This window comes from Flavobacterium sp. JLP, assembly GCF_015350755.1.
In the GTDB taxonomy this organism is placed as follows: domain Bacteria; phylum Bacteroidota; class Bacteroidia; order Flavobacteriales; family Flavobacteriaceae; genus Flavobacterium.
Genome location: NZ_JADKPS010000006.1, coordinates 230,686 through 288,356, shown reverse-complemented (window position 1 = coordinate 288,356; position 57,671 = coordinate 230,686). Strand labels below are relative to the sequence as shown.

The 57,671-nt window shown below is 33.4% G+C and carries 56 protein-coding genes and 1 tRNA gene (2 of these 57 only partly in view); 25 read left to right on the top strand and 32 right to left on the bottom strand.

The genetic code is table 11. The annotated features are described in order from the left end of the window. Positions 1 to 445: the 3' portion of a GNAT family N-acetyltransferase gene (locus IRZ83_RS15590; RefSeq protein ID WP_194570118.1), read on the top strand. Its footprint begins 41 nt before the window's first position; 445 of the gene's 486 nt are visible here — the last part of the coding sequence; the start codon falls outside the window, past its left edge; it ends in the stop codon at positions 443 to 445. Positions 446 to 525: 80 nt separating this feature from the next. Continuing rightward, positions 526 to 1,389, top strand: coding sequence for a peptide chain release factor N(5)-glutamine methyltransferase (gene prmC, locus IRZ83_RS15585; protein WP_029272661.1), 864 nt, complete (start codon positions 526 to 528; stop codon positions 1,387 to 1,389). A gap of 76 nt (positions 1,390 to 1,465) precedes the next feature. Here prmC and IRZ83_RS15580 read toward each other — a convergent pair whose 3' ends face one another. Continuing rightward, positions 1,466 to 2,710 (bottom strand): ABC transporter permease, encoded by a 1,245-nt coding sequence (locus IRZ83_RS15580; protein ID WP_035667237.1) that lies wholly within the window; start codon positions 2,708 to 2,710, stop codon positions 1,466 to 1,468. Between the two features lie 215 nt (positions 2,711 to 2,925). Between IRZ83_RS15580 and hisS the strand changes: the two genes are divergently transcribed. The 11 genes from hisS (at position 2,926) to IRZ83_RS15525 (ending at position 13,255) form a co-directional block, all read left to right on the top strand. Continuing rightward, positions 2,926 to 4,353, top strand: a complete 1,428-nt coding sequence (hisS, locus tag IRZ83_RS15575; RefSeq protein WP_029272663.1) for a histidine--tRNA ligase — start codon at positions 2,926 to 2,928, stop codon at positions 4,351 to 4,353. 275 nt (positions 4,354 to 4,628) lie between these two features. Continuing rightward, positions 4,629 to 4,699 (top strand) — tRNA-Trp (locus IRZ83_RS15570). 452 nt (positions 4,700 to 5,151) lie between these two features. Continuing rightward, positions 5,152 to 5,730, top strand: coding sequence for a nucleotide exchange factor GrpE (locus IRZ83_RS15565; protein WP_029272664.1), 579 nt, complete (start codon positions 5,152 to 5,154; stop codon positions 5,728 to 5,730). Between the two features lie 91 nt (positions 5,731 to 5,821). Beyond that, positions 5,822 to 6,931 (top strand): molecular chaperone DnaJ, encoded by a 1,110-nt coding sequence (gene dnaJ / locus IRZ83_RS15560; RefSeq protein WP_029272665.1) that lies wholly within the window; start codon positions 5,822 to 5,824, stop codon positions 6,929 to 6,931. A gap of 158 nt (positions 6,932 to 7,089) precedes the next feature. Then, positions 7,090 to 8,010, top strand: coding sequence for an ABC transporter ATP-binding protein (locus IRZ83_RS15555; protein ID WP_029272666.1), 921 nt, complete (start codon positions 7,090 to 7,092; stop codon positions 8,008 to 8,010). Positions 8,011 to 8,108: 98 nt separating this feature from the next. After that, positions 8,109 to 9,425: an ABC transporter permease gene (locus IRZ83_RS15550; RefSeq protein WP_194570116.1), complete on the top strand. Its 1,317-nt coding sequence runs from the start codon at positions 8,109 to 8,111 to the stop codon at positions 9,423 to 9,425. 206 nt (positions 9,426 to 9,631) lie between these two features. Further along, on the top strand, positions 9,632 to 10,795 hold the full coding sequence (locus IRZ83_RS15545; RefSeq protein WP_029272668.1) for a sigma-54-dependent transcriptional regulator: 1,164 nt from the start codon (positions 9,632 to 9,634) through the stop codon (positions 10,793 to 10,795). A 105-nt stretch (positions 10,796 to 10,900) separates the two neighbouring features. Further along, positions 10,901 to 11,566: a DEAD/DEAH box helicase gene (locus IRZ83_RS15540; RefSeq protein ID WP_029272669.1), complete on the top strand. Its 666-nt coding sequence runs from the start codon at positions 10,901 to 10,903 to the stop codon at positions 11,564 to 11,566. Between the two features lie 47 nt (positions 11,567 to 11,613). Then, positions 11,614 to 11,832, top strand: coding sequence for a putative signal transducing protein (locus IRZ83_RS15535; RefSeq protein WP_029272670.1), 219 nt, complete (start codon positions 11,614 to 11,616; stop codon positions 11,830 to 11,832). A gap of 85 nt (positions 11,833 to 11,917) precedes the next feature. Further along, positions 11,918 to 12,721: a Cof-type HAD-IIB family hydrolase gene (locus tag IRZ83_RS15530; protein WP_194570114.1), complete on the top strand. Its 804-nt coding sequence runs from the start codon at positions 11,918 to 11,920 to the stop codon at positions 12,719 to 12,721. 6 nt (positions 12,722 to 12,727) lie between these two features. After that, a complete protein-coding gene (locus tag IRZ83_RS15525) occupies positions 12,728 to 13,255 on the top strand; it encodes a GNAT family N-acetyltransferase (RefSeq protein ID WP_194570112.1) in 528 nt (175 codons plus the stop codon). A gap of 100 nt (positions 13,256 to 13,355) precedes the next feature. Here IRZ83_RS15525 and IRZ83_RS15520 read toward each other — a convergent pair whose 3' ends face one another. Then, on the bottom strand, positions 13,356 to 13,874 hold the full coding sequence (locus tag IRZ83_RS15520; protein ID WP_029272673.1) for a hypothetical protein: 519 nt from the start codon (positions 13,872 to 13,874) through the stop codon (positions 13,356 to 13,358). A gap of 493 nt (positions 13,875 to 14,367) precedes the next feature. Between IRZ83_RS15520 and mtaB the strand changes: the two genes are divergently transcribed. Further along, positions 14,368 to 15,702, top strand: a complete 1,335-nt coding sequence (gene mtaB, locus IRZ83_RS15515; protein WP_194570110.1) for a tRNA (N(6)-L-threonylcarbamoyladenosine(37)-C(2))-methylthiotransferase MtaB — start codon at positions 14,368 to 14,370, stop codon at positions 15,700 to 15,702. Positions 15,703 to 15,823: 121 nt separating this feature from the next. Here the strand turns inward: mtaB and IRZ83_RS15510 are convergent, their stop codons facing one another. The 7 genes from IRZ83_RS15510 to IRZ83_RS15480 form a co-directional block, all read right to left on the bottom strand. Continuing rightward, positions 15,824 to 16,333, bottom strand: a complete 510-nt coding sequence (locus tag IRZ83_RS15510; protein WP_194570108.1) for a hypothetical protein — start codon at positions 16,331 to 16,333, stop codon at positions 15,824 to 15,826. A 168-nt stretch (positions 16,334 to 16,501) separates the two neighbouring features. Beyond that, complete coding sequence (locus tag IRZ83_RS15505; protein ID WP_194570106.1) at positions 16,502 to 17,218, bottom strand: 3-ketoacyl-ACP reductase; 717 nt, start codon at positions 17,216 to 17,218, stop codon at positions 16,502 to 16,504. Positions 17,219 to 17,330: 112 nt separating this feature from the next. Continuing rightward, on the bottom strand, positions 17,331 to 17,918 hold the full coding sequence (locus IRZ83_RS15500; protein WP_194570104.1) for an LURP-one-related/scramblase family protein: 588 nt from the start codon (positions 17,916 to 17,918) through the stop codon (positions 17,331 to 17,333). Positions 17,919 to 18,007: 89 nt separating this feature from the next. Then, positions 18,008 to 20,176 (bottom strand): vWA domain-containing protein, encoded by a 2,169-nt coding sequence (locus tag IRZ83_RS15495; RefSeq protein ID WP_194570102.1) that lies wholly within the window; start codon positions 20,174 to 20,176, stop codon positions 18,008 to 18,010. Between the two features lie 35 nt (positions 20,177 to 20,211). Beyond that, entirely contained in the window at positions 20,212 to 21,183 is a 972-nt protein-coding gene (locus tag IRZ83_RS15490) for a hypothetical protein (protein ID WP_194570100.1), read from the bottom strand. 2 nt (positions 21,184 to 21,185) lie between these two features. Then, positions 21,186 to 21,686, bottom strand: a complete 501-nt coding sequence (locus IRZ83_RS15485; protein WP_029272680.1) for an RNA polymerase sigma factor — start codon at positions 21,684 to 21,686, stop codon at positions 21,186 to 21,188. A gap of 293 nt (positions 21,687 to 21,979) precedes the next feature. Continuing rightward, positions 21,980 to 22,816 (bottom strand): DUF6929 family protein, encoded by an 837-nt coding sequence (locus tag IRZ83_RS15480; RefSeq protein ID WP_194570098.1) that lies wholly within the window; start codon positions 22,814 to 22,816, stop codon positions 21,980 to 21,982. Between the two features lie 223 nt (positions 22,817 to 23,039). Between IRZ83_RS15480 and IRZ83_RS15475 the strand changes: the two genes are divergently transcribed. Further along, on the top strand, positions 23,040 to 23,918 hold the full coding sequence (locus IRZ83_RS15475) for a PPK2 family polyphosphate kinase (protein WP_194570096.1): 879 nt from the start codon (positions 23,040 to 23,042) through the stop codon (positions 23,916 to 23,918). Between the two features lie 204 nt (positions 23,919 to 24,122). Here the strand turns inward: IRZ83_RS15475 and IRZ83_RS15470 are convergent, their stop codons facing one another. Further along, positions 24,123 to 24,659, bottom strand: a complete 537-nt coding sequence (locus IRZ83_RS15470; RefSeq protein ID WP_029272683.1) for an outer membrane beta-barrel protein — start codon at positions 24,657 to 24,659, stop codon at positions 24,123 to 24,125. A 221-nt stretch (positions 24,660 to 24,880) separates the two neighbouring features. On the opposite strand from IRZ83_RS15470, the gene IRZ83_RS15465 reads away from it, so the two are divergent. The 3 genes from IRZ83_RS15465 (at position 24,881) to IRZ83_RS15455 (ending at position 28,606) form a co-directional block, all read left to right on the top strand. Then, positions 24,881 to 26,266, top strand: coding sequence for an MATE family efflux transporter (locus tag IRZ83_RS15465; protein ID WP_194570094.1), 1,386 nt, complete (start codon positions 24,881 to 24,883; stop codon positions 26,264 to 26,266). Between the two features lie 117 nt (positions 26,267 to 26,383). Then, positions 26,384 to 26,611: a hypothetical protein gene (locus IRZ83_RS15460; protein ID WP_017495128.1), complete on the top strand. Its 228-nt coding sequence runs from the start codon at positions 26,384 to 26,386 to the stop codon at positions 26,609 to 26,611. 60 nt (positions 26,612 to 26,671) lie between these two features. Beyond that, positions 26,672 to 28,606, top strand: coding sequence for an LTA synthase family protein (locus IRZ83_RS15455; RefSeq protein WP_194570092.1), 1,935 nt, complete (start codon positions 26,672 to 26,674; stop codon positions 28,604 to 28,606). 52 nt (positions 28,607 to 28,658) lie between these two features. Here the strand turns inward: IRZ83_RS15455 and meaB are convergent, their stop codons facing one another. The 3 genes from meaB to IRZ83_RS15440 all read right to left on the bottom strand — a co-directional run bounded on the left by meaB (position 28,659) and on the right by IRZ83_RS15440 (position 31,018). Then, positions 28,659 to 29,756, bottom strand: a complete 1,098-nt coding sequence (meaB, locus tag IRZ83_RS15450) for a methylmalonyl Co-A mutase-associated GTPase MeaB (RefSeq protein ID WP_194570090.1) — start codon at positions 29,754 to 29,756, stop codon at positions 28,659 to 28,661. A 156-nt stretch (positions 29,757 to 29,912) separates the two neighbouring features. Beyond that, a complete protein-coding gene (locus IRZ83_RS15445) occupies positions 29,913 to 30,554 on the bottom strand; it encodes an NAD(P)-dependent oxidoreductase (RefSeq protein ID WP_029272688.1) in 642 nt (213 codons plus the stop codon). A 56-nt stretch (positions 30,555 to 30,610) separates the two neighbouring features. Next, positions 30,611 to 31,018 (bottom strand): RrF2 family transcriptional regulator, encoded by a 408-nt coding sequence (locus IRZ83_RS15440; protein ID WP_194570088.1) that lies wholly within the window; start codon positions 31,016 to 31,018, stop codon positions 30,611 to 30,613. Between the two features lie 117 nt (positions 31,019 to 31,135). On the opposite strand from IRZ83_RS15440, the gene IRZ83_RS15435 reads away from it, so the two are divergent. The 3 genes from IRZ83_RS15435 (at position 31,136) to IRZ83_RS15425 (ending at position 34,024) form a co-directional block, all read left to right on the top strand. Beyond that, the gene (locus tag IRZ83_RS15435; RefSeq protein WP_194570086.1) at positions 31,136 to 32,047 is read left to right on the top strand and encodes an AEC family transporter; all 912 of its coding nucleotides are present in this window, start codon (positions 31,136 to 31,138) and stop codon (positions 32,045 to 32,047) included. Positions 32,048 to 32,077: 30 nt separating this feature from the next. After that, a complete protein-coding gene (locus IRZ83_RS15430; protein WP_194570084.1) occupies positions 32,078 to 33,295 on the top strand; it encodes an MFS transporter in 1,218 nt (405 codons plus the stop codon). 90 nt (positions 33,296 to 33,385) lie between these two features. Continuing rightward, a complete protein-coding gene (locus IRZ83_RS15425; RefSeq protein WP_029272692.1) occupies positions 33,386 to 34,024 on the top strand; it encodes a peroxiredoxin in 639 nt (212 codons plus the stop codon). A gap of 69 nt (positions 34,025 to 34,093) precedes the next feature. Here IRZ83_RS15425 and IRZ83_RS15420 read toward each other — a convergent pair whose 3' ends face one another. The 4 genes from IRZ83_RS15420 to IRZ83_RS15405 all read right to left on the bottom strand — a co-directional run bounded on the left by IRZ83_RS15420 (position 34,094) and on the right by IRZ83_RS15405 (position 39,411). Beyond that, positions 34,094 to 36,331 (bottom strand): cation:proton antiporter, encoded by a 2,238-nt coding sequence (locus tag IRZ83_RS15420; RefSeq protein WP_194570082.1) that lies wholly within the window; start codon positions 36,329 to 36,331, stop codon positions 34,094 to 34,096. A 317-nt stretch (positions 36,332 to 36,648) separates the two neighbouring features. Next, positions 36,649 to 37,995, bottom strand: a complete 1,347-nt coding sequence (purB, locus tag IRZ83_RS15415; protein ID WP_194570079.1) for an adenylosuccinate lyase — start codon at positions 37,993 to 37,995, stop codon at positions 36,649 to 36,651. Between the two features lie 198 nt (positions 37,996 to 38,193). After that, on the bottom strand, positions 38,194 to 38,889 hold the full coding sequence (locus IRZ83_RS15410; RefSeq protein WP_029272695.1) for an SIR2 family NAD-dependent protein deacylase: 696 nt from the start codon (positions 38,887 to 38,889) through the stop codon (positions 38,194 to 38,196). Next, the gene (locus IRZ83_RS15405) at positions 38,890 to 39,411 is read right to left on the bottom strand and encodes a GNAT family N-acetyltransferase (RefSeq protein ID WP_194570077.1); all 522 of its coding nucleotides are present in this window, start codon (positions 39,409 to 39,411) and stop codon (positions 38,890 to 38,892) included. Positions 39,412 to 39,547: 136 nt separating this feature from the next. On the opposite strand from IRZ83_RS15405, the gene IRZ83_RS15400 reads away from it, so the two are divergent. Together IRZ83_RS15400 and IRZ83_RS15395 are read left to right on the top strand one after the other, a co-directional pair. Continuing rightward, entirely contained in the window at positions 39,548 to 40,183 is a 636-nt protein-coding gene (locus IRZ83_RS15400; RefSeq protein WP_194570075.1) for a hypothetical protein, read from the top strand. Continuing rightward, a complete protein-coding gene (locus IRZ83_RS15395; protein WP_194570073.1) occupies positions 40,176 to 40,838 on the top strand; it encodes a TrmH family RNA methyltransferase in 663 nt (220 codons plus the stop codon). The genes IRZ83_RS15400 and IRZ83_RS15395 overlap by 8 nt, the downstream gene beginning before the upstream one ends. A 61-nt stretch (positions 40,839 to 40,899) precedes the next feature. Here the strand turns inward: IRZ83_RS15395 and IRZ83_RS15390 are convergent, their stop codons facing one another. The 10 genes from IRZ83_RS15390 to IRZ83_RS15345 form a co-directional block, all read right to left on the bottom strand. Then, complete coding sequence (locus IRZ83_RS15390; protein WP_194570071.1) at positions 40,900 to 41,802, bottom strand: YARHG domain-containing protein; 903 nt, start codon at positions 41,800 to 41,802, stop codon at positions 40,900 to 40,902. Continuing rightward, positions 41,799 to 42,365 carry a DUF2306 domain-containing protein gene (locus IRZ83_RS15385; protein WP_194570069.1) on the bottom strand — a complete coding sequence of 189 codons (567 nt, stop codon included), beginning with the start codon at positions 42,363 to 42,365 and terminating at the stop codon, positions 41,799 to 41,801. Before IRZ83_RS15385 ends, IRZ83_RS15390 begins: the two co-directional genes overlap by 4 nt. 158 nt (positions 42,366 to 42,523) lie before the next feature. Beyond that, a complete protein-coding gene (locus tag IRZ83_RS15380; RefSeq protein ID WP_194570067.1) occupies positions 42,524 to 43,483 on the bottom strand; it encodes a transporter in 960 nt (319 codons plus the stop codon). Between the two features lie 284 nt (positions 43,484 to 43,767). Further along, positions 43,768 to 44,808, bottom strand: coding sequence for a cytochrome-c peroxidase (locus IRZ83_RS15375; RefSeq protein WP_194570065.1), 1,041 nt, complete (start codon positions 44,806 to 44,808; stop codon positions 43,768 to 43,770). A 159-nt stretch (positions 44,809 to 44,967) separates the two neighbouring features. Continuing rightward, the gene (locus tag IRZ83_RS15370; protein WP_194570063.1) at positions 44,968 to 45,768 is read right to left on the bottom strand and encodes an MbnP family protein; all 801 of its coding nucleotides are present in this window, start codon (positions 45,766 to 45,768) and stop codon (positions 44,968 to 44,970) included. A 115-nt stretch (positions 45,769 to 45,883) separates the two neighbouring features. After that, on the bottom strand, positions 45,884 to 46,228 hold the full coding sequence (locus tag IRZ83_RS15365; protein WP_194570061.1) for a hypothetical protein: 345 nt from the start codon (positions 46,226 to 46,228) through the stop codon (positions 45,884 to 45,886). Positions 46,229 to 46,443: 215 nt separating this feature from the next. Continuing rightward, the gene (gene secA / locus IRZ83_RS15360) at positions 46,444 to 49,788 is read right to left on the bottom strand and encodes a preprotein translocase subunit SecA (RefSeq protein WP_194570059.1); all 3,345 of its coding nucleotides are present in this window, start codon (positions 49,786 to 49,788) and stop codon (positions 46,444 to 46,446) included. 89 nt (positions 49,789 to 49,877) lie between these two features. Beyond that, complete coding sequence (locus tag IRZ83_RS15355; protein ID WP_007138072.1) at positions 49,878 to 50,099, bottom strand: DUF2795 domain-containing protein; 222 nt, start codon at positions 50,097 to 50,099, stop codon at positions 49,878 to 49,880. Between the two features lie 222 nt (positions 50,100 to 50,321). After that, positions 50,322 to 50,891 (bottom strand): cob(I)yrinic acid a,c-diamide adenosyltransferase, encoded by a 570-nt coding sequence (locus IRZ83_RS15350; RefSeq protein ID WP_012026965.1) that lies wholly within the window; start codon positions 50,889 to 50,891, stop codon positions 50,322 to 50,324. Between the two features lie 101 nt (positions 50,892 to 50,992). Next, the gene (locus IRZ83_RS15345; protein ID WP_029272706.1) at positions 50,993 to 51,679 is read right to left on the bottom strand and encodes an ABC transporter ATP-binding protein; all 687 of its coding nucleotides are present in this window, start codon (positions 51,677 to 51,679) and stop codon (positions 50,993 to 50,995) included. A gap of 306 nt (positions 51,680 to 51,985) precedes the next feature. Between IRZ83_RS15345 and IRZ83_RS15340 the strand changes: the two genes are divergently transcribed. Then, positions 51,986 to 52,645 (top strand): DUF6565 domain-containing protein, encoded by a 660-nt coding sequence (locus tag IRZ83_RS15340; protein WP_029272707.1) that lies wholly within the window; start codon positions 51,986 to 51,988, stop codon positions 52,643 to 52,645. A 50-nt stretch (positions 52,646 to 52,695) separates the two neighbouring features. Here the strand turns inward: IRZ83_RS15340 and IRZ83_RS15335 are convergent, their stop codons facing one another. Then, a complete protein-coding gene (locus IRZ83_RS15335) occupies positions 52,696 to 53,487 on the bottom strand; it encodes an O-methyltransferase (protein ID WP_194570057.1) in 792 nt (263 codons plus the stop codon). A 150-nt stretch (positions 53,488 to 53,637) separates the two neighbouring features. Between IRZ83_RS15335 and IRZ83_RS15330 the strand changes: the two genes are divergently transcribed. Continuing rightward, a complete protein-coding gene (locus tag IRZ83_RS15330) occupies positions 53,638 to 55,188 on the top strand; it encodes an SDR family oxidoreductase (protein ID WP_194570158.1) in 1,551 nt (516 codons plus the stop codon). Positions 55,189 to 55,290: 102 nt separating this feature from the next. Here IRZ83_RS15330 and IRZ83_RS15325 read toward each other — a convergent pair whose 3' ends face one another. From IRZ83_RS15325 to IRZ83_RS15310, 4 genes are all read right to left on the bottom strand, one after another. Beyond that, a complete protein-coding gene (locus IRZ83_RS15325; protein WP_051662775.1) occupies positions 55,291 to 55,833 on the bottom strand; it encodes a hypothetical protein in 543 nt (180 codons plus the stop codon). A gap of 233 nt (positions 55,834 to 56,066) precedes the next feature. Further along, positions 56,067 to 56,540 (bottom strand): FKBP-type peptidyl-prolyl cis-trans isomerase, encoded by a 474-nt coding sequence (locus IRZ83_RS15320; RefSeq protein WP_194570055.1) that lies wholly within the window; start codon positions 56,538 to 56,540, stop codon positions 56,067 to 56,069. Positions 56,541 to 56,665: 125 nt separating this feature from the next. Then, entirely contained in the window at positions 56,666 to 57,034 is a 369-nt protein-coding gene (locus IRZ83_RS15315; RefSeq protein WP_029272712.1) for a four helix bundle protein, read from the bottom strand. Positions 57,035 to 57,150: 116 nt separating this feature from the next. Further along, positions 57,151 to 57,671 carry the end of an ABC-F family ATP-binding cassette domain-containing protein gene (locus IRZ83_RS15310; RefSeq protein WP_029272713.1) on the bottom strand. The gene runs 1,342 nt beyond the window's last position, so only the last 521 of its 1,863 coding nucleotides appear in the window; the start codon falls outside the window, past its right edge; its stop codon occupies positions 57,151 to 57,153.

The window sequence follows — 57,671 nt, the reverse complement described above, 5'->3', positions numbered from 1 at the left end:
TCAGGCAGTTGCACAATTAATAAGATCCGTTTTTGATGAAATGGAAATTCCTAAAGTGGGCACGGCATATGAAGATCCGTATTTAGATTTGATGTTTGAAGAATACAATAAATCTCAATCTGTTTATTTTGTGGTTGAAAATGAAGGAAAAATTGTTGGCTCTGCTGGCATTGCGCCTTTAGAAAATGGGGATCCTAAAATTTGTGAGCTTCAAAAAATGTATTTTTTGCCAGAGACACGCGGTTTAGGAATTGGAAGTAAAATGATGGAAAAATGCTTGGAAGAAGCTAGAAATTTTGGTTTTGAAAAATGTTATATAGAAACGATGCCATTTATGCATGCGGCTCAAAAATTATATAAAAAATCAGGTTTTGAATATTTAGATACGCCATTAGGTTGTACTGGGCACAGTTCTTGCCCTGTTTGGATGTTGAAAGTTTTGTAGACAAATTGTAACAGAATTTGTTTTGCGATACTTATTTGAAATAAATTGGCTTTGCTAAAAATAATACTCAAAAACCCGTAATGAGAATCAAACAATACCGTACTCATTTTATAAAAGAATTATCGCCTTTTTACGATGCGTATGAAGCGGAGAGTTTTTTCTATTTAATTTTAGAAGACAAGCACAAGCTGCGACAAATTGATTTGGCTTTAAATCATGAGCTGAATTTTTCGGAAAGCGATTTTGTGGTTTGGAATTCCTTGTTAAATCAATTAAAAAAGGAAGTGCCGATTCAATATCTATTGGGAAAAACCAATTTTTATGGTTTAGATTTTGAAGTAAATGAGCATGTTTTGATTCCAAGACCAGAAACGGAAGAATTAGTCGAATGGATTATCAATGAAAATAAAAAAATTGATGAATCTAAAAAGATAAAAATTCTTGATATCGGAACCGGAAGTGGCTGTATTGCAATTTCATTGGCTAAAAACTTGCCAAATGCAGAAGTGTATGCTATTGATGTTTCGAAAAAAGCGATAGAAACGGCCAAAAGAAATGCTGTAAATAATAATGTAGAAGTAACTTTTATTTTTCAGGACATTTTAATAACTGACGAACTAAAATGTCAATTTGATGTGATTGTTTCAAATCCGCCATATGTACGCAATTTAGAAAAAGAAGAAATCAAAAAGAATGTGCTGGATTATGAACCCCATTTGGCACTTTTTGTAGAAGATAATGATGCTTTGGTTTTTTATAAAAAGATTGCATCGCTGGCTCAAAATAATCTTTTAGAAAACGGACAATTGTATTTTGAAATCAATCAATATTTAGGAAAAGAAATGATTGATTTATTGGGAAAAATGGATTTTATAAATATTGATCTTCGAAAAGATATTTACGATAACGACCGCATGATTTCCTGCAAGGTTTCCAGAACTTAGTAGTTAGAGTTTACAGTCTCAGTTTACATTCTCAGTAAGAATTGTAAACTGAGGACTGTAAACTAGAAAAAAAAAACTATTCGTAACGCAATGCCTCAATAGGGTCTAATTGCGAAGCTTTTATTGCCGGATATAATCCTGACACAATCGCAACAGCAAAACTGGTAGCGAAAGCAGCAAAAATAGCGGTCCACGGAATGACGAATGCAAAACTCATTGCTGTTGCAATTGCAAAACCAAGAAGTATTCCCAATACAATTCCAACCAAACCTCCAATTTGTCCAATTAATAAAGTTTCGATAAAAAACTGAACTGAAATTGTAATTTTTGTTGCGCCTAATGCTTTTCTAACGCCAATTTCTCGAGTGCGTTCTGTAACCGAAACAATCATAATGTTCATCAAGGCAATCGACGATCCTAAAATTGTAATGATGCTGATAATCCAGGAAGCCCAGCCTAAATATTGCGTGATTCCGAGAATACGATTAATTAAATCATCGCTTCGGCCAATTCCAAAATTATTATCACGAACCGGATTCAATTTACGAACTCTTCTCATTGTGCTGGTCGCGTTATCAATCGCAGGATCTAAAAGTTCTTTTTTAGAAACCATGACACTCATTGTGTAATTGATATTTGGAGCAGTAAATAAAGAACGCGCTACCTGAATCGGAATTAAAACACGTAAATCCTGACTGTGTCCAAAAGTGGAACCTTTTTCTTTTAAAACGCCAATAACCTTAAAACGTGCTCCGCGAATTGAAATGATTTTGTCAATCGGATTCACATCTTTCAATAAACCTTTTTCGAAATCAGAACCTACAATACAAGAATACGTATTATTATCAATATCAAATTGATTGAACGAACGGCCCAAAGTAGTTTCTAAACCTGAGTTCGAGATAAAATGTTCATCGACTCCCACAATCGTAATTTCAGGATCTGTTTTTTTATCTCCATATTTTACTTCTGCTGTTGAAGTTGCTGTAAAAGACAGCGAAGTTTCGGTAAAAGGATATTTGTATTTATTTTTAAAAGCAACAGCTTCTGGGTAAGAAATGATCGGATTTATAATTTCACGCTCATTTCCACCGCGATTTTTAAGATTGTTTTCGTATTGATTTATGTTGAAAGTATTTGCTCCCATAGAAGCAAAATTGGTCGAAACGGTATTTTCGAGCGCAGTTACAACGGTAAGAATACCAACCAAAGCGGTAATTCCGATAGCGATAATTAAAACGGTAAGAATGGTTCGCAATAATTGTGTTTTGATAGAACCAAAAGCAATTCGGATATTTTCTTTAAATAATTTTAGCATCATGACCAATTTGTCACGAAAATACGTTTTTTGTTACAAGTTTGTTTTCGAACTGCCAATATTTATTTTAAAAAATAAGATATTTGCACTCGATTAGAATTTAAGAGAAATCTAAAATTTGAAAAATTCCTATAATCTTAAGATCATTAAATTTAAGATTTCAAGTAAAAAAGCAATCTAAGAATCTAAAGATCCAAAAAACTAATAATCTAAAAAAAATGGCTTCAAAACCAAGCATACCACAAGGAACAAGAGATTTTTCGCCTGCAGAGGTGTCAAAACGTCAATATATTATTCAGACCATAAAAAATAATTTTGAGAAATTTGGTTTTCAGCCGATTGAAACTCCTTCGTTTGAAAATTCAGATACCTTAATGGGGAAATATGGAGAAGAAGGCGATCGTTTGATTTTTAAAATATTGAATTCAGGTAATTTCTTTTTTAATAAAAACAAAATTGAACTGCCGGAGTCTATAGAATCGCTGCAAGTTAATTCTGCTGAAACTATTGATTTGAATCAAAGAATTGAATTGAATAAGTTCACTGGAAAAATTTCAGAAAAAGCATTGCGTTATGATCTAACAGTTCCGTTTGCAAGATACGTGGTACAGCACCAGAATGAAATTGAATTTCCGTTTAAAAGATATCAGATTCAACCGGTTTGGAGAGCAGACAGGCCACAAAGAGGGCGTTACAGAGAATTTTATCAATGTGATGCCGATGTTGTGGGATCAAAATCATTGTGGCAGGAAGTAGAACTGGTACAATTATATGACACTGTTTTTACTTCTTTAGGTTTAGAAGGTGTTACCATCAAAATAAATAATAGAAAAATATTATCTGGAATTGCTGAAGTTATTGGGGCTTCAGATAAATTAATCGATTTTACGGTTGCTTTAGATAAACTAGATAAAATTGGTGAAGACGGAGTTAAAAAAGAAATGATCGAAAAAGGTATTTCAGAAGAAGCTTTGGTAAAAGTTCAGCCACTTTTTAGTTTTAATGGAACTTTTGCAGCTAAAATTAGTCAGCTTTCAAATTTATTGGCTTCATCAGAAGAGGGTATGAAAGGAGTTGAAGAACTTAAATTTATTTGCGACAATGTGGCGGCTTTAGGTTTGTCAACTGCAACTTTAGATCTGGATGTAACTTTAGCGCGTGGCTTAAATTACTACACAGGAGCTATTTTTGAAGTAGCGGCACCAAAAACAGTTTCAATGGGTTCTATTGGAGGCGGTGGAAGATACGACGATTTGACGGGTATTTTTGGTTTGAAAAATATGAGCGGTGTCGGGATTTCTTTTGGTCTAGATCGTATTTATCTGGTTTTAGAAGAATTGCAGTTGTTTCCGGAAACCGTTGCAGCGACTTCAAAAGCTATATTTGTTAATTACGGAGATAAGGAAGCTTTATACGCTTCTCAAGCTATCCAGAAATTGAGAAAAGAAAATATAAAAGTAGAGCTTTATCCAGATAACGTAAAAGTGGGTAAACAATTTCAATATGCAGATAAACGTTTGATTCCGTTTGCCGTAATTGCCGGTGATCAGGAAATTGCTTCAAATTCCTATTCGCTTAAAAATTTAGTTTCAGGCGAACAAGTTTCTGTGGATTTCGAAGGGTTGAAAAATGCTTTGTTGGCATAATTTGTGGTAAATGGTTTTGCCACAGATTAAAAGAATTGTTTAGATTTTTTTTTAAGCGGATTTTGCAGATTCGACCAGATTTAATTTAATTGTTTTATAAAATAAATCTGCGTAAATCTTTTTAAATCTGGATGAAATAAAAAATTATACCTTAACTGTTTGAAGCAAAGGTTTTTCCTTTGTATCGCGCGGATTTAAAGAGTTTTCTTTTTAAATCTCTGCTTGAAATAGTTGCTGGAAAAGAAAAAAAACTTTTAATTTGCCGACCTTAAGTTACGGGCGTAGTTCAAGGGTAGAATAGCGGTCTCCAAAACCGTTGATGGGGGTTCGAATCCCTCCGCCCGTGCAACTTTTTTACCATAAAGAACGCAAAGATTTTATAAGAATTCTTTTAAAAAGCATAAAGTTCGCAAAGCTAAATAAATATAAGCTTTGCGAATTTTTTTCATAAAAGCTTAAGAGTAAAATAACTTAGCGTTCTTTGCGGTAAAATTTTTGAAAAAGCATAAAAAAAAGCTTCGCCTATTTCAGACGAAGCTTTTTTTAATATAAGGTAAACTTGAATTAATAATTATTTATAAAGCCGAGGCTAACCCTTAAATTCAATTTTGATAGGTAATAATATAGTTTCCAATTGGAATCCAAATATACTACAAACTAAAACGTAATAGTCTTAAAATTATACTAAATTTTTTTAGGTAAATTTGGCTTTTTAAAAGGCTCAGTTTTAATAAAGTGACAATTTGACATTTTATAAAATTTGGCAGTACTTTTGCAATCCAACAGAAAGAATAAAAAATGAAGTTTAAGAATATTTTTAAAAATAAAAGTAATATGACTACGGAAAATACAGAGTTCGATCAGGAATTAGATGATGTAACGTTAGAGAACAATGCCAACGGTGAGCAGTTAATTGTTGAAGAATTAAGTGTTGAAGAGCAATTAGCTCAAGACTTGGCAAAAGAAAAAGATAAGTTTTTGAGATTATTTGCCGAATTTGAAAATTACAAAAAAAGAACTTCAAAAGAGCGAATGGATTTATTTAAAACTGCAAATCAAGAAGTTTTGTTAGCAATGCTTCCTGTTTTGGATGATTTTGATAGAGCCGCTGTAGAAATCAACAAATCTGAGGATGAAAATTTGAAAAAAGGAGTTGAGTTGATTCACGAAAAATTGAAAAGCACTTTGGTTTCTAAAGGTTTAGAGCAAGTTGAAGTAAGAGCAGGTGATGCTTTTAATGCTGATTTTGCTGAGGCAATTACCCAAATTCCAGCACCGTCTGATAAATTAAAAGGGAAAATTGTTGATGTTATTGAAAAAGGATACAAATTAGGAGACAAAATTATTCGTTTCCCTAAAGTGGTTATCGGAAACTAAAAACTAAAATTAGATTCTGAATATCAATTTTTTAAGAATTGGATTTTGGAATTTATCCCGTTACTATAGGGATTGGAATTTAACCTAAATTATGAAAAAAGATTTTTACGAAATACTAGGCATTTCAAAAAATGCTGACGCTGCCGAAATTAAAAAAGCTTACAGAAAAAGTGCTTTGAAATATCACCCGGATAAAAATCCAGGCGACAAAGAGGCAGAAGAAAACTTCAAACTTGCTGCTGAGGCTTACGAAGTTTTAAGCGATCCTAACAAAAAAGCAAAATACGATCAATACGGTCATCAAGCATTTGATGGTTCTGGCGGATTTGGCGGAGGTCATGGAGGTATGAATATGGATGACATTTTCAGCCAGTTTGGTGATATTTTTGGTGGAGGATTTGGCGGTTTCGGTGGAGGCGGAGGCGGTCCACGTCGCGCTAAAGGAAGCAATCTTCGAATTAAAGTAAAATTGACTTTAGAAGAAATTGCAAATGGTGTTGAGAAAAAAGTAAAAGTTAAACGTAAAGTTCAGGCTAAAGGTGTTACCTATAAAACTTGTTCGACTTGTAACGGTCAAGGTCAGGTAATGCGTGTAACTAACACGATTTTAGGAAGAATGCAATCTGCATCTACTTGTCCTACTTGTGGTGGTTCTGGTCAGATTTTAGATAAAAGACCTTCTGAAGCAGATGCTCAAGGAATGGTTTTAGAAGACGAAACAGTTTCTATCAAAATTCCAGCGGGTGTTGTTGACGGTATGCAGCTGAAAGTTTCGAACAAAGGAAACGATGCTCCAGGAAACAGCGTTCCAGGTGATTTGATTGTAGCTATTGAAGAATTAGAACACGAATTCTTGAAACGTGAAGGCGAAAATATTCACTTTGATTTATACATCAGTTTCCCAGAAGCAGTTTTAGGAGTTTCTAAAGATATTGAAGCAATCAACGGAAAAGTTCGTATTAAACTTGAAGAAGGAATTCAATCTGGAAAAATCTTAAGATTAAAAGGAAAAGGAATTCCAAGTATTAACGGTTATGGAAGCGGAGATTTGCTAGTTCATGTAAATGTTTGGACACCAAAAACGTTGAATAAAGAGCAAAAACAATTTTTTGAAAATGCTTTAAACGACGAACATTTTATTCCAAACCCTGAAAAATCAGAAAAATCATTTTTTGAGAAAGTAAAAGATATGTTTTCATAAAACTTTTTTTTAAAATGTCAAAATAAATTAAAACCCATTCTAATGCAAATTTAGAATGGGTTTTTTGTGTAATTATACCAAGATTCGCTATGAATTATTTACTTTTACACACGCAAGGCCATTAAGGCAATACTGACGCAGAAAATCTAAAAAATCGCATGAGCAACTTACTCGAAGTACATAAAGTCGTAAAACAATACGGTGATTATGTAGCGCTTAACGAAGTTTCATTGAATGTGCCAAAAGGCAGTATTTATGGACTATTAGGTCCTAATGGAGCTGGAAAAACTTCCCTTATCCGAATTATAAATCAGATTACATTGCCCGATAGCGGTGAAGTAATTTTAGATGGAGAAAGATTACAGCCAAAGCATGTGCAGACCATTGGTTATCTTCCTGAAGAAAGAGGTTTGTATACCTCTATGAAAGTAGGTGAACAATGTCTTTATTTGGCACAAATGAAAGGGCTTTCTAAAGCGGAAGCAAAAGTGCAGTTGGAATACTGGTTTGACCGTTTGGGAATTCAAGGCTGGTGGAACAAGAAAATTCAAGAACTTTCTAAAGGAATGGCGCAAAAAATTCAGTTTGTAGTTTGTGTATTGCATAAACCTAAATTGCTGATTTTTGATGAGCCTTTTTCTGGTTTTGACCCAGTTAATGCAAATGTGATTAAAGATGAAATTTTGGCATTGAAAGAACAAGGCGCAACAATTATTTTTTCGACGCACAGAATGGAAAGTGTTGAAGAACTTTGCGATCATATTGCTTTGATTCATAAATCGAATAAATTAATCGAAGGGAAAGTGAGCGATGTAAAACGTCAATTCAAAACCAATAGTTTTGAAGTTGGAATCTTGACAAGTAATGTTGAAGGCCTGATGTATGACATCACTCAAAAATTCACTGTGTCGCCAGCGAATTTTAAATCCTTAAATGATGATTTGAAATTGGATATTCAGATAGGAAATGCTACGCCAAACGAATTGCTTCATCTTTTAACACAAAGAGGTCAAGTAACACATTTCGTAGAAAAAATCCCGAGTGTAAACGATATTTTTATTCAAACTGTAACGGAATAGATCTTGAGATCGTTAGACTTCTTAGATTTTCAGACTAAGTCTTGGAATCAAAAAAATCTAACAATCTAAGAAATCTAACAATCTAACTAATCTAAAAAATGAGTATAATTTCATTAATTATAAAAAGAGAATTCATAGCAAAAGTTCGCAATAAATCTTTTGTTGTTATGACTTTTTTGAGTCCGCTTTTGTTTGTGGCAATTGCCGGATTTATTGGATATTTGAGTTCGATGAAAGCCGAAACCAAACGAATTGCAATTCACGATGAAACCGGTTTGTTTGCAGATGATTTTGTAAAACAGAATAAAAAAGACGGCGAATTTAAATATTTAAATCTGTCTGAAATTGATATAAAGGCCTTAAAAGACAGCATTGTCAAAGAAGATTTTAATGGCTTGATTGTTATTCCAAAAACAGAAAATTTAAAAGATTTAGAAAATAAAATCGAGTTTGTTTCGAATAATAGTCCAAGTATTTCTTTTGTAGAAAAAACACAGTACGTTATTGCTGAGAAAATCACAAAATTAAATCTTGAACAAGCAAAGCTAGATACGTTGGCGATTCAAAAAGCGCAGGCTAATGTTAATATTCATTTGTCAAAAGCTTCTGGAGAAGAAAGTTTAAAAGGTTTAAATGAAATAAAAATCGGAATTGGCGGCGCGTTTGGTTATCTCATTATGATGTTTATTATCATTTACGGAAATATGGTAATGCGAAGTGTTATCGAAGAAAAGACAAACAGAATTATAGAAATTATTATTTCATCTGTAAAACCATTTCAATTAATGATTGGTAAGATCGTAGGAACTTCACTTGCGGGCTTATTACAATTTATGATCTGGGCGATAATTGGTTTGGGATTAATGTTTGCCGCTTCGGCATTTTTTGGAGTAAATGTAGGGCCGACAGCTAAAATTCCGCCAGAATTAATGCAAACAGCACAACATGAAGTTGCAGGAAAAGCACAAATGTATATCAGTGAATTATGGAATTTGCCAATCGCTAGTATTATAATTGGTTTTGTAGTTTATTTTGTAGGCGGTTACTTTTTGTACAGTTCATTTTATGCTGCAATTGGAGCTGCTGTTGACAACCAGACTGATTCACAGCAATTTCTTTTGCCAATTATTATGCCTTTAATTCTAAGTGTTTATATTGGTTTTTTTACAGTAGTAAATGATCCGCACGGAACTGTTGCTGTTGTATTTTCGATGATTCCGCTCACCTCGCCAATTGTAATGCTAATGCGAATTCCGTTTGGAGTGCCGTGGTGGCAAATTGCGATTTCGGTATCATTATTGTTTTCTACCTTTTTCCTAGTCGTTTGGTTCGCGGCAAAAATTTACCGCGTAGGTATTTTAATGTACGGCAAAAAACCAACATGGAAAGAATTGTATAGATGGCTGAAATATTAACTCTTTAAAGTTGAAGATTCATAGAGGCAAAGGTTCAAAGGTTTTTTTGAATTTGAGTTTTTGTAACTTATAAATAAACAACTTTAAGAATTATACTAGGCTTGAAAAAAAGATATAACTAATAAAAGGTTGAAAGGAATTAATAGCGACAAAGATTAAAATTTTGTACCTCTGAACCTTTGCAACTTTGAACCTTAAAAAAAAGAATGAGTAAAATCCTAATTATAGAAGACGAAGCATCGATCAGAAGAGTTTTGGTAAAGATTTTATCAGAAGAAAATGATGCATATCAGGTTGATGAAGCGGAAGATGGTGTTGCGGGACTTGAGAAGATAAAAAACAACGATTACGATTTGGTTTTGTGCGATATCAAAATGCCAAAAATGGACGGTGTTGAGGTTTTAGAAGAAGTAAAAAAAATAAAACCTGAAATTCCGATGGTTATGATTTCAGGTCATGGCGATATGGAAACGGCGATTCATACGATGCGATTAGGTGCTTTTGATTACATTTCGAAACCGCCAGATTTAAATCGTTTATTGAATACAGTTCGTAATGCTTTAGATAAAAAACAACTTGTAGTTGAAAATAAAATTCTGAAGAAAAAAGTCAGTAAAAATTACGAAATGGTAGGCGATAGCGACGCAATTAATCATATTAAAGTGATGATTGATAAGGTTGCTCAAACAGAAGCAAGAGTTTTAATTACTGGTCCAAACGGAACCGGAAAAGAATTAGTTGCGCATCAATTGCATGAAAAAAGCGAGCGTGCTAATTTTCCTTTAATTGAAGTAAACTGTGCGGCGATTCCGAGTGAATTGATCGAAAGTGAATTGTTTGGTCATGTAAAGGGCGCTTTTACATCGGCGGTTAAAGATCGTGCCGGAAAGTTTGAAGCGGCTGACAAAGGAACTATTTTCTTAGATGAAATTGGAGATATGAGTCTTTCGGCCCAAGCTAAAGTTCTGCGTGCATTGCAAGAAAGCATGATTACCAGAGTTGGAGCAGAAAAAGATATTAAAGTTGATGTTCGTGTTGTCGCTGCAACCAACAAAGATTTAAAAACAGAAATTGCCGAAGGTCGTTTCCGTGAAGATTTATACCATCGTTTGGCTGTAATTTTAATCAAAGTACCGCCATTGAATGAAAGACGAGATGATATTCCAGCTTTGATAAGGCACTTTGCAGAAAAAATTGCTTCTGAACAAGGAAATGTTGTCAAAGTATTTTCACAGCCAGCCATAAAATTATTGCAGGAATACGATTGGACAGGAAATATTCGTGAACTTAGAAATGTAGTCGAAAGATTAATTATTTTGGGAGGAACAGAGATTTCTGAAACCGATGTTAAAATGTTCGCAAGCAAGTAGACAATGCTTCACGAAATAGGCTTTAAGCTTTTAGGCTTTAGGCTAATAAAATTAAAAATAATTTTTGCTTACGGCTTACGGCCTACAGCATAAAGCATTAAAAAAATGAAATTAAAAAAAATAAACGAAAAATTACAAGATGCATTAATTGAAAACGGTTTGACGGAAGCAAATGTATTGCAGATGGAAACTTTTTCGACAATTAAAAGTGGTGCAGATTGTATTATTCTTTCTCCAGCAGGAAGCGGAAAATCGACAACGATCGTAGTAAATGTGATTCAGCAATTGTCTGGACATACAGAAGAGTCGCCTCGCGCATTGATTTTTGTTGAAGACAAAGCTAAAGTTTTAGAAATGGTCGAACTTTTTGAGAAGTACGGCAAATTTTCTAATCTAGAAGTTTATGGCGTTCATGACAAAGGCGATATGGATTATGATAAAAACTACATTTCAACCGGAGTTGATGTTTTAATCGGAACGCCAAATAAATTGAGTGATATGTTTACAACAGCCGGTTACAATGTAAACCGTTTAAAAATGTTCATTTTAGACGATGCAGATCCGATCTTAAAATTGCGCCATGAAACTAAAATCATGCGTATTTCAAACAGTATTACAAAAACACAGCGTATTATTTTTGCTGAAACATTGACAGAACGTATCGAAATTTTGGCAGATAAAATGTTATTAGAGCCTTATATATTTGATATGGATGAAGAAGGAGAAGAGGAATTGGATGAAGAAGAAGACGGAATTGAAGAGGAAGAATAATAAATTGAAGGGGAAGAATAATAATAAGTATATATAAATATAATGTCATGGGATTAATGAAGGTATTTTCAGGAAGTGAAGTTTTAGCAATTGCTTTGAAACAAAGATTGGAAGAAGCAGGAGTTGAAACTACTAAAAAAGATAATATTCAATCGGCTCGTTTGGGTGGTTTTGGACAAACAGATTTAGCTGTAGAAGTATTCATTCAAGAAACAGATTTTGCAAAAGCAAATCCCGTTATTGAAGAGTTTAGAATGAGTATTTAATGATAGTAAAATAGTCGCAGTTATCAGTCACAGTTTTTAGTAATGGACTGAAAACTATGACTGAGACTGAAAATTATAAAAGAGAATGCAATATAAAATGTTAGTGCTCGACATGGATGATACCTTGTTGACAGACGATCATAAAATTTCAGATTTAAATAAAAAAGTACTTCTTGAAGCTCAGGCTAAAGGTGTTTATGTAGTTTTGGCTTCTGGCCGGCCAACATCTGCAATGACAGCCTTTGCTAAAGAATTAGAATTAGACTTAAACGATTCGTATATCATTTCGTTTAACGGTGCTGTGATCAGTACTGTCAAAGATGATTTAATTTTATTTGAGCAATGCTTAACTACAGAACAAATTCATGAATTATATGATTATAGCGTAAAAATGAATACGCATATTATCACTTATATTGATGGAGAAATTGTAAGCGAAACTGATTCTGAATATATTGAAATCGAAAAAGAAATTACAGGATTACCGCATAATAAAGTTTCCGATTTTAAGGCAGCAGTTACGAAACCAGCTATAAAATGTATTTTATTGGCTGAGCCTTCTTATTTAAAAGAAGTCGAAAAAGATTTAAAATTGGCAATGCCCCACTTGAGTATTGCAATGTCTAAACCTTTCTTTCTGGAAGCTGCGCAAAACGGAATCGATAAAGCGGCGAGTTTAAAGCAATTAGCAGATCGATTAGGAATTCATCAAAGTGAAATTATCGCTGTAGGAAACGCAGGAAACGATTTAACAATGATCGAATATGCTGGTTTAGGAGTTTGGGTTGACAACGTAACACCTGAATTACGAGACAAGGCAGATTTAATCGTAGCTTCTAATAATGATGATGGCGTTGCAGAAGTTGTACAACGCTATATTCTTAATTAATTATCGATGAAAAATCCAATCGAAACCGAGCGTCTTATTTTAAGAGAAATACTTCTATCTGATGCTGATGGAATGTTCGAATTGGATTCTAACCCAAATGTCCATTTATTTGTTGGCAACAAACCTATAAAACATATTGAAGAAAGTATTCTTCAAATTGAGAATATTCAAAAGCAGTATAAAAAATTTGGGATGGGCCGTTGGGCTGTAATTCTAAAAGAAACGAACGAATTTTTAGGCTGGTCTGGAATCAAATTTAGCACAGATAAAATAAACAATCACCAAAATTTCTACGAAATAGGATATCGTTTTATTGAAAAACATTGGGGAAAAGGATATGCTACAGAAGCTGGAAAAGCTTTTGTTGATTATGCTTTTAATGAAATGAAAGTAGATGCGATTTACGCTTACGCAGATGCAGGAAATGAGAATTCAAGAAGAATTTTAGAAAAGCTGGGATTACATTTTGTAAATTCTTTTGAATATGACGAAGAATTAGAAGTATGGTATGAAATGAAAAACCCAAACGCATAATTCTCCCTAAGAAATGCGTCCCAAATCTTAATAAACTTAGTAGATAAGTTTGCAAAGATTTGGAAAACAGCTCGTAGTAATACTATTTAAAGTATTTATATTATTTTTTAGCTACAGAAACAAAATATTTATTTCCGTCACCCATTGTCAGCTTTACACGTTCGTCACAAAGATCGATTGCGAAATTAGCACTTTCGTAACAGCTGCAAGTAGTGTTTTTGTCTTTAGACATTTCAGTTTTGCAGTTGTTATTTTTAAAAGTTGCTAATTGAGGTGTGTATAAACTTACCAAATCAGTAGAAGCAGTTACTAATGAAATAATACTTGCAGAATTATTACTAGTAATTCTATAAACAATTCTATCAGTATAATTTACTTCATTTACAGTTACTTTGCGAATATAAGTATAGGCAGTTGAACCTTCGCCTGGCTCTTTTACTTCAAACTTAAACCCAACAGCACGAATAGCAATATCAAATTGAGATTGAGAATTTAAGCTCGCCCAATTTGTCAAAGTACTAATCGATGGAAATGGATTCGTAGCCGGAGCACTAGTTTGCGCTTGCGAACTGAAAACGGTTAAGAACATCAAGCAGATCGTGGGTAAAAATGCTTTCATATAGAGTTTTAATTTATAATTTTTGCCTACTCTTTCTGGTTTTCGGCCTGCCCATTTTTTATAACAACAAAGCAACAACATAACGATTAAAAAACAAAATTGTTATGTGTAAATTGTTATTAAAATAATTTACAATTTTTGGAAGAGTGAATGTACTTCTAAAAACTTTACTAAACAAAAGTAAATGTAAGAAAATTTGAATTTAATCCTTAAAAAAATGTATTTAATCGATATTATTTGCTTTTAATCGATTATTTTGTCATTTTATTCTTATTGAATTTCATCTTTCTTTTTTGATCCTCAATTTATATTAATAATGCTGTTTTGTTTAAAATATTGTTTTAATTAATCTTTTGAAATATATGTTTAATGCAAAATGTTGATATATAGTATATTATTGATTTTATTTTAAAGAATATTGTACGTAAATTTGCAAACTCTTTAAAAGAGATGTAAATATAATATCTTACTACTTAAAACGTAGTTTATTCCTATGGAAAATAGAAAAAAAGTTGCTTTTTATACGCTTGGTTGCAAACTGAATTTTTCAGAGACTTCTACAATCGCTCGAAACTTTAATGATGAAGGTTTTGACCGTGTCGATTTTGAGGAAGTTGCAGACATTTATGTCATCAATACTTGTTCTGTTACAGAGAATGCTGATAAGCAGTTTAAGCAAGTTGTAAAAAAGGCAATGAAACTTAATGATAAGGCTTTTGTCGCAGCAGTTGGTTGTTACGCGCAGCTAAAGCCAGAAGAATTAGCGGCTGTTGATGGTGTTGATTTGGTTTTAGGAGCTACCGAAAAATTTAAAATTACCGATTATATTCATGATTTGAGCAAAAATGATATGGGTGAAGTTCATTCATGCGAAATTGCCGAAGCCGATTTTTACGTAGGAAGTTATTCTATTGGAGATCGTACTCGTGCTTTTTTGAAAGTTCAGGACGGCTGTGATTATAAATGTACCTATTGTACAATTCCGCTAGCAAGAGGAATTTCAAGAAGTGATGCTCTAGAAAATGTATTGCAGAATGCAAAAGAAATTTCAGCTCAAAACATCAAAGAGATTGTTTTAACCGGAGTAAATATTGGCGATTACGGAAAAGGAGAATTCGGAAATAAAAAACACGAACATACATTTTTAGAACTGGTTCAAGCTTTAGATGAGGTTGAAGGAATCGAGCGTTTGCGAATTTCATCTATCGAGCCAAATTTATTAAAAAACGAAACTATTGAGTTCGTTTCTAAAAGCCGCACTTTTGTGCCGCATTTTCATATTCCGCTGCAATCCGGAAGCAATGATATTTTAAAATTAATGAAGCGCCGTTATTTGCGCGAAGTATATACAGAACGCGTAAACAAAATTCGCGAAGTTATGCCGCACGCTTGCATAGGAGTTGATGTAATTGTTGGTTTTCCTGGTGAAACAGATGAGCACTTTTTAGAAACCTATCACTTCTTGAATGAAATGGATATTTCATACTTGCACGTATTTACTTATTCTGAAAGAGATAATACAGAAGCTGCAAATATGCCTGGTGTGGTTCCCGCAAATGTGAGAGCAAAACGAAGCAAAATGTTGCGCGGTTTGTCTGTAAAGAAACGTCGTGCTTTCTATGAAAGTCAATTAGGAACGAACAGAACCGTTTTATTCGAAAGTGAAAATAAAGAAGGTTATATTCATGGTTTTACTGAAAATTACGTAAAAGTAAAAACACCGTGGAATCCAGAATTGATAAATACTTTACAAGAAATTAATTTGACTAAAATTGATGAAGACGGAAGTGTTCGTCTGGAGTTTATAAACAAATTAGCAGAAGCTTAAATCATATAGTTTTTCTTTTTGGAAAAGAAAACTAACAATAAGCAACATTAATTGGCTGAGTTTGGTCGAAATGAAAAAATAAAAAAGCCCTTGATAAAAGGGCTTTTTACTTTATTAAAAATTATTTATCATCTTCAGGAATCACCAATTTCAAAGAATTAATATAATCCGTATCAAATTCAATCACCCTTATTTTTTCTGGATTAAAACTTAATTCTCCTCCAAACTGACCTTTTGTATCTAAAAAATCGATTGTCAATTCTTCATCAGTCAATTCAAGCAATTTCCCTAAATAAGCAGATTTTGCAGATTTTTTCGCAATCTGAAAAATACCATATTTATTCGTTAAGAAATTTACGATAGATGCTAGATCTCGAATCGGGATAATATCTTCGGCATTTGTTTTTAATCCTTTTAATCGAATTACTTTTTCAGTAAATGCCAAATCTTGATCTCTGTGAACTGCTTCTATATTTTTATTTCTCAGAATCACAAAACCATCCAAAATATAATCAACAGGATTATTTCTAAGTAAAATCCAGTCATCAGAATAATCAATAAGGAATCCTGTAAAAATTTCTTTTTTATCAGTGAATTCTATGGCAATTAATTGTCTTAAATATTGTTCCATTATTTTAGTTTTTTTTAGAAATTCCAAAACCAAAAAATTTTAAATTCCAATGCTGGTTGAAATTTAAATTTGATTTTAGGATTTGTTAGAACTTTGTCAAAGTTTAAAATTTTCAAAGTTTAGGAAATTTCAATTGGAATTTGGAATTTAAAGATTGAGATTTATTCTTTAAGGATTTGTAGACCAAATACTGCTGTTCTTTATAAAAACTCTGCGGTTTAATTTAAGCTGTGCAATAATCAATTCGGCTACGTCTTCAGACTGCATCACTTTCTCCGGATTTCCATCGGTTAATTTTAAATCGATTGCCAAATCAGTTGCAACAGTGCTGGGTGTTAAAGCTGTAACACGAATATTGTGTTTTCTCATTTCCTGCATCAGAGAATCTGTTAAGCCTAAAACAGCAAATTTAGATGCGCTGTAAGCACTGGTAACGGCATTTCCGTTTAATCCGGCTGTTGAAGAAATATTGATAATGTCACCAGTTTGTCTTTCGATCATGTTTGGAATAACGGCGCGCGTAGTATAATACGTTCCCATTAAATTAACTTGAATAATTCTCTCCCATTCGCTTGGTTCCAATTCTAGAAATTTTCCAAAAGCACCAATCCCCGCATTATTGATTAAAATGTCAATCGTCTTAAATTCGGCTAAAGCTTTTTCAACAGCGCTATTTATAGAGTTGATATCCGAAACGTCAGCAGATAAAGCTAAAGATTTTACTCCCAATTTATTAGTTTCAGCCGCTACTTGCTCTACATCGGCTTGGGTTCTTGCAACTAAAATTACGTTTACGCCTTCTTTGGCTAATGCAATTGCAATTGCTTTTCCTATTCCTTTTCCGGCTCCCGTAATTAGTGCATTTTTATTTTTTAATTCTGACATGATTGTGTTTTTAGAAATGCAGAAAGCATCATTTTAGTTACACAAAAATACTGTTTTTGCTTCCTAAAATGATGCTTTTAGCTGTTTTCTTAATCTAAGTTTAACAACTTATTTATTCTTTCAAAACCATATCGATACACATAACAGCGGCCAAAATTAATTGTCTAAGCGGACTGTCCTGCGGTACAGTTTCTTCAATTTTCAGTACATAATTATCTGCGCTGGTAAAAAACTCTCTGCCCATTCCTGCCCATTTTTTGCTTACTTGCGCAAGCTGTTTATTTTCATGCGAAAATTTAAAATCCCATCCTGTCCATTTTCCTTGAAGTGTTGCGGCAGGTTTTTCATTTTTATCTAAAATATCAAACTTGCCTCCAATAGAAAAGAACTTTTGTTTGAAGGTTCCTACCAAATGATCATTTTCATCAAAAACTTCAACTGTAGAACGGAAAATTGCAACGCCACGTTTTACAGAAATTAGTTTCTCTCCAGAAGCAGTTGTAATTTCAATATCAAAAGGTGTTGCTCTTTTATAATCTGTAAAACGAAGCATTTTGGTAAAAAAGCCAAGATTGTTTTCTCTGCAGTTCATTATAATCTCATTGCTTTCAGGATTATAAATGTCATAATTATTAGCGGCTTTAAACATTCCAATGTGTTCTTTTACAAGAAATATATTCTGATTTAAAATTGGGTTCATGAAATTTGGTTTGAATTGATTTGTAAATAAATTAAAAGGACTCCTAATGAATGAATTTCAATAGGAGTCCAAATGTAAAGAAATCTTGGTTAATAATCGTATTTTGCACCCTCAACTAAGCGAATAAATTCTGCTTTGTAACCTTCGGGATCACTCGCTATTCCTTGTTTTGCTAATTTCAGAATATCATCGGATGACTTATTTGAAATCAGTTTTGAATCTCTCAATTTTAATCCGAACCACGCAACGGCAGTACTGAATTTAAAATCGTCTGATGTTTTTTCTGTCGCAACTACCTTGTCTTCAATTACTTTTGTCATTTCGATACTTTTGTCACCATCTGGTTTTTTGTAACGGAATTTTATGGTTGCAAGTTCATTATTGTAATTATTTCCTGTTTCCTGTACTTTAGTATATTTTAAATCGTCAGGCTGTTGGTTTAAATAATTGCTCGAAACTCCAGCAGGAATAATTTCATATAAAGCAGTAACCGTATGATTGCTTCCTAATTCTCCGGCGTCAATAGCATCATTTTTAAAATCTTCCGGACGAAGTTTTCTGTTTTCGTATCCAATCAAACGATACGCCTGAACTTGTTTTGGGTTGAATTCAATCTGGATTTTCACATCTTTTGCAATCGCAAACATCGAACCTTTAAATTCTTTTCCTAAAAAACGGTTGGCTTCCTGAATGTTATCGATATAGGCATAATTTCCGTTTCCTTTATCTGCTAAAGTTTCCATTTTGCTGTCTTTGTAATTGCCCATTCCATAACCCAGACAAGTTAAGAAAACACCAGTTTTTCTTTTTTGTTCAATTAATGTTTCCATATCAGAATTAGAAGTGCTTCCCACATTAAAATCGCCGTCAGTTGCCAGAATTACTCTGTTGTTTCCATCCTTAATGAAGTTTTCAGATCCAATTTTATACGCCAATTCAATTCCAGCTCCTCCAGCGGTACTTCCTCCAGCATTCAAATTTTCTAAAGCATCGTTTATTGTTTTTTTCTCTCCTCCAGAAGTTGGAGGCAAAACCAATCCTGCTGCGCCTGCGTAAACTACAATTGCTACTTTGTCTTTTTCTCTTAATTCGTTTACCAAAATTTTCATCGATTGTTTTAGCAATGGCAATTTATTAATATCACTCATTGAACCTGAAACGTCGATTAAGAAAACCAGATTAGAAGCCGGCAAATTTTCTGTTTCGATATTTTTTCCCTGCAAACCAATTTTTAAAATTTGGTTTTTAGTATTCCAAGGCGAATCGCTCAATTCTGTATTGATAGAAAACGGATTCTGATCTTTTGGCTGTGGATAATTGTATTTAAAGAAATTCACCATTTCTTCCACACGAACAGCATCTTTTGGAACTGCTTGTCCGTTGTTGATAAAACGTCTTACATTGGTATACGAAGCATTGTCAACATCAATAGAAAAAGTTGAAAGCGGTCCTGTTTTTGGACTTTCAAAAGCATTTTCTACAAAATTGTCGTAATCTTCCTGATTGGGTACAGCTGGAGGCGCAATATTTATGTTTTTCAATTTGGCATCGAGTTCTTTCTCCGTAAGGTTTTTGTATATTCCGTTTTTGGTATCAATAATTACAACTCCGTTTGCTGCTTTATTTCCGTAAAGAGAAGTAGCATCAGCATCTTTTAAGACTTTTACATCTTGAACATCATTGGGATTAATATTGGCGAATTGTTTGGCTTTAACCGGAACTCCATCAATAATATATAAAGGCTCGTTTTTTGATGAAATAGACTCAACTCCTCGGATTGCAACACTTTGACTTGGACTTGCAACATACTGAACATTGTTTTGAACTTGAATTCCTGCAACTTTTCCTTGAATTGCTTTAGCAGCTTTTTTTTCTTTTCTTCTAGAAATATATCCAGAACTATTGTCTTCATATTCGGCATTGCTAGAACCGTAACCAACAACTACGACTTCTTGCAACGATTGGTTTGCAGGCAGCAATTTTATATTAATCGTAGTTGAATTTTGTACTTTTTGTCTTTGAGAATTATAGCCAATATATTCAAAAACCAAAAGATCTCCTTTTTGAGCCTGAATGCTGTAGTATCCGTCAAAATTGGTTACAGCACTTTTTTTTGTGTTCATATTAATCACATTTACGCCCGGAAGCGGCAGTTGGCTTTCGTCTGAAACGATTCCTGTAATTGTTTTTTCCTGTGCTTTTACTACGAAACATATAAGCATAGAAAGGGCTAATGAAATAAGTTTTACGTTTTTCATGATAGTAAGTTTTTAAATTAAAGTTTGTTTTTCAGCTAGTTTTGCGAAGCTGGTTTCCCTTTTCGGGTAGTAATAATAACGACTCCTTTTTTGCCTTTTTCGCCATATTTTGATGTGGCTTCTAAGTCTTGAAGAACCATAATGGTTTTAATTTCTTGTTTGTTTAAAGGTGCGTATGGACTTGTTGGATTTGGACCAAACAAATCATTTTCAGAATAATAAATGCCGTCAATAATATATAAAGGAGAATCTAGCACAATAAGCGAATCTACATTTTCAGGTTTAAGATTCGGAAGTTCTTTCTCCAGCATTCTTTCTCGCTTTTCGTCATTGCTGTGTGTTAAAGCGTTTCCGTCAACAACAATAAGCGGAGCACTTTTTTTAGCCATTTGAGGCGCTTCAGAATAGGCAGCTTTCGCTGATTCTCTTTGAATTGGTCTTGAATAACCAAAACTTTTTGCCTCTTTTGCTTTCGAAAGTGTTGTTTGTTGCTCTTCATTATCGACATATCCTGATTGCACAGAAACTGGAGCGGCAATTTCATCAGCAACGATTACAGCATTTACTCCATTTTTTCCTGTTGATTCAGAAAAACTGCCTTGCACTTCGCTTATGGCAACTTTTTGCTGTTCTTTAATTTGTTTGTCTAAAACTTTTTCTGCTTCAGCTTTCGGAAGTATTGGTGAATCAGTTGAAACAAGAGCATTATCTTTTTCTGAGGAAGGATTTTTAATTGCTTCTTTTTCTTTTTCATTTACTACAACTTCTGCCGCTGGAATTACCGTTGTTTTATTTGATTTTAAAAACTGAGAACCCAAAGAAATTAATAACAAAAGAGATGCTGCAATGGCGACTTTTTTCCATAATGAAATCTTGTTTTTTGCTTCTTTTTTGTCGAGTTTATCTTCAACACGCGACCAGACTTTTTCCATTCCTGGAAAATCTTTTTGTTCCGAGTTTTGCGCGGCTTCTTTAAATTTATCGAATATTTTATCTTGATTGTCCATGACTATTTTGCTTTTTGATAATACAATTTATTTACTAATTCCTTCAGCTTGGTTTTAGAAGCGTTCAATTGTGATTTTGATGTTCCTTCAGAAATGTTAAGCATGCTGGCTATTTCTTTATGTCCGTAACCTTCTATAACAAAAAGGTTAAAAACAGTTTTGCAGCCGTCTGGAATATGGTTTAGTAAATTGAGTAAATCTTCTTCTTCTAACGAATTAATTTCTTCTGTAAAAGGCTGAGAAAGCAATTTGACATCATCAAGATACATGTTGAAATTGGTATTCTTCTTGATGGTCGCCAAACAGTGGTTGACGGTTATTTTGCGCGCCCAAGCCTCAAAAGCCTTAGCTTCTTTCAACTGATCCAGTTTTGTGAAAATAGTATAGAAAGCGTCAGCCATGGCTTCTTCAATTTCTTCTTCCTTTTTCAGGTACCGTTTGCAAACGCGATACAATTTTGGAGCCATATGCTCATAAACCTGACGCTGTGCCTCACGGTTCATTTTTTTGCAGTTAGAAATTTGAGTTTCGTTTATCACAATTGTTGTCTTTCTTATATAGAGAGATAAAAAGATAAAAAGGTTGGGAAGGCGGTGAAAAAAAGTTTAGAAATGGCGTTTATTTTTTAAAATTTATTTTTTGGAACTATATGTCATATCTGTAAATGAAACAAATACGTTTAATTTTGGTTATAATTAATCTTTACGAATCTCTGAGAATTCTTTGTAAATCTCTGTGAAATAATTTTTACACAGAGATTCACAAAGGTTACGCGAAGCTTCACAGATAAAGAAATCTACTTAGCTGGCAAACTCAATTTAAAAATCTTAGTTTCCAACAATTCCGTGTCATTATCTTCGCAAAGCAAAAACTCAATTTTGTTATTTTCTTTTTTGTAGAAAGTCAAACCTTCGAATTTATTGGTTGCCGTTATTTTTTGCGTGAAATCTATTTTCATGGTTTTAAGATCGATTCGGCCAATAAAACTTCCTAGAATTTCGCCGTCGTCATAAGTTGATTTTGTGTCTTCTGCAGTAGAAAGAAAATAAATTTTGTCGTCGACTAAAATGGCATCGGTAAAACTAGAACGAACGCCTTTTATTTTTGGCAGTTTATAATTGGTAGCAACCAATGCAAATTCTTCTCCCAGACTTTTTGAGTGAATGGTAAAAATCGTGTTTTTATTTGAAATGCCATTTCCTCGATTGAATAAATACCAGTTTTCTCCATCGAAAATAGCACCTTCCAGATTAAAATCTTCTGGTTTTATAGATCCGAAATTTTGCATTACGGCATATAAATCGACAAGATTATTTTTTTGTAAAATGGTTTTAGTTTTGAGATCAAACTCAATCATTTTATTTCGGTTTTCGGTCGAGCCGGAACCAAAAACATAAAGTGTATCATTATGATGTGTAATCGATTCGAAATCGGGTTTTATATTTTTTGGAATATTTTGCGAAGGATTATCAATTAATGGATGATGACTTAATTGCTGATTCTGCATATTATATTCGTATAAGAATCCGCTATTGTCGCCAATAATGTAAAGGGCATCATTATTATAAAATAATCCTGATGCAGAACCGATTCCGATGATTTGAAATAATATTTCTAATGTGAATTTTTCCATGAAATGTTTTATTTTTTGAAAATAAATACCTAGCCCTGATAGTCCCAAACTTTCGGGAGAAATACTTTAAGAAAGAATTATATTTTTTCTTGACAGAACAAAGTGATCGGAGGAAGCTCTTGTTATGGCTTAAAAAAAACAATTTATTAAAAAAGTATTGCGATTAATAGCAGGAATATGCTTCGTAAAATTAGTATATTTATGATATATAAATTCAGAAAATATGAAGTCAATAGATCCAAAAGATTTTAAAGTTACAGATAAAATAAAATTATCCAAGATTCCGACTTTGCTGAAAGTAAAAGCCGATGATGAAGAAAAGGAAGCAAAACTCGATAAAGTTCAGGCAAAATTGAGCGATTTGCAAGACGTAATGTATGCGCACAATAGATATTCGGTTTTAATTTGTCTTCAAGGAATGGATACTTCTGGGAAGGACAGTTTAATTAGAGAAGTTTTTAAAGAATTTAATCCGCGTGGAGTAGAAGTGTATAGTTTTAAAACACCAAATTCTAGTGAATTAGAGCACGATTATTTATGGCGACATTATATTGCACTTCCTGAAAAAGGAAAGTTTGCCATTTTTAATCGTACGCATTACGAGAATGTGCTGGTTACTCGGGTGCATCCGGAATTTATTTTGGCGGAGAACTTACCTGGAATAAATTCGGTTGAAGATATTACGCCTAAATTTTGGAAAAGAAGAATTGAGCAAATCAATAATTTTGAAAGTCATATTGCAGAAAACGGAACAATTGTAATGAAATTCTTTTTGCATTTAAGCAAAGAAGAGCAACGTCAACGTTTATTGCGTCGTTTGGAAGAAGGTAAACACAATTGGAAATTTTCGCCCGGCGATTTAAAAGAACGCGAACATTGGGATGAATACCAAGAATATTATGAAGAAGCAATAAACAAAACTTCGACCGATCATGCGCCGTGGTACGTTATTCCTGCAGATGATAAAGAAATGGCCCGTTATATAGTTGCTAAAATTATTTGGGAAGAAATGCAAAAATACACAGACATCAAAGAACCAGAATTAGATGATGAAATAAAAGCCAATTTTGAAATGTATAAAAAGGAGTTGGGAGAGAAATAGGATATTAGATAATGGGTCAATTAGAAAATTAGATAATTTTTTGCTGCATTTAAAAAAACTAACGGTCTCGAATCTTCGAGACTGTTAGTTTTTTTTTATCTTAAATTCTCTATTTTAAATTTGTCATAAAAACGAAAACCCGGCAGACTATGCGATCTGCCGGGTGTTCATACCAAAAACAAAAAAATAAATTAAACCTGTATTTTATAAATCAAAACCATATGCTAAACGTAGAGCAACTTGGTTGGTTTTGAATTTGTTGTAGTCCTCATAACGAACACTAATATCAATGTATTTGTTAGCGTATCCAATTCCTGGCGCCCATAAAAAAGTAGTTTGATCGTATCCGTTTGTAACGGCAAAACCAGCACCTACTTCACCTAATACATAAAATTGGTCTTCCCAAACGAAAGCTTTGAAACCAGCTTTTGCAGGAATAAATCCAAGGTCTTTTGCATCGACTCCATTTTCATCTTTTCCCATAAACAAATTGGTAAAACCAGTTGTTAATGTAAGTGAAGCTCTTTTAGTCAAATCGTATTGTAAACGAACATCTCCACCAAGAGACCAATCGTAAGCATTGTCGGTTGGCAAACCTCCGTTTAAACCAAACCCTAATCTGAAACCTTGATCGTAATTTTTAACTTCGCTTTCTAATTGTGTGTCTTGAGCAAAAGTTGTGTTGGCAGATAATAAAGCTATAGCAGCTAGGCAGATAAATTTTAGATTTCTCGATTTCATAATGACAATTTTTTTTGAATTATTAATAATGTAAAAGTAATATTGAGGTGTTTTGGTGTCGTTATATAATTTTTTGAAATTGTTATATAATTTTGAAATTTGGAATTTGAGGCAGCAATTTTGAATTTCTATAGAGTTATTCTTAAAATTGGCTTATATTTTTAATAATAGGATAGAATTCGACGCTTCTGATTATCTTTGCCGACTAAAAAAGAAGAAGCGTGAGTTTTAACCAATATACAAAGGAGTTCTCTTATAACTTAAGATTAGCATACCCCATAATTTTAGGAATGGTCGGCCATACCTTAATAGGGATAGTCGATAATATTATGGTAGGGAAATTAGGAAGCACAGAACTTGCAGCTGTTTCTTTAGGAAATAGTATGATTTTTATAGCCATGTCTTTAGGAATTGGTTTTTCTACAGCTATTACGCCAATAGTTGCAGAAGGCGATGCCGAAAAAAACGACACCAAAATTCGTTCTGCTTTTCATCATGGCTTGTTTTTGTGTACCATTTTAGGATTGGTACTTTTTGGCGTTATTATTTTAGCAAAGCCAATTATGGAATTGCTGCATCAGCCAGCAGATGTTATTGCACTTGCAAAACCATATTTAGGATGGGTTGCTTTTTCGTTGATTCCACTTATAATGTATCAGGGATATAAACAATTTGCAGACGGAATGTCGATGACAAAATATTCGATGTACGCAATGGTTATGGCAAATGTCCTGCATGTTGGTATTAATTATGTACTAATTTACGGTATATGGATTTTTCCCAAAATGGGTATCATCGGCGCGGCACTTGGAACTGTAATTTCGAGAATCTTCTTGGTAATGTTCATGCATATTATGCTGTCAAGAAGGAATGATTTAAAACGTTTCTTCAAAAATTTCAGCTTTGAAGAAATTAAAAAAGAAACAATTAAAAAAATAATAAGCATCGGGTTTCCCTCGGCGATGCAAATGCTTTTTGAAGTAGTATTATTTACGGCTTCGATCTGGCTTTGCGGGAATATTGGGAAAACGAGTCAGGCAGCGAATCAAATTGCTTTGAGTCTCGCTTCGATGACATTTATGTTTGCCATGGGATTAAGTGTTACTTCTATGATTAGAGTGAGTAATCAAAGAGGATTGCAGGATTTTAAAAAATTAGTGGTTGTGGCGCGTTCGATTTTTTTGCTCGCTATTATTATAGAAACTGTTTTTGCTATTTTGTTTGTCGCTTTTCATGAATTCTTGCCGTATATCTTTTTGAATATGGAAAACGGAGGACAGCTTTTAGATAACACAGAAGTAATAAGCATAGCTTCAAAATTATTATTAATTGCTGCTATTTTCCAGATTTCTGACGGAATTCAAGTAGTAGTTTTAGGCGGTTTGCGCGGTTTGCAGGATGTCAAGATTCCAATGTATATTACCTTTGTAGCGTATTGGGTTATTGGTTTTCCAATTTCCTATTATTTAGGAGAATATACAGATTGGAAGGCGGGAGGAGTCTGGATTGGACTTTTGGCAGGCTTAACTTCAGCAGCTGTCTTTTTATACATTCGTTTTCATTACCTGACAAAAAAATTAATCCATAATTCAGTTTCAAATAGCTAAATTTGGAAGATTAAAAAAATTGAAAACCACAGATTAACTCGACTTACACAGATTTTAAAATCTTTTAGTTCTTGTAATCTGTATCATTTTAAATAAATAAAACAAAAAATAAATAAAATGGAATTACCTAAATTTTTACTTGGAGATAATACTGATTTTCCAGATGATATTTTCATCATTCACCTTGACTATCCAAGATTTATCATCAACTTAAAAGATGATGAGGTTGAGTTTATGGAAGAAGCGGAAGATCTTGATGAAGCTGAATTAAATGCTGAAATGGAAGGCTTAATTGTTCTTGCAAATGAATTTTATGACAGGGAAATAAACCGTTACGAAGAGTAAAGATGCACAGCTGTGTGTCTTTATGATGCATTTAAATCAAAAAGATATTTAAATTTTCTAATGAAAAAATTAAGTTTTTTAAAACCTATTTTTAATTTTATAGCAATCGGATTGCTTATTACGACGCTAAGTCGAATAATTTTATTCTTTATTTTTAAAGATAGAGTTGTCGAAACGCCAAATTTCTGGTACATTTTTCCAATCGGTCTTCGAATGGATTTGATTTTACTTTGTTATTTGTCTTTTTTACCAGCAGTTCTAATTACATTTTTACCAAATAAATGGCTGAAGTTTACCAATAACTTTCTGGTAATTTACAGTTTCTTATTTCTATTTCTGATTCTTTTTGTAGAATTGGCTTCGCCAGATTTTATAAAACAGTACGACACAAGACCAAATAAGATTTTTTTAGATTATCTTATTTATCCAAAAGAAGTGGTTGGAATGCTCTTGAAAAGCTACCTGACTTCGATTATTGTTACTTTTCTAATCTTAGGAATTGCATTGTATTTTGCCTTCAAAAAAGGCAAGAAATACTTTTATACCACTAGTTCTGAATATAAATTCAAATTGTTGGTTTTTCCATTAGTAGCTTTTTTATTGTTTTTTGGTGCGCGATCAAGTCTTACTTCAAAACGCCCTATTAACGCTAGTAATGCTGTTTTTTCAACAGATCAGCTGACGAATTGTTTGGGAATGAATTCATTTTACACGGTTGCATTTGCTGCTTATTCGATTAAAAACGAAGGAAACACAAAAATGTATGGTAAAATGGATGAAGCTGAAGCTATTGCGCGTGTAAAAAAATACATGATCGCCGGTCCAAATGATTTTACAGATGCTGAAATTCCGTTTCTGCATGTGCAACAAGCAGACTCTGTGATGAAAAAACCATATAACTTGGTGATTTTTTTACAAGAAAGCTTAGGTGCAGAATATGTTGGAATTTTAGGCGGAAAACCTTTAACGCCAGAATTTGATAAATTATCAAAAGAAGGAATGCTGTTTACTAATTTATATTGCACAGGAACAAGAAGTGTGCGCGGAATTGAAGCGGTTGTAACTGGATTTTTGCCTTCGCCGTCTGAAAGTGTAGTTCGGCTTGGAAATTCACAGCAAGGATTTTTTACACTTGCTGATGCCTTAAAACAAAAAGGTTATGATACCAGTTTTATTTACGGAGGAATGGCAAATTTTGATAATATGGCTTCGTTTTTCAACGGAAATGGTTTTCAGGATATTGTTGATCAGGAAGATTTCGAATCTGATGGAAATAAATATGCTTTTAAAGGAACCTGGGGCTATTCTGATGAAGATTTAGTAACGAAAGCAAATAATTATTTTAAAGCTAAAGGTGATAAACCATTCTTTTCTTTAATGTTTTCAACATCAAATCATGAACCGTTTGAATATCCGGCTGGAAGAATAAAACCTTATGACAAGAAGCCGGCAACGGTAAACAACGCCATGAAATATGCTGATTTCTCCATTGGAAAATTCTTCGAAATGGCGAAGAAAGAAGCTTATTTTAAAAACACGATTTTCATCGTTATTGCAGATCATAACACCAGAACTTACGGAAAGAATTTAGTACCAATTAATAAATTTCATATTCCAGCATTAATTATGGGGCCTGGAGTTCCAAAAGGAGAAGTTTACAGTAAATTAGCCAGCCAAATTGATATTCCGCCAACTTTATTAAGTTATTTGGGACTTTCGTTTGAAACGCCAATGGTAGGAAGAAATTTAAGCAAACTAGATCCGAAAATTCAAGGAAGATCTATTATGCAGTTTAATGATATAAATGCTTTTAGAGTCGAAAATCAAGTTGTAATTATGCAGCCCAATTTGAAACCGCTGCAGTTTGAAATTAAAAATGATACGACTTTAATTCCGATGAAATTAAATGAAGAATTAGCAAAAGATGCTTTGGCACATGTAATTACAGCAGGAAATTTATATAAAGAAAATAAATATAAGCTTAGAGCAAAATAAGGTTCAAAGGCTCAAAGTTGCAAAGGCACAAAGGTTTTACTCTGAACCTTTGTCACTTTGAGCCTTTATTAAAATAAAATTTTAATAAATCAGAAGCAGCTGCGAAAGGTGAAATTTCATCATTTTGCACTGCTTTTTTGTTTTGTTCCAGTTTTGAAATAATTTCAGGCTGGTTATAAAAATTCAGTTTTAATTGTTCGTTGATGGTTTCCATCATCCAAAAATGATTTTGATCTTTTCGTTTTTCTTGAAAGAAACCGGTTTCATTTGTCATTTCAAAATAAGTAGAAATGGTTTCCCAAATTTCAGGAATTCCATCCTTTGTAATAGCGCTGCAAGTTGTAACTTTTGGCTGCCAATTTGATTTTTTTGGAGGAAATAAATGCAGTGCTCTATTAAATTCTAATTTCGCCTGATTTGCTTTTTTTACATTATCTCCGTCTGCTTTGTTGATAACAATTGCATCGGCCATTTCCATAATACCGCGTTTGATGCCTTGAAGTTCATCTCCGGCGCCCGAAATTTTCAATAAAAGAAAAAAGTCAACCATGCTGTGAACAGCAGTTTCACTTTGTCCAACGCCCACTGTTTCAATTATTATAGTATCAAAACCTGCAGCTTCACACAAAATAATCGATTCACGTGTTTTTCTTGCTACACCTCCTAAAGTATCACCAGAAGCACTTGGTCTGATAAAAGCATTTTCATCTTTAACCAATTCTTCCATGCGGGTTTTATCGCCTAAAATACTGCCATGCGAAAGCGAACTGCTGGGATCAACTGCTAAAACGGCTACTTTTTTTCCTAGATTGGTCAAGAAAGTTCCAAAGGCTTCAATAAAAGTACTTTTTCCAACGCCGGGTACGCCTGTAATTCCAACTCGAATAGATTTATTAGCATGTGGCAAACAACCTTTAATAACTTCATTTGCTTTATCAGTATGTTCTGGATTGGTACTTTCTACTAAAGTAATAGCGCGACTTAAAGCTGTTCTGTTTCCGTTGAGAATTCCAGCAGTCAATTCGTCAGAAGAAGGCTGTTGTTTTCTATTTATTTTAATTTGATTGATGGCAGAAACATTGGTAATTTCAGGAGATGAAATTCCAGCTTTTTCTTGTAAACTGCTTGATTGTTTTTTTGAAGTTGGCAAAATGTACTTTTTGGTATTGTAAAAGTACAGAAAACAAAAACAGTTTCAAAAACGATTCTTTGAAACTGTTTTTATGTTTTACGAATTCCACGAATTTTCACAAATTAAATATTTTGGATTTTTGAATTCGTGAAAATTCGTGAAATCTGTCTTTGATTAATATCCTGCAGTAAAGCGAACTTGATGATGTTTTGGAGTTTCAACTTCGTCAGCAATAACAACAGCAAGATCTTCAACAGACAAAATACTTCTTTGCTCGTCATTAAAAACCGGATTTTCTAAACCCAGACGGTATTTTCCAGTTCTTCCTGTTTTAGTTCCTGCATGCATTTCAAAAGCTGGACTAAAAAAGGCCCAGTCTAAATCTTTTTCCTCTTTAATAATATTCAAATAATCTCTTGCGGCACTTGCTCCTGCATATATTTCTTTTGGAAAGTCTGGAGTGTCAACTGCTTGTAAATCTGGAGCAACAAATAAACTTCCGGCTCCGCCAATTGTAATAAAACGTTTAACACCAGATTTTTTTACCGCTTCCTGAATTGATTTTGATCCGTTAATGAAATCATCATAAATATTTGGATTTGTCCAACCCGGATTGTAAGCATTTATTACAACATCATTTCCCTTTAGAGCTTCTGCTAAAGCTTCTTCGTTAAAAATATCTGATGCAATCCAAGTTGCGTTTGATGTTTCTTTCGGGTTTCTAGCAATAGCTGTAATGTTGTGTTTTCTGTCTGCTAATTCGTTTAAAATGGCCGTACCAACAAATCCTGTTGCTCCAATAATTGCGATTTTCATAATATATAATTTAATTAGTAATAAAAAACGTTACAGTTTTAGGTAAAAAAATAGTTTTAAAATTGATTCGAAAAATCTTCTAGAGAAATTCCGTCTAATTGCAAACTGATTTTTTGATTCATTTCGGCGTACAGTGCGTCTAAATTTTGATTGATTTTTTTTCCGACAGGACAATCAGGATTCGGCTGATTTTTAGCATAACCCAGATTTATAGTTTCAAAAGTCATTTCAAAAATTTCTTTTAAAGTTAATTTTGAAGAATCTACCGCCAATTTTGTACCGCCATTTTTGCCTTCTTTACTTTCTACAATATGATGTGCTTTTAGGTTAGCAATTTCTTTTCGAACCAAAACTGGGTTCAAATTAATACTTCCGGCAATATATTCAGATGACAAATAATCATTTGGATATTTTGTGAGTAAAGTAAGAATGTGAATCGTTATGGCAAATTTACCTGAAATCATACTGTAATAAAATATGTTACAAATATAAGGTGATTTATTTAATAAAAAAGAATTTTAACGGAAAATTAATCGGTGTCAAGAATTTATAAATTCCTATTTTTGTGATGAACCTTCGATATGAATAATTTTATTTTAATATTTTTTTTCCTCGCATTGGGATTGATTTTACAAAGAGTAAAGCAATTTCCGACTAATGTTTACAAGATTCTAAACAAAATTGTAATCTATTTTTGTTTGCCGGCTATTACCTTATATCATATTCCAAAAATAAAATGGAGCAGCGAATTATTATTTCCAATAGGGGCGGGCTGGATTACTTTTTTATTGGCTTGTATTTTTTTTCATTTTCTAGGAAAGAGATTAGGCTGGTCAAATAAACTCATTGGTTGCCTAATTTTAACAGCAGGATTAAGCAATTCGTCATTTCTCGGTTATCCAATTATAGAAGCTTTGTTTGGAAAAAAAGGACTGGAAACTGCTGTTTTAGTAGATCAGCCGGGAACTTTTGTTGTGGTTTCAACGTTAGGTGTTTTTGTGGCGGCATTTTATTCTAAAGGCAGTCCAGATACATTTAGTATTATCAAAAAAATATTATTTTTCCCTCCTTTTATAACTTTTGTTGTAGCCATATTAATGAATGTTTTTCAGTACGATTTAGATTCAAATATTCAATCTGCATTATTAAAAATTGGAAGTTTTGTAACTCCTCTTGCTTTATTATCAGTAGGATTACAATTGACTTTTGACAGGAAAAGCCAGCACTGGCAATTTTTGCGTCTCGGCCTTTTTTTTAAACTTATTTTGGTTCCATTTGTGATTTTGGTTTTATATGTTTTTATTTTAAAACAGCATTCTGAGGTTATAAAAATTACATTGATGGAAACCGCAATGGCGCCCATGATTACCGGCGCAATTCTAGCTTCAACTTATGGCTTAAAACCAAAATTAAGCAGTATGATGATTGGTTTCGGAATTCCGATTTCTTTTGTCACCCTTGCTTTTTGGTATTTTATCTGTAGTTTTATATAAATTTTGATTACTTAATTCGTCTGCTTCAATATGAATTCATCTCCTCAAACTGCTGCAATCAACAGCAGTACTTTAGCTCAAAAAACAGTTTATTCGGTATTATTTTCAATTGCATTTGCTCATTTACTAAATGATTTAATGCAATCTGTAATTCCATCTACATATCCAATTTTAAAAGAAAATTTTAATCTCACTTTTACTCAAGTCGGACTAATTACGTTTGTTTTTCAGCTTACAGCATCTTTATTACAGCCCTTTGTCGGATTTTATACGGATAAAAAACCAAAGCCATATTCACTTGTGGCGGCGATGATTTTTACGATTTTAGGTTTAGGATTGTTGTCAATTTCGAGTTCATTCTTAATGTTGCTGATTTCTGTAGCTTTAGTCGGAATTGGTTCTTCTATTTTTCATCCTGAAGCTTCGCGAGTTGCCTTTTTAGGTTCAGGCGGGAAACGAGGTTTAGCTCAGTCGATTTTTCAATTAGGAGGAAATGCCGGAAGTGCGATTGGGCCGTTGTTAGTAGCTTTAGTAGTTGCGCCTTATGGGCAAACGTATGTAATTTGGTTTGTAATTGCAGGTTTTATCGGAATCGGTATTTTATCTCGAATTGCCGTTTGGTACGAAAATCACATGAGTTTAAGAGCTTCTAAAAAAGCTGGCTTAGAAGAAGAAACCGTTTCATTGTCAGATAAAAAAATCACGGTTTCAATCATTGTTTTATTGTTGCTGATATTTTCAAAATTCTTTTACATGGCAAGCATGTCAAGTTATTTTACTTTTTACTTGATCAGTAAATTTTCAATGTCAGTTCAGGATTCTCAATTTTACTTGTTTATTTTTCTAGCTTCTGTTGCAGCTGGAACTTTAATAGGAGGTCCGTTAGGAGATCATTTTGGAAGAAAATATATTATATGGTTTTCTATTTTAGGAGCAGCACCTTTCACGTTGCTTTTACCTTATGCTAACTTATTTTGGACAGGAGTTTTAGCAGTAGTTATTGGTGTTATTATTGCTTCGGCATTTTCAGCAATTTTAGTTTTTGCACAAGAATTAAAACCGGGAAAAGTCGGGATGATTTCAGGTTTGTTTTTTGGTTTTGCTTTCGGAATGGGAGGTTTAGGATCGGCGATTTTAGGTTATATTGCTGATCAAACCAGTATTGAATACGTTTACAAAATAAGTTCTTACTTGCCTTTAATTGGTGTCTTAGCCTATTTCTTGCCAAATATTCAAAAGAAAAAATAATATCATCTTAAAATTGATAGAAAAAGTAGAGTTTAGTTTTTTTTAATTATTTTTTTTAAGTAATTTTAGAGGAACTAAAAACTTTAAATTATGTCAACATTAAGATTAGGCGATATAGCTCCAGATTTTCAAGCAGAAACAACCGAAGGGCCAATCAATTTTCATGAATGGTTAGGAGATTCATGGGGTGTTTTATTTTCACATCCTGCAGATTTTACTCCTGTTTGTACAACAGAGTTAGGAACAGTTGCTAATTATGTTCCGGAATTTAAAAAAAGAAATACTAAGGTAATTGCTTTAAGTGTTGATGGTTTAGAATCGCACAAAGAGTGGATTAAAGACATCAACGAAACTCAAAATACCACGGTTAATTTTCCGATAATTGCAGACGAAGATAAAAAAATAGCCACTTTATACGATATGCTGCATCCAAATGCTAGCGAGAAATTTACAGTGCGTTCTGTTTTTGTAATAGGTCCAGATAAAAAAATAAAACTGACATTAACATATCCAGCTTCTACAGGAAGAAATTTTGAAGAATTGCTTCGTGTTATAGACAGTTTGCAATTAACAGCAAATTACAGTGTTGCGACTCCAGCAAACTGGAAGGACGGCGAAGATGTAGTTATTACGCCAGCAGTTCCGGACAGTGATATTGCTGCAAAATTTCCAAAAGGACATACGCCAATAAAACCATATTTACGTATGACACCGCAGCCTAATAAATAGTTTCTAAGGTTCTAAGCTACTAAGTTTCTAATTAAAAAACCTTAGAGACTTAGTAGCTTAGTAACTTTACTAAGCTCTCTTCGTTAATTCATTCATTCGTTTTTTATCTCCAACAACCCATATAATATCGTTTTTCCCTAAAATAATATTCGATTCTGGGTTTAAAATTCGGTTTCCGTTTCGTTCAATTCCAACTACCATTCCGCCAGTTTTTGCTCTGAATTGGCCAATGTTTTTCTCAATAAAATCTTCCTGAGAAATTTCCAGCTGACGTAAAACAATTTGAGATTCTTCTACTGTTTTTGGAGCTTCGCTTTCATTTTGATTTAGATATTTTGTAAATGCAGTTACTTGAGAATCGGTACCAATAACACAAATTTCATCCCCTGGAAACAAACGTTCATTTTTAGTCGGAATCGGAATGGTAACATCACCACGTTTTATATACGCAATGTTAATTCCAAGCTCTTCTCGAATGCGTAATTCCTGCAATGTTTTGCCCGCCAAGTTTGATTCTCTTCCAATGTCAAAAAATGACATATGGCCGTCCCAAGGCATTAGATTCGCATAACGTCTGTCGATTTTTTTGTTTTCTCGATCGTTGAGATTCTTTAAAAAGTGATTTTCAATTTTATGATATTGTTCGTTCAGTTTTTTAGGGAAAATTTGATATACAGCGATAGCAATAATGAGCGCAACAAAAGCTACTAAAGGAGAAAAGAAAATATTCAATAAAAATCCAACAAAAAATAATCCAAGACTCATTCTTACTAAAATCAGCATTAAAAGCGCGCCTCTATACTTACGTTCTTCCCATAATATTTCGACTTCATCTGCAGCTATACGACGTAATGAAAGCGCCCACAAAAAAGGTGCAATTGCAATCAAAGTAATAAGTGCAGCCAATGTGTTTCCAAATCTCGTATCAGCTACTAAAGGAGCAACATATTCTGATGACAATAATATAATTGCCGTAATGATGATCGTGTGTATTACAATTTGAATGACATTTGCATTCAATACTTTTTGCCAAGTACTGACCGATTTTATGGCTTGTGCATTTACACTATATCGGTTAATATTTTTTACCCATTTTTTAGGCAGTTTTTGTTCTAAAAAATGAGAAAAAGGTTCAGCATATTTCACCATAAACGGAGTTGTAAAAGTAGTTATCGCTGAAACTGCCACTACGACAGGATATAAAAATGAACTTGTAACATTCAATGTCATTCCTAAGGTTGCAATAATAAACGAGAATTCACCTATTTGTGACAAACTCATTCCTGTCTGCACAGATTGTTTAAGAGGCTGTCCTGCAAGCAAGGCGCCAATGGTAGAACTTACAGATTGTCCAAAAATAGTCACAACCGTTAATACAGCTACCGGAATCGCATGTTGGTACAACATCTTTGGATCAATTAGCATTCCCACCGATACGAAAAATATCGCTCCAAATAAATCTTTTACGGGTTTTACTAAATGCTCAATATGTTCTGCCTGCGTGGTTTCTGCAATAATAGATCCCATTATAAAAGCTCCCAAAGCGGGCGAGAAACCAACATTTGAAGCAAAAATTACCATAGTCAAGCACAAGGCGAGCGAAATAATCAGCAGCATTTCATCTGTCAATAAATGTTTTGCTTTTTTAAGAAGAGTCGGAATAAAAAAGATACCGCCCAAAAACCAAGCCGTCAAGAAAAACACCAGTTTTAAAACAGACATCAGCAATTCACTGCCAGAAAATTGCTGACTTACTGCAATAGTCGAAAGCAAAACCATCATTAAAATGGCAACAATATCTTGTACAATCAAAGACCCAATAACAATTCCGGCGAATTTTTGTGCTTTTACGCCTAATTCATCAAACGTCTTTAAAATGATGGTTGTTGAGGAAATAGATAAAATTACACCCAGAAAAATACTGTCCATCTGCGACCAGCTCATCCATCGGCCAACCAAATAGCCAATTACAACCATAGTTATAATTTGGGTAAGAGCGGTAATCGAGGCCGTACCGCCCACTTTCATTAATTTCTTAAAACTAAATTCGAGTCCTAAACTAAACAACAAGATGATTACTCCAATTTCTGCCCAAACTTCAACACTTTTCATCTCTGTAATAGAGGGGAAAAAATCAAAATGATTTCCTGCTAAAAATCCAGCGATCAAATAACCTAAAACTAGAGGCTGTTTCATTTTTTTAAATATCAAAACAGCAATTCCAGCGGTCATCAGAATTAATCCCAAGTCGCTGATTAAAGGTTGCAGATGGTGTGTAGTTTCGGCAGCGGCGTTTAAGGCAATCATAGAAAGGTGGTATTTTGTTCAGGAGCTATTCCAGCTTTCCATTTCAAGCTTTTACTCAAAAAACATATTTTTTAATGCAGTACCAGGAGCTTCCTCCGGTCGCTCTGTTCCTGCAAAAAAATATAGTTTTTTTCATAAAAGGCTTTCCATTTCAATCTGGGCTATTTCCCAATCAGGTTAGAAGTAATAAAAAAAGCTATCGTTAAAGATAGCTTTTTTTGACAAAATATTTTAGGTTTTCTTCAAAAACCTGCGTATTTGCTAGGTTTTAACATTGTTTTATTCTTCAATTTAGGAAATCCCTATTTTATTATAAATTATATTCCAACATAATTGCTTGGTGTAATTGCCATTAATTCTGCTCTAACCGAATCAGAAACTTCTAAAGTTGCAATAAAATTATGAATTGCTTTTTTATCAATAGCTTCGTTTGTTCTCGTTAAGCCTTTCAAAGCTTCATACGGATTTGGATATGCTTCTCGACGCAAAATAGTCTGAATTGCTTCTGCTACAACTGCCCAGTTTTTCTCTAAATCTTCCGCAAATTTAGCTTCGTTTAAAAGCAATTTGTTAAGTCCTTTTAAAGAAGCTTCAAAAGCAATAATTGTATGTCCCATCGGAACGCCAATATTACGCAAAACAGTACTGTCAGTCAAATCGCGCTGTAATCTTGAGATTGGAAGTTTAGCAGCTAAATGCTCAAAAATTGCATTTGCAATTCCTAAATTTCCTTCAGAGTTTTCAAAATCAATTGGGTTTACTTTATGTGGCATTGCAGATGATCCAATTTCGCCTGCTTTAATTTTTTGTTTAAAATAATCCATCGAAACATAGGTCCAGATGTCACGATCTAAATCGATAATGATATTGTTGATTCTTTTTAGAGCATCAAAAAATGCTGCAAAATGATCGTAATGTTCAATTTGAGTAGTTGGAAAAGAGTGGTGTAATCCCAAATCTTTTTCTACAAATTTGCTTCCAAATTGTTTCCAGTCAATTTGCGGATACGCCACGTGGTGTGCATTATAATTTCCTGTTGCACCGCCAAATTTAGCTGCAAACGGAATGTTGAACAACAAACGCATTTGTTCTTCTAAACGCTCTACAAAAACCAATATTTCTTTACCTAAACGAGTAGGAGAGGCTGGCTGTCCGTGCGTACGCGCCAACATCGGAATATCTTTCCAATCTGTGCTTAATTCTTTTAATTTCGAAATCAACGAAATCAATGATGGCATATAAACTTGCTCAAAAGCCTCTTTTGTAGATAACGGAATCGCAGTGTTATTAATGTCTTGAGATGTTAATCCGAAGTGAATGAACTCTTTGTATTGAGATAAGTCTAATTTTTCAAAAGCCTCTTTGATGAAATATTCAACCGCTTTTACGTCGTGGTTGGTTACTTTTTCAGTTTCTTTAATCCAAAGTGCATCTTCTGTAGAAAAATTTTTGTAGATGTCACGCAGTCTTTCAAATAAATTATGGTCTAAATCTTTAAGTTGTGGCAAAGGTACTTCGCACAATGCAATAAAGTATTCAATTTCAACTAATACGCGGTATTTTATTAAAGCTTCTTCAGAGAAAAATGGGGCTAATGAAAGGGTCTTACTTCTATATCTTCCGTCGATTGGTGATATAGCATTCAATTCGTTTAAAGTAGTCATTGTTATGTTGTTTTTCGAAAGGCACAAATATAAACAGAATTTGCGGATTAAAATAGACAAAAAAGCAAACACTAATTTCACTCATTTTTACGAAATTATTTCTCATTAATAACCTATCACAAAGCAACTTTATCAAATGGAAATACCGAACTTTTCAAACTGAGCTTTCGTCAATTAAATCAGTGTAAATCTGTGAAATTAGTGTTTGATTTTTTTTAATTTTTCTCTCAAATCTGCCACACCTTCAGAAGCAACTTTAGCAATAACTTCAACTTTATTTCGAATGTTCGGAATCGCAATTGGCTTTGGATCAATATAAAAAACCGGCGTAATGCTGTATGTATATGAAATTAATCCAGCTGCAGGATAAACTTGCAAAGAGGTGCCAATAACAGCAAAATAATCTGCCGTTTCTGTAATTTCAATTGCTTCTTCGAGTGCAGGTACATCTTCGCCAAACCAAACAATATGAGGACGCAGCTGATGTCCGTTTTCATCAAAATCGCCAGTGTATAAATCTTCTTTCCAATCTAAAATTAAATTGCGATTTTGTGTACTTCGCACTTTTAATAACTCTCCATGCAAATGCAGCACTTTTGTGCTTCCAGCGCGTTCGTGCAAATCATCTACATTTTGCGTAATAATGTGTACGTCGAAATCCTGTTCTAATTCTGCTAAAATTTGATGACCTAAATTCGGCTGTACTTCTTTTAACTGCTGACGGCGTTTGTTGTAAAAATCTAAAACCAATTCTTGATTTTTGCGCCAGCCTTCTGGAGTTGCAACTTCCATTACATCATGTCCTTCCCACAAACCGTCACTGTCACGAAAAGTTTTAATACCACTTTCAGCACTGATTCCGGCTCCGGTTAGCACAACTAATTTCTTTTTCATTTATTTTAAAGTTAATTTCATCAGTAAATCGGTTTGTTCATCGTCGCCTAATTTAAAAATATGTTTGTCAAATTCTACAAAACCGTTCTTTTTATAAAAATTCAAAGCTCTATGATTTTCTTCCCAAACACCTAGCCAAATGTAATTTAAGTTTGAATCATTTGCTATTTGCACAGCCTTTTCATATAAAAGTTGTCCAATTTTATGTCCATGAAATTCCTTCAAAACATAAATACGTTCTATTTCTAAAGCATTTTTGTCTTTTAATTCTGTTTGTGTTTCGGCAAAATTTACTTTTAAAAATCCAACAATATCATTATGAAGATAGGCAAAGTAAAATTGAGAGTGAGAATTTGTCAATTCAGAAGTTAATTTTTCTATAGAAAACTTTTCTGTCAAGTATTGATTTAAATTTTCTTCAGAATTCACATCTGCAAAAGTTTCAGAAAAAGTTTGCCTGCCTATTTTCTGTAATTCTTGTATTTCTGAAAGACCAATTTTTTTAATTTCTACGGTTTGCATAATTCAATGTTTTTACGAATTTAATTAAAGTTTTTCTTAAGTGAAAAAGTTATTATTTATTAAGTAATCAAAGAGTAATCAAATGATAAATTTTCCGAGCGAAATACTTATTTTAGCCAATTAAATTGCCACAAAATTGACAACAGAACTTAAAGTAAAGATTAAAAGAAGTTTTTTAGATAATTATCACAGACCTTTGCATCTTCATCCAGAATTTATTCGATTTGAGGATAAAGATTTAACAAATAATAGCTTTACATATTTTAAAGCTTCAGAAATAAAAGATTTTCGTTACGGCATTAATTGGTTTAGATATTACTTTGTTTTCGGAAGGGAATACCAACTTTATATTAGAAGCTATAATGACGAAGTTTTAAAAATTAAGTTTAATTCTTATTTTGGAGTAAAGAAAAAAGAAAAACATGATCTATATGTAAGTATTGTGAATTGGCTTTGGACTTTGTATTTTTCTAAACAAGTAAATGATTTCTTGGAAGAATTTGAAGCAGGAGAATCTTTTTATATAGGAGATGTTGTTATTAATCCTGAAGGCGTAATAATATCAGTTTCAAAATTGATGAAACAGGAAAAAGCACAAATTTCTTGGGAAGATCTAAGATTTAGATTATTCAATACGTATTTTTCTATTTATTCTAAAGAAAATCCAATTGAAATTAATAGAGGCTATTCATATAAAGAAGATTGGAATACTTTTGTATTATATGATGTGATTAAAAACATACTTAGCAATAAAAAAATAGATAATGATTGATTTAGATTACCTCGCATTTCTTGAAAATATACTAACCGATAATCGCAAAGAAAGGTTTTTAAACGTTCTCAGCAATCGTACAAAACATTTTACAATTGCAGTTGAAGATGTTTTTCAGATGCACAATACGAGCGCAGTAATGCGCAGCTGTGAGGTTTTCGGAATTCAGGAATTGAACGTAATTGAGCAGCGCTACGGAAAAAAAATCGATAAAGAAATAGCAATGGGCGCTCAAAAATGGGTCGATATCAATCAGTTTGATTCGGTTTCGAATTGTATTGCGACTTTAAAAAATCAAGGATATCAAATTATTGCGACGACCCCACATGAAAATGATTGTTTGTTAGAAGATTTTGATATTACAAAACCAAGCGCCTTATTTTTTGGCACCGAAAGAGACGGTCTTTCAGAAGAAATTCTAGAAAAAGCGGATGGTTTTCTAAAAATACCAATGGTTGGTTTTACGGAGAGTTTAAATATTTCAGTTTCTGCTGCAATCATCATTCAGAATCTAACAAACAGATTGCGAAATTCAGATATCAATTGGCAATTATCTGAACAAGAAATTCTTGAAAAACGTTTAGCATGGGCTAGAAATTCTATAAAAGATATTAAAAGAATTGAAGCTCGTTATTACGAAGAAAATCCAATATAATTATCGTTTCACATTCCCTGCAAGGTTTTCAAAACCTTGCAGGGAAATCACCAATTTAAATTTATCTTCCAAAAGAATCATAATTATCTTCAGCGTATTTTTCAAAACGCTTCAGTATTGCTATATTTTCTTTTTCTACAGCTGTTAATTGATTGTCAACATTAGTAGAAACAGGAATATACCATTCGACACTGTCAAAAAATTGTCGAACTGTTTTGGTTTTAAAAGAAAATCCATGTCTTGCAAAAATCGTATTTCTCAAAATTTCTAGATCAATTTTCTTTAGATTTTTCAGATCTGATTCTTTTAGCTTTTTTGTTGACGAATTTAGAGTCAAAATACTTTCTGATGCAGCTCTGTATACCGTTGAAACATATGTGTAATCTTCCTTGCTTTCTGAATCTTCCACCTCGTCTTCTGAACTTGTTACCTCTTGTTCTTTTGGATTTTCATAATCTATATACGATTCGTCTTCAGGAAGCATCACATTGGGATCGTATTTGAAATCTTTTTTATAAAGCTCAAATTTTCTTTTGGTAACCTCTTTTTTAGCGTTATTAGCAACCCAGGTTCCAATTAAAAGAGAGTCATTTTTTATTTCAAAATCAAAAACACCATCATTTTTATCATCGCCAGGTTCTTTAAGTATAAAATGAACCGTATTTCCAGTAATGGTCATTGTACCCGAAAGCGGTCTATTATTTCCAGCCACAACACTTTGCGCTGTAACTTTAGATTCTGTTATTTTCTTGATAATAATATTGATTTTGTTGCTGTAATTTTCTTTTTCAGGTTTGGTTGTATCACGTTCTAAAACAGTAAAATCGCCAACCCATGAACCATATAAATCAGTTCTGATTTCTTTAGCGGCAACATTATCGGCATTGTCTTTAGCAGTTTTTTTTTCTTTAGAATTGCAGGAAAAAAGGATTACAGGTAACAATAAATAAAAAAGGTTTCTCATTTTTTTAGTTGGTTATAAAGATAATATTCAATAATTAATAGATTAGGCACCCAGCCTAGCCATGCAATTATTTGGTAAACATCCATTGGTGCAGGATGAAACAAATGTACAAGAACAATCTTCCAAAAACGCAAAGTCACTGCAGAAAAAGTTAAAGCAAAACTTCGGAGCATAAATGCTTTATGGATCGTAATATTTTTGTTTTTGATAGCGGTAAAACCTTTAAGCGTAAAATAAAACCATAAAATCGACAAACTGACAAAAGATATTTTAGAGTAGAATCCTCCATTTGCAAAAAGGCCAATAAAAAAACCAGAAGGCGCGCTTAAAAAGAGAATTACAATGACATAAAACTTGCCAATATTTCTATGGATGGCAGGAAATTTTTCTAAAAGAGTTGAATTCAATTGAAAAAATCCAGCAAGCAAAACAAAAATTGCCGAATATACATGAACATAAAAAAAATCAAGATAGAACGGAACTCTTTCAACCTCAGTTTGTTTTATTTGAAGAAATGCAACATCATCACCAAACGGAACATATTGCCAAGTCAGCTTTATCATTAATATGAAGAAGTAGCTAAAACTGAGTGTCCAGATAAAAGGTAAAAAGAGATTCTTTTTCAATTGTGCTTGTTGCAGATTATGTGACTCCAAAAATAAGAAAATCCCTCAATGTTTAACAAAAAGGGATTTTTATAAATATATATTTTAAATAATGGCTACAAAGTATAATTCAAATTCACACTCCATCTGTAATTTGCTTCCATATTGCCACTTGATAAATTTTGATTAATTGGCAGCATCGCATTTAAGCCAACCGAAAATTTATCTTTGCCGGCTTCGATACCAAATTTTCCAAACAAAATATCTCCGGCTGTATTAGGCAAATCAAGATTATGCTGTTTGTTTGTCTCATAAACTTCACCAGCTAAACCAGCCTGCGGTACAATTTGAACCGATTTTAAATCGAATAAATAAAAGAGCGTTCCCGCATAGTTAAACTGATCGCCATATTGATAGCTTTTGCTGTTTTCTGTTTTAAAAATATAATTCAACGTTGTATTTAATCCCAAATTTTTATGTTTGATTACATATTCTGAAACCAGCGGAATGTCCCAGCTTCCCGTTCCTAATTGAAAACTTTGGTTTACGCTTCCTAAATTATTTGCCTCAGTAAATTTCCCAGTAGGGATTTTTAAGCCCCCGCCAATATTGAGCTTATGCGTAAAGATCGTGCTGTCTTTTTTGGTTTCATAAATCGTATATAAAGCCATTACCGTAATATCGCCCAAACCAGAAATGCTTTCGGTTCCTGCAGTCAATTCTCTCTCATGAAAATGATACGGAACTAATGCCGAAATCTGAATTTTTTCTGTAACCGGAATTCTCGTCCAAGCCTGAATTGTATTAAAATTTTCATCAATCCAAGGTGAGTTGGCGAAAATACCGTCACGGCTTGAGTAGCTTTGTTTGAAATAGCGGAGTCCAACAAAATTATTGTTCAGCATCGAGCTAAATCCCATACTGCCACCACTTGCAGAGCAACCACAGGCATCACAATCAAAATCTTCCATCATTGCTAAACGTTTGAAAGTAAAAGCTGAAATACTATCTTTTTCCGTAAAACTAAAGGCCGAAAAACCAGCCAAAAGAGCAATTATTACTATTATTTTTTTCATTTTAATTATTTTTAGAAGCTGATCCCGCTTTCCGTTTCAAACTTTTTTCAAAATCCCATTTTTCTATAAGTTTATAAAGCTTCCGTTGGTCGCTCTATAAACTCAAGAAAAATCAGGTCTTTTTTCAAAAAGGTTTTCCACTTCAATCGGGGCTAGGCTCCAGTTTTTATTATAATTTTATTTTTGCCACTTTTGATTGCAGTAAAAATATTTACACAATCTTGTCATTTCGATCCCGAAGCCTCGGGATCGAAATGACAAACTTTGGTATTTAAATTTGTTTTTTAATATTCTGAGAAACGTTTATCAGTTAAATATTGAGTATCAGTCAACGTTTTTAAGAAAGCTATAATTTGTTTTTTATCTGTTTCAGAAAGCGAAATTCCGAATCTTCCATTTTGTTTTAAAATGGGATCCAATGTTTTAGAATCCTCAATTCCGTTGGCATAATGATCTAAAACGCGTTCAAGAGATCCAAATCTTCCGTCGTGCATATAAGGACCAGAGACTTCTACATTTCGTAAACTTGGCACCTTAAATTTGTAATAATCACTTGCCAATTCTGTTACCTTATAACGTCCAACATCATTTACTAATGGGTTTATTGCTAAGCCGTTATTTCGAAACGAGTTATCAGTTTGTAAATCTGTTGCATGACATGAAGCACATTTAGATTTGAATAAATCATAGCCTGCCAATTCATCAGCAGTTAAAGTTCCACCATTTTCATTTCGTCTGTATTTGTCAAATCTTGAATTTGATGAAACTACCATAACCATAAATTGCGAAAGTGCTTTCAGCATATTTTCGGTTGTAATAGCCCCGTCGTCAAAAGCTTGTCCAAATAATTTCTGATAGTCTTTGTCGGCTTTCATCATTTTTAAAATCGCATTCAAATCGCCATTCATTTCAATACTACTCGTTAACGGAATAATGGGCTGCAGGTCCAGATGATCTGCAGCACCATCATACATAAATACATTTTGGAAAGCTAAATTTTGAATCGATGGTGTATTTCGTGTACCTTGTGCATCGTTTACACCATGGCTTACCGTATGACCGTGATGTGTAAAAGCGTTAGATTGAATGTGACAAAATCCGCAGGAAACTACTCCGTCAGATGCTAAACGACCGTCATAGAATAATTTTTTTCCCAGTTCAAATCCTTTTTCTGTTGGCGGATTCAGTGCTATGTTATAGGCTAAATCAGGAAAGTTTGACGGTACTTTAAACTCTAGTTGAATATTTACATATTCGTCATCCTGATCTGAACAGCTCCACAACAAAGGAACCAGCAGGCATAGCAGATATTTTATTTTCAGCATGATTTTTTGGTTTGTTAGAAGTACAAAAGTTCTTGTTTAGCCCCGATAACAGCGGCATCCTTTTTTATGGTCCCGAGTCTTCGGGACCATAAAAAAGATATAGCGGATAGCGGGACGTCACGTCTTAGAACTTTGATTCTTGTGCTCCTTAAAATGAATTTAGTCGTTGTGTACGTGATCTACTCTAAACATTGCGTTGATATTTTGAGTAATTAACGGCAAATTAGTACCGCTCATAATCATCGCACCCATGCCATTTGCATTGTTGTCTGAAAGTTTGATTTTGTTTGTTCCGTCTATAATTTTAGAAAGGTCTGTAATGATGTGAACCTCTGGTTTAATTGTAGTACGAACCAAAGCTTTTGTTGGCATGTCCAGCGTCACTTCTGTATAATTATAATCTGTTCCTGTTTTGCCAGTGTGAATCATAAAAGGTGTTGCAGCTGTAACGGTTGGTGACGTAAAAGTACCTTCGAAAGCAAGAAATTTATAACCTGCAGCCCAAGACCACATCATTCCGGCAGCATCAGCTTTCGCTAAAAAATCACCTTGACCTGAAGCGCCTAATTTCCATTGTTCTTCATCAACCCCAATTCCAAATTTCACTTTTACATAATCTCCTGCTGGAACATCAGTAAGTTCAAATTCGTGTCCGTCTGCTGCAGTTTCATCAGCAATAAAACAGCTTTTGCTTTTTGGATAAACAAATGTAGTTCCGTCTGCTTTTGTTAGTACTACGTTGCTGATTATGTATTTTACTAAGCTCACTTTTAGCACCTCATTATTAGAAGTAGTATTGCCTTGAGTATTTAAAATAAGATCGTTTGCACCATATGCGTTATCGAATTCTAAGATGATTTTTCCTGTTCCTGAAATTTCTTGGTTATCGTCGTTTGAACATGAAATTATAGATATAGATAGTGTTACAATAGCTAAAGCTCTGTATAAAGTATTTTTCATTTTATGAATTTTATATAATTTGATTTTAAATTTATTTTGTGCGCAAACACGATTTTCATTGTTTTGATGACAGTGAAAAATTCATTTCAATACGAATTGAAATTTGATTTAAAAATTATATAAAATAGGATGGGGGGTGAAAAGTAGCAATAGCAACTGAAATAGGTTTTTCATCAAAAGAAGCAAAAATTTTTGCTTTTGTTTCTATAGGAGATGCTAACTTGAATTCGTTTGTAATTGTATTTTGAATATAAACAATCTCTGATTTTTCTTTCAGGTTGTTGTCCATTTTCTTTTCGTTATCGGAGTATTTTTTTAAACTTTTTTGAAGTTCACAGCGTCCGTTACAAGTATTGTTCACCATTTTTCGCTGCACACAAATGGTTCTCGAGATTTCTTCTTGATTTAATTTGAAAGAGGTATAAACAAGGAAACTGCCAAAAGAGGGTACTAATAGCATGCAAGAAAGTAATATGATAAAAAACTTCTTCAAGGGTTGATTTCGTTGTTTCGCTTGCAAAAATACATTTAATTCTTTTTAATTATTATGTTTTTTTTGTCATTTAACATAAAAAAATCCCCAACTACGATTGTAATTGGAGATTTTTGAATTTTTCCCAGTCTCTGTTTTCAGTCTCCTTTTAACAACTGGATACTGTCACTGTAAACTGTGGTTTATTTAACCAGAACCCATTCGCCATTTGCGATCAGTGTTTCTGCTTTTTTAAATTTCATTGTTTCAGTTTTGCCTGTAGCAACTTCTTGAACAGTTACGGTATCATTGCGATTGATTTTTGGCATATCTCTCACAATGGTTTCTGTAACCTGACGTTGTTTTGTTTCTCCAGCTTCGTGGTTGATGTCTTCGCTGTTTACAATTTCGTCTTTGCTTAATTTGAAGTTTTCTTTTTGGCGAACTTCTCTTGCTTCGTGAATTTCAGAAGTAACGTTTTGCGCTGGCAAATCACCTTTGAATAAGAATGAAATAACTTCTTTATTAACGTTGTCTAACATTCCTCTAAACAAATTGAAAGCTTCTAACTTGTAGATAAGTAAAGGATCTTTTTGTTCGTGAACAGCCAATTGAACAGATTGTTTCAATTCGTCCATTTTACGCAAGTGTTTTTTCCAAGCTTCATCAACGATAGAAAGCGTAATGTTTTTCTCGAAATCAGCGATCAATTGAGCCCCTTCACTATCGTACGCTTTTTTCAAGTCAGTTACAACATTCAAAGTTTTGATTCCGTCAGTAAACGGAACTACAATTCTTTCAAAATGATTGTTAGGCTCTTCATAAACTCCTTTAATAATTGGGAAAGCTTCTCTCGCGCTTCTTTCTGTTTTTTCTGTATAGAATGCTAAAGTCTCTTTGTAAATTTTTCCAGTGATTTCAATATCAGATAATTTCAAGAAATCAGCTTCAGAAATTGGAGAAGTGATAGAGAAATAACGGATTAAATCAAATTCGAAATTTTTGAAATCGTTAATTGGTTTTGTTTGGCTTACGATTAATTCGCAAGTGTCATATAACATATTTGCAATATCCAGTTTCAAACGCTCTCCAAATAATGCATGACGACGACGTTTGTACACTACTTCACGCTGTGAGTTCATTACATCATCATATTCTAATAAACGCTTACGAACACCAAAGTTGTTTTCTTCAACTTTTTTCTGAGCACGTTCGATAGATTTAGTCATCATAGAATGCTGAATAACTTCACCTTCTTGCAATCCCATTCTGTCCATAACTTTAGCTACTCTTTCAGAACCAAATAAACGCATTAAGTTATCTTCAAGAGAAACATAAAATTGAGAACTTCCCGGATCTCCCTGACGTCCTGCACGACCACGCAACTGTCTGTCAACACGACGAGAATCATGACGTTCTGTACCTACGATTGCCAAACCTCCGGCAGCTTTTACTTCTGGAGATAATTTAATATCGGTACCACGGCCAGCCATATTTGTTGCAATAGTTACAACTCCAGCCTTACCTGCTTCTTCTACGATTTGTGCCTCTTGTTTGTGCATTTTAGCATTCAAAACGTTATGAGCAACGCCTCTCATTTTCAACATACGGCTTAATAATTCTGAAATCTCTACAGAAGTTGTTCCAATCAAAACTGGCCTTCCTGCATTTGATAATTCAGTTACATCTTCAATTACAGCGTTGAATTTCTCACGTGTTGTTTTGTAGATATAATCTTCTTTGTCTTGTCTTGAAATTGCACGGTTTGTTGGAATTTCAACAACATCCAATTTATAAATCTGCCATAACTCTCCAGCTTCTGTAACCGCTGTACCTGTCATACCACCTAATTTGCTGTACATTCTAAAATAATTCTGTAATGTAACTGTTGCAAAAGTTTGTGTAGCAGCTTCGATTTTTACATTTTCTTTAGCTTCAATCGCCTGGTGCAAACCGTCAGAATAACGACGACCATCCATAATACGGCCTGTCTGCTCATCGACAATCATAATTTTGTTGTCCATGATAACGTATTCTACATCTTTTTCGAATAAAGCGTATGCTTTTAAAAGCTGAGTAAGCGTGTGAATGCGTTCGCTTTTTACTCCAAAATCTTGGAATAATCTTTCTTTAGCTTCTGCTTCTGCATCTTTGTCTAATTTTTGTTTTTCGATAGCTGCAATTTCTGTTCCGATATCTGGAAGTACAAAAAAGTCAGCATCAGTGTCTCCTGAAAGGTATTGAATACCGTTGTCAGTCAATTCAACCTGATTGTTTTTTTCTTCAATTACAAAATACAAAGCTTCATCCACTTTATGCATTTCGCGATTGTTATCTTGCATGTATTGATTTTCAGTTTTTTGAAGCAATTGTTTGATTCCTTCTTCACTTAAAAATTTAATTAATGCTTTATTTTTAGGTAAACTTCTGTAAGCTCTTAACAATAAAAATCCACCTTCTTTAGTATTTCCTTCTTTGATTAATTTTTTAGCTTCTGCTAAGAAACCATTTGCTAGCTGACGTTGTTGGCTAACTAAGTTTTCGATTTTTGGTTTCAACTCATTAAATTCATGACGATCTCCCTGAGGAACCGGTCCTGAAATAATAAGCGGTGTTCTAGCATCATCAATTAATACAGAATCGACCTCATCGACAATTGCGTAGTTGTGTTTTCTTTGTACTAAATCGCTTGGCGAATGTGCCATGTTATCTCTTAAATAGTCAAAACCAAATTCGTTGTTGGTTCCGTAAGTGATATCTGCGTCGTATGCTTTTTTTCTTTGTTCTGTACTTGGCTGGTGATTATCAATACAATCAACAGTTAAACCGTGAAATTCGAATAAAGGCGCTTTCCATGTACTATCACGTTTTGCCAAGTAATCATTTACCGTTACTAAGTGAACACCATTTCCTGTCAACGCGTTTAAGTAAAGTGGAAGTGTAGCTACCAAAGTTTTACCTTCACCTGTCTGCATTTCGGCAACTTTTCCTTCGTGCAAAACCATACCACCAATTAACTGAACATCATAATGAATCATGTCCCAAGTAATTTCTTTACCAGCGGCATTCCATTTGTTAGCCCATGTAGCTTTGTCACCATCAATAGTAACATATGTTTTTGAAGCAGAGAATTCTCTGTCTTTTGCAGTTGCTGTAACCTCAATAAAAGAATTGTCTTTAAAACGACGAGCTGTTTCCTTAACAACAGAAAAAGCTTCTGGAAGAATTTCCAATAACGTTTTTTCTGAAATTTCGTAAGCTTCTTTCTCAAGAGCATCAATAGCATCATAAAGATCTTCTCTTTTATCGATGTCTTCAATGTTTTCTACTTCCGCTTTAAGCGCAGTAATTTTAGCATCTTTATCAGCTCTAGCTTCTTTTATTCTTTCTTTAAAATATACGGTTCTAGCTCTTAATTCGTCGTGTGACAAACTCATTAAGGTGGTTTCGAATGTTTTAATTTTGTTTAAATAAGGTTGTAAAGCTTTGACATCTTTCTGTGATTTATCACCTACAAAGACTTTAATAATACTGTTTATGAAACTCATGATTTATTGTATTTCTATTATATGTAAATGTTGTATTTTGAACCAAAAAAAAAGCCTCTGTGATGAGACTTTTTCCTTTGGTTTATTTTTTAATATTCATCCTCATTCCAAAGATAATCTTCGTCTGTTGGATAATCAGGCCAAATTTCTTCCATTGATTCATATATCTCTCCCTCATCTTCGATTGACTGAAGGTTTTCTACTACTTCTAATGGAGCACCAGCTCTAATAGCGTAGTCAATAAGTTCGTCTTTGTTAGCAGGCCATGGCGCATCACTTAAATAAGATGCTAATTCTAATGTCCAATACATCTGTTATCTGTTTAGTTTGTGCAAAAATAAATTTTTTACTGAAAAAGACAAGTAAATTTTGATTTATTTTAATAAAATTTAAGAACGTCTCTATTAGTATCCAGTTTTAGGTGCCAGTTTGCAGTATGAAAACTGAAAATTGCGACTGTTTACTTCTTTTCGAAGTATTGGGCTTTCAGTACCAGTTTCAGTGTAAAAACTGTGACTGCGACTGTACACTTTTTACTTTCTCGGAATCCATTTCACTTCTTCCGCTTTTAAGTCTGACGACAACTTCCGTGCCAAGACAAAAAGGTAGTCAGAAAGTCGGTTTAAGTACATAATAGCTATTTCGGGAACGTGTTCATTGTGGCTTAAATGTACTGCCAAACGCTCTGCGCGACGGCAAATGCAACGCGCTATATGACAATGTGACACGGTTGGATGTCCGCCTGGCAAAACAAAATGAGTCATTTGCGGAAGGCTTTCTTCCATTTTATCAATTTCGTTTTCGAGTAATTCAATGTCAGAATCAATTATTCCGAGGTTTTTTAAGCGAAGTTCTCCATTTTTTAAAACTTCTTTTTCCTGTGGCGTTGCCAAAATGGCGCCAACAGTAAAAAGACGGTCCTGAATTTCGATTAAAATAGTTTTATAGTGAGAATCAATTTCTTGATCACGAATAAGTCCTATATAAGAGTTCAATTCGTCAACAGTTCCATAACTGTCAATTCTGATATGATCTTTAGGAACACGAGTGCCTCCAAAAAGAGCCGTTGTTCCTTTATCACCAGTTTTTGTATATACTTTCATTTTTTTTGAGGTGCTAAGTTTCTAAGTTGCTGAGAAACTAAGTTTTTCTTCTTGCGATTAAATAATTAACCAAATAAACGGTTACTATTTTAAATCTAAAATTATTTCGTGGTGTCACTCTCGATCAAACCATCACGCAATCGAATAATTCTGTGCGCATAAGCAGCAATATCTTCTTCGTGTGTTACAAGAATTACAGTATTTCCCTGTGCATGGATATCGCCAAAAAGTTTCATAATTTCAACAGAAGTTTTACTGTCTAAGTTTCCGGTTGGCTCATCGGCCAAGATAATGGAAGGTTTGTTCACCAAAGCGCGGGCAATGGCAACACGCTGACGCTGTCCTCCAGAAAGCTGGTTTGGCTGGTGATCCATTCTGTCTGCTAAGTTTACTTGTTTTAGAACTTCTTCGGCACGTGCATTTCGTTCTGATTTTGCATGCCCAGCGTAAATCATTGGCAACGCAACATTATCTAATGCTGTAGTTCTTGGCAAAAGATTAAAGGTTTGAAAAACAAAACCAATCTCTTTGTTTCGAATTCCGGCCAATTCATCATCTTTCATTTGGCTGACGTCTTTTCCATTTAAAACATAATGTCCAGAAGTGGGAGTGTCTAAACAGCCTAATAAATTCATTAAAGTAGATTTTCCAGATCCTGACGGACCCATTAAAGCTACATATTCGCCTTTGTTGATTTCTAGATTAATTCCTTTTAAGACATAAACGATTTCATTACCAAGTACAAAATTTCGTTTTATGTCAGTTATTTTAATTAATGGATTTGCCATTCTGTTTACAATTTTGGTTTTAAAAGTACAAAACACTTTTCAATAAACGATGAGTAGCATGAAATTGATTTTTGTTACAAAAAGTAATATTAACTAATCGTAATCCCGGATATATAATGAATTAAATAAAATATATTTTTTTGAATAAAAAATTTGTTATATAATTTTAAAGACTTTTTACATAATTATCATATTATTTAATTTTTAGTAAATTATTTTTAACAAAAGAATTAAAAAATTAATAAAAATGTATAATTATTCAAATTTTTAACTATATTTGTCATGTAATATTAAACAAGCAGAATTATGAAAAACATACAATTATTATCGGGAATTGCATTAATTGCATTATGTCTTACATCTTGTAAAGACGAAAAACAAGAACAAGCTCAAAAGAAAATTGACGCTTATGTAACTTACGTTGATTCAGTAAAAAATGTCAAAGCTGACGAATTGAAAGCAGATTGGAAAGATGTTGACGCTGAATACGACAGAAGAGCACAAGAAGCTGAATTAGCATTGGCAGATCTTAAAGATAATTCGGCAGCGACCGAAAAAATAAATACTAGTAAAGTAAAATACGAAGAATTTAAAAAAGAAATGACTACTGTTCTTGCCCCACCAGCTCCAAGTCCAAAACAACAATTAAGAAACGCTTTGTTTGGTGAAGGAAAAATTGGAGAAGATATGAGTTTTGCATGGGTAAATGCGAACAACATTCATAGTGTTTACCAACAATTTGTTCATACAGTTGAGAATAATAAAGATAGTTACACTCGTGAAGACTGGGATGAAATTAAATTGATGTATGAAGCACTTGACAGCCGAAAAAATACGGTTGAAAAAGAAGGTTTAACATCTGAAGATAATAGAAAAATTGCAGGTTTGAAATTGAAATTTGCCCCAATGTATACTTTAAATAGAATGGGAGCTAAATCTGAAGAAACAGCTGCAGCTAAAAAATAAAAGAAATTCAATTAATAAAAAATGGCAATCAGCAATGGTTGCCATTTTTTTTATGCCCGAATGACAAAATGTTCTTTTTTCTGTTCATACCTGAAAAAAACAAATCCCCATTGAAATGTGTCGATTGTTACAGTAACTTTTTGATGACTTTTGATGGCTTCCCAAGCTTCTTCCATTTCTGGAGACCAATGAATATCATCAAAAATCCAAACGGAATCATTTGTTATTGTCGGAAGTAAAACTTCAAAATAAGCTAAAGTGGCTTTTTTTGAGTGATTTCCGTCGAAGTATATTAAATCAAAGTTTTCAGTCTCAGTTTTCAATCTTAATTTAATATCTTGAAAATATTTTTCAAATTCTGTTACAATCGAATCTACGTTATTGAAATTGAATTTTTGTAATTGCGACTGACATTCATTTGCGGTTTGCGGACATCCTTCTAACGTAATTACTTTTGCATGTATGTTGCCTAACGCTAGGGCAGAAGTGGCTAATCCTAACGATGTTCCAATTTCTAAAATACTTTCTGGCTTGAAATATTTTGTAACTCTGTATAACAATTCAGCTCGTTTTTCAGAAATTCCCGCTGTTTTGGCAATTTTTGAAATCTGTCTTCTGTTTGATTTAAAAACTCTGGAACCTGATCCAAAATCTGTCACTTCGATAAAGTTTTTATTATCAAGGAATGATTTTCTGTATTTTTTTAGGATTGCATATTCTGGTTTTGATTTGCGATCGTAAAAGCATTTTGTAAGCAAATTAAAAACAAACGGCGAATGTACTCCATGTTCGTTTTTGGAGTTCCAAAGGAATTTTAAATAGGCTCTTATTTGAAATAGCATAAAAAAGTTAAATCTGACGCGAAGATACAAAAAAGTCGAAAGTCGTAAAGTCGAAAGTTTTAAAGAGATAAAGCAATACTTTCCGGCTCTTAAAAAGACTATATTTGCTGACTTTAAATTTAAGCTAACAGTAGTAATACATTTTTTATGATGTTGAAGGAAGAAATAGAAGATAGAAGTAAAATATCTTCTGAAGAAATTAATCGTTGTATTGCTGTTTTGGCACAATTAAATAATAATACAGATCAAATATTTGAAATTCCGAAAGAACAGCGAATTGCTTTGATTAAAGAAGCAGGAATGTTTTCACGCCCTGATAGAACTGAGTTTTCCAGAAGGATTAAAGATGGATTACTAGCAACGAAACGTAAAAAAGAGAAAAAAGATAAAACGTCACGTAAAGAAACCGGAATTCGTCACGCGCGAGAAGCAAGCATTTTTGTTGCTCCTAAATTATTAGCTTATACTGATCTTGCTCATAAAGAACAATTAGAACTTGAAACACCAAGAAATTGTTATGTTTGTAAAACAGAGTTTACTAAAATGCATCACTTTTATGATACAATGTGTACTGATTGTGGCGATTTTAATTACGCCAAACGCTTTCAGACGGCAGATGTAAAAGGACAAATAGCAATTATTACAGGTTCTCGTTTAAAAATTGGCTATCATATCACATTAATGCTTTTGCGTGGCGGAGCAACTGTTATTGCTACAACTCGTTTTCCGGTAGATTCAGCTTTGCGTTTTGGTAAAGAGGAGGATTTTATGGAATGGGGACATCGCCTAAAAATTCATGGTTTAGATTTAAGGCATATTCCAAGTGTTGAGATTTTTTGCAATTTTATAGAGCAAAAATACGAACGCCTTGATATTCTTATAAATAATGCTGCACAAACTGTTAGAAGGCCTGCTGGATTTTATTCCCATTTAATGGAGAATGAAGAACTTCCAATTACTGCGCTTCCTAAACAAGCTCAGGAATTATTGTCAGATCATATTAGTTGTCTTGATGAATTGAAAGTTTTGACGAGTGCCGTTTCTTCAAATGAAAATATGCCAGTTACGTGGCACGGACCAGAACCTGGAATTGGATTGCGCGCTTCTGCTAAATTATCGCAAATTCCATATTCTTTTGACAATGCTTTGATAGCGAACGAAGTTTTTCCGGAAGGAGAGTTAGATGCCGACTTACAGCAAGTCGATTTGCGAAAAACAAACAGCTGGCGATTGCGTTTAGGACAAATTGAAACTACAGAGATGATTGAAGTGCAATTGGTAAATTCTGTTGCGCCGTTTGTATTATGTAATAGACTTTCAGAAGTGATGAAGAAAGATAATACAGGAAAAAAACACATCATAAATGTTTCGGCTATGGAAGGTAAATTCCATCGTTTTTTTAAAGAAGATCGACATCCGCATACGAATATGGCAAAAGCGGCCTTGAATATGTTAACGCATACTTCGTCTGGAACTTTAGCAAAACATGGTATTTTTATGAATGCAGTCGATACGGGTTGGGTAACTGATGAAGATCCTGCTGAACTGGCAAAGAAAAAACAAGAATTAGAAGATTTTCAACCTCCATTGGATATTGTAGATGGTGCGGCACGCGTTATGGATCCTTTGTTTGATGGAATAAATACTGGAAAACACTGGTGCGGTAAATTCTTGAAAGATTATAACCCGATTCCTTGGTAGTTTTAATATCTTAGTTTTGTACTCAGTCTCGGATTTTAATACAAGAAAAAAACCACAAGAGAATTAATTCTGTTGTGGTTTTTTTTCTGAAAAATAGATCACTTATCTGTAGATATTTTGACCTTTATTGGCTCTCCATTGTTGTTCAAAGTATTCTGCATCTTCGTCATTACGAGTATGAACACCTAAAACTACATGGCCGTCTTTAATTCCTGATTCATAAACCTTTGCTCTGTCTTCTGGGATACCAGATCCTACTAAAGCACCAATGATACCACCAGTAATTCCTCCTGCACCAGCACCAGCCAATCCTGCAGCTAATGGTCCAGCAATGATTAATCCTAAACCAGGAATAACAAGGCTAGTTCCTAATGCAGCAACAACACCAACGATCGCACCGATAGTTCCTCCAATTGCAGAACCTGCTCCAGCAGTTTCAGCAGCTTTTGTTCCTAATTCTGAATGATCATCTTTATCAGAATAATGTTTTTTTCTTGTTTCATCTGACATAATAAGGTTAATTTCATCTTTTGTATAACCTCTCTCACTTAAATTGTCATATGCTCTTTCGATGCTGTCGCGGTCTGAAAACATTCCAGTTAGCATTTCACGTTTTGTTCCGTCGGGATTATGTAAATTTTCCATTTTATATATATTTAGAGTGTGAATTCATTTTCACTTTAACAAAGCTCGTAAAAACCTAATTAATAGTTTTTACACAATTTTTCCTATTTATTACATAATAGAATTTTGGTTTTCTTAAAATTAAATATGATTTTTTAATGATTATCTTTTATGTCTAATGTATTATACAATAAAAAAAGCCTCAACAATTATCTGTTGAGGCTTTTAATAAAAGTGATTTTATAAAGTATAAACTATTTTACAGCAAGTAATTTCACATCAAAAATAAGTACAGAGCCGCCAGGGATTCCATTATAATCATAAGGTCCATATCCTAAATGAGACGGAACTAATAAAACACCGCTTCCGCCAACTTTAAAATAAGGAATACCTTCTGTCCAGCCTTTAATAACTTGGTTTAATCCGAAAGTAAGTCCTTGGGCCGTACTTTGATCAAATACTTTTCCGCTTGAGTAATAACCCTTATAAGCAACAGTTACAGTAGATGTTGATGTTGGCTGCGCTCCAGTGCCAGGTTCATTAATCACATAATATAATCCAGAATCAGTTCTTTTTGCTGTTAAGTTGTTTTTAGCAATATAATCTGTGATTTCTTTTTCGTTTTCAACAGTGTAATCTGTTTTTTGTGGTTCTTGGTTTGTTTCTTTATCACTATTGCAAGAGATAAAAAGCGTTAAAGCTAGTAATGAAGTTAAAAAGTATTTCATGAAATGTGGTATTTTTTTTGAAATGCAAATATATAAAATAAGGCTGTTAGTTTTTAGTCTCAGTTTTCGGTCTCAGTCTCATTTACATTTTTTTTTAGATTTTAGTATTCAGTTATTAATAGTAATTACATATTGCATCCAAATTTGATTGGGTTATTTATCATATAATTTATGAGTCGCCCTATTTCTAAACTTTTTATATTTAGCTTGTTAAATGTTTCTTCATTGATATATTCACACTTAAGTGAAAATTCTAGCCAAACATTTGTTTCTGAATTTTCAGCATCACTATCAGTTAATTTGCTTATAAAATGATTTAAATATCTTCTCTTTCGATATGATTCAGCAATATTTGCAGAAATGCTTCTGGAAGATCTTCTTATTTGATCAGTTAATGAATATTTTTCTTCCTTCGGGAACGATTTTGACATTTCGAATATTTCCATTGCTAATTCAAATGACTTTTTATAAGCGAGTAATTCTTTAAAATCCATTGTTTATTTTTTTTTACAAGGATAATTAAAAAATAAGAAAAAACTTATATTTTAGCCAAGATTAATTCTACATCTAAAATGAAAACTGAAAACAGAGACTGAAAACTAAAAAAAAACTACCCTTCAATTTTAGCAGAAAGCTCAAACCAGCGTTCTTCTTTCTGGTCTATTTTATTGATGATGTTTTGCAGTTCGTTTGCTTTTTTCTCGATATCGGCATCGGCAACTTTTCCGTCAGAGAATAATTGTTCGATTTTAGTTTTTTCAATTTCTAGATCTTTAATTTCTCGTTCTAGTTTTTGATATTCTTTTTGCTCATTGAAAGTTAGATTTCCTGTTGGATTATTTTGTTTCCAATCTTTCTTTTCAGCTTTGTTTTCTTCTTTTTGAGCGACATCAGCACTATCTTCATAAGCTCTAAAATCAGAATAGTTTCCTGGGAAATTTTCGATTTCACCTTTTCCTCTGAAAATAAATAAATGATCTACAATTTTATCCATGAAATAACGGTCGTGCGATACTACAAGCAAACAGCCGGGATAATCTAAAAGAAAACTCTCAAGTACGTTTAGTGTTACAATATCTAAATCGTTTGTTGGCTCATCCAGAATTAAGAAGTTTGGATTCTGAATTAAAA

What these genes read in the sequence shown, in the direction of transcription:
- prmC (WP_029272661.1), top strand. Translation starts at nt 526, where the DNA reads ATGAGAATCAAACAATACCGTACTCATTTTATAAAAGAATTATCGCCT.
- IRZ83_RS15580 (WP_035667237.1), bottom strand. Translation starts at nt 2,710, where the DNA reads ATGATGCTAAAATTATTTAAAGAAAATATCCGAATTGCTTTTGGTTCT.
- hisS (WP_029272663.1), top strand. Translation starts at nt 2,926, where the DNA reads ATGGCTTCAAAACCAAGCATACCACAAGGAACAAGAGATTTTTCGCCT.
- IRZ83_RS15565 (WP_029272664.1), top strand. Translation starts at nt 5,152, where the DNA reads ATGAAGTTTAAGAATATTTTTAAAAATAAAAGTAATATGACTACGGAA.
- dnaJ (WP_029272665.1), top strand. Translation starts at nt 5,822, where the DNA reads ATGAAAAAAGATTTTTACGAAATACTAGGCATTTCAAAAAATGCTGAC.
- IRZ83_RS15555 (WP_029272666.1), top strand. Translation starts at nt 7,090, where the DNA reads ATGAGCAACTTACTCGAAGTACATAAAGTCGTAAAACAATACGGTGAT.
- IRZ83_RS15550 (WP_194570116.1), top strand. Translation starts at nt 8,109, where the DNA reads ATGAGTATAATTTCATTAATTATAAAAAGAGAATTCATAGCAAAAGTT.
- IRZ83_RS15545 (WP_029272668.1), top strand. Translation starts at nt 9,632, where the DNA reads ATGAGTAAAATCCTAATTATAGAAGACGAAGCATCGATCAGAAGAGTT.
- IRZ83_RS15540 (WP_029272669.1), top strand. Translation starts at nt 10,901, where the DNA reads ATGAAATTAAAAAAAATAAACGAAAAATTACAAGATGCATTAATTGAA.
- IRZ83_RS15535 (WP_029272670.1), top strand. Translation starts at nt 11,614, where the DNA reads ATGGGATTAATGAAGGTATTTTCAGGAAGTGAAGTTTTAGCAATTGCT.
- IRZ83_RS15530 (WP_194570114.1), top strand. Translation starts at nt 11,918, where the DNA reads ATGCAATATAAAATGTTAGTGCTCGACATGGATGATACCTTGTTGACA.
- IRZ83_RS15525 (WP_194570112.1), top strand. Translation starts at nt 12,728, where the DNA reads ATGAAAAATCCAATCGAAACCGAGCGTCTTATTTTAAGAGAAATACTT.
- IRZ83_RS15520 (WP_029272673.1), bottom strand. Translation starts at nt 13,874, where the DNA reads ATGAAAGCATTTTTACCCACGATCTGCTTGATGTTCTTAACCGTTTTC.
- mtaB (WP_194570110.1), top strand. Translation starts at nt 14,368, where the DNA reads ATGGAAAATAGAAAAAAAGTTGCTTTTTATACGCTTGGTTGCAAACTG.
- IRZ83_RS15510 (WP_194570108.1), bottom strand. Translation starts at nt 16,333, where the DNA reads ATGGAACAATATTTAAGACAATTAATTGCCATAGAATTCACTGATAAA.
- IRZ83_RS15505 (WP_194570106.1), bottom strand. Translation starts at nt 17,218, where the DNA reads ATGTCAGAATTAAAAAATAAAAATGCACTAATTACGGGAGCCGGAAAA.
- IRZ83_RS15500 (WP_194570104.1), bottom strand. Translation starts at nt 17,918, where the DNA reads ATGAACCCAATTTTAAATCAGAATATATTTCTTGTAAAAGAACACATT.
- IRZ83_RS15495 (WP_194570102.1), bottom strand. Translation starts at nt 20,176, where the DNA reads ATGAAAAACGTAAAACTTATTTCATTAGCCCTTTCTATGCTTATATGT.
- IRZ83_RS15490 (WP_194570100.1), bottom strand. Translation starts at nt 21,183, where the DNA reads ATGGACAATCAAGATAAAATATTCGATAAATTTAAAGAAGCCGCGCAA.
- IRZ83_RS15485 (WP_029272680.1), bottom strand. Translation starts at nt 21,686, where the DNA reads ATGAACCGTGAGGCACAGCGTCAGGTTTATGAGCATATGGCTCCAAAA.
- IRZ83_RS15480 (WP_194570098.1), bottom strand. Translation starts at nt 22,816, where the DNA reads ATGGAAAAATTCACATTAGAAATATTATTTCAAATCATCGGAATCGGT.
- IRZ83_RS15475 (WP_194570096.1), top strand. Translation starts at nt 23,040, where the DNA reads ATGAAGTCAATAGATCCAAAAGATTTTAAAGTTACAGATAAAATAAAA.
- IRZ83_RS15470 (WP_029272683.1), bottom strand. Translation starts at nt 24,659, where the DNA reads ATGAAATCGAGAAATCTAAAATTTATCTGCCTAGCTGCTATAGCTTTA.
- IRZ83_RS15460 (WP_017495128.1), top strand. Translation starts at nt 26,384, where the DNA reads ATGGAATTACCTAAATTTTTACTTGGAGATAATACTGATTTTCCAGAT.
- IRZ83_RS15455 (WP_194570092.1), top strand. Translation starts at nt 26,672, where the DNA reads ATGAAAAAATTAAGTTTTTTAAAACCTATTTTTAATTTTATAGCAATC.
- IRZ83_RS15445 (WP_029272688.1), bottom strand. Translation starts at nt 30,554, where the DNA reads ATGAAAATCGCAATTATTGGAGCAACAGGATTTGTTGGTACGGCCATT.
- IRZ83_RS15440 (WP_194570088.1), bottom strand. Translation starts at nt 31,018, where the DNA reads ATGATTTCAGGTAAATTTGCCATAACGATTCACATTCTTACTTTACTC.
- IRZ83_RS15435 (WP_194570086.1), top strand. Translation starts at nt 31,136, where the DNA reads ATGAATAATTTTATTTTAATATTTTTTTTCCTCGCATTGGGATTGATT.
- IRZ83_RS15430 (WP_194570084.1), top strand. Translation starts at nt 32,078, where the DNA reads ATGAATTCATCTCCTCAAACTGCTGCAATCAACAGCAGTACTTTAGCT.
- IRZ83_RS15425 (WP_029272692.1), top strand. Translation starts at nt 33,386, where the DNA reads ATGTCAACATTAAGATTAGGCGATATAGCTCCAGATTTTCAAGCAGAA.
- IRZ83_RS15420 (WP_194570082.1), bottom strand. Translation starts at nt 36,331, where the DNA reads ATGATTGCCTTAAACGCCGCTGCCGAAACTACACACCATCTGCAACCT.
- purB (WP_194570079.1), bottom strand. Translation starts at nt 37,995, where the DNA reads ATGACTACTTTAAACGAATTGAATGCTATATCACCAATCGACGGAAGA.
- IRZ83_RS15410 (WP_029272695.1), bottom strand. Translation starts at nt 38,889, where the DNA reads ATGAAAAAGAAATTAGTTGTGCTAACCGGAGCCGGAATCAGTGCTGAA.
- IRZ83_RS15405 (WP_194570077.1), bottom strand. Translation starts at nt 39,411, where the DNA reads ATGCAAACCGTAGAAATTAAAAAAATTGGTCTTTCAGAAATACAAGAA.
- IRZ83_RS15395 (WP_194570073.1), top strand. Translation starts at nt 40,176, where the DNA reads ATGATTGATTTAGATTACCTCGCATTTCTTGAAAATATACTAACCGAT.
- IRZ83_RS15390 (WP_194570071.1), bottom strand. Translation starts at nt 41,802, where the DNA reads ATGAGAAACCTTTTTTATTTATTGTTACCTGTAATCCTTTTTTCCTGC.
- IRZ83_RS15385 (WP_194570069.1), bottom strand. Translation starts at nt 42,365, where the DNA reads ATGATAAAGCTGACTTGGCAATATGTTCCGTTTGGTGATGATGTTGCA.
- IRZ83_RS15380 (WP_194570067.1), bottom strand. Translation starts at nt 43,483, where the DNA reads ATGAAAAAAATAATAGTAATAATTGCTCTTTTGGCTGGTTTTTCGGCC.
- IRZ83_RS15375 (WP_194570065.1), bottom strand. Translation starts at nt 44,808, where the DNA reads ATGCTGAAAATAAAATATCTGCTATGCCTGCTGGTTCCTTTGTTGTGG.
- IRZ83_RS15370 (WP_194570063.1), bottom strand. Translation starts at nt 45,768, where the DNA reads ATGAAAAATACTTTATACAGAGCTTTAGCTATTGTAACACTATCTATA.
- IRZ83_RS15365 (WP_194570061.1), bottom strand. Translation starts at nt 46,228, where the DNA reads ATGCTATTAGTACCCTCTTTTGGCAGTTTCCTTGTTTATACCTCTTTC.
- secA (WP_194570059.1), bottom strand. Translation starts at nt 49,788, where the DNA reads ATGAGTTTCATAAACAGTATTATTAAAGTCTTTGTAGGTGATAAATCA.
- IRZ83_RS15355 (WP_007138072.1), bottom strand. Translation starts at nt 50,099, where the DNA reads ATGTATTGGACATTAGAATTAGCATCTTATTTAAGTGATGCGCCATGG.
- IRZ83_RS15350 (WP_012026965.1), bottom strand. Translation starts at nt 50,891, where the DNA reads ATGAAAGTATATACAAAAACTGGTGATAAAGGAACAACGGCTCTTTTT.
- IRZ83_RS15345 (WP_029272706.1), bottom strand. Translation starts at nt 51,679, where the DNA reads ATGGCAAATCCATTAATTAAAATAACTGACATAAAACGAAATTTTGTA.
- IRZ83_RS15340 (WP_029272707.1), top strand. Translation starts at nt 51,986, where the DNA reads ATGAAAAACATACAATTATTATCGGGAATTGCATTAATTGCATTATGT.
- IRZ83_RS15335 (WP_194570057.1), bottom strand. Translation starts at nt 53,487, where the DNA reads ATGCTATTTCAAATAAGAGCCTATTTAAAATTCCTTTGGAACTCCAAA.
- IRZ83_RS15330 (WP_194570158.1), top strand. Translation starts at nt 53,638, where the DNA reads ATGTTGAAGGAAGAAATAGAAGATAGAAGTAAAATATCTTCTGAAGAA.
- IRZ83_RS15325 (WP_051662775.1), bottom strand. Translation starts at nt 55,833, where the DNA reads ATGGAAAATTTACATAATCCCGACGGAACAAAACGTGAAATGCTAACT.
- IRZ83_RS15320 (WP_194570055.1), bottom strand. Translation starts at nt 56,540, where the DNA reads ATGAAATACTTTTTAACTTCATTACTAGCTTTAACGCTTTTTATCTCT.
- IRZ83_RS15315 (WP_029272712.1), bottom strand. Translation starts at nt 57,034, where the DNA reads ATGGATTTTAAAGAATTACTCGCTTATAAAAAGTCATTTGAATTAGCA.